Annotated in this window: 50 protein-coding genes (2 of these 50 cut by a window edge); 23 read left to right on the top strand and 27 right to left on the bottom strand. The window is 61.0% G+C overall.

Translation table 11 applies throughout. The annotated features are described in order from the left end of the window. The 4 genes in view from nagA to nagE are tightly spaced (at most 49 nt apart) and all read left to right on the top strand, a layout consistent with a single transcriptional unit that may run on beyond the window. On the top strand, nucleotides 1-1,070 hold the 3' portion of the coding sequence (gene nagA, locus J3P90_RS05175) for an N-acetylglucosamine-6-phosphate deacetylase (protein WP_434560431.1). The gene continues 37 nt to the left of window position 1, outside the view; the window shows 1,070 of its 1,107 coding nt (coding positions 38-1,107); the start codon falls outside the window, past its left edge; the stop codon is at nucleotides 1,068-1,070. Then, nucleotides 1,051-2,073: an SIS domain-containing protein gene (locus J3P90_RS05170; RefSeq protein WP_420765353.1), complete on the top strand. Its 1,023-nt coding sequence runs from the start codon at nucleotides 1,051-1,053 to the stop codon at nucleotides 2,071-2,073. The genes nagA and J3P90_RS05170 overlap by 20 nt, the downstream gene beginning before the upstream one ends. Nucleotides 2,074-2,122: 49 nt before the next feature. After that, the gene (gene ptsP / locus J3P90_RS05165) at nucleotides 2,123-4,636 is read left to right on the top strand and encodes a phosphoenolpyruvate--protein phosphotransferase (RefSeq protein WP_434675917.1); all 2,514 of its coding nucleotides are present in this window, start codon (nucleotides 2,123-2,125) and stop codon (nucleotides 4,634-4,636) included. Nucleotides 4,637-4,668: 32 nt separating this feature from the next. Further along, the gene (nagE, locus tag J3P90_RS05160; RefSeq protein WP_434675916.1) at nucleotides 4,669-6,384 is read left to right on the top strand and encodes an N-acetylglucosamine-specific PTS transporter subunit IIBC; all 1,716 of its coding nucleotides are present in this window, start codon (nucleotides 4,669-4,671) and stop codon (nucleotides 6,382-6,384) included. A 206-nt stretch (nucleotides 6,385-6,590) separates the two neighbouring features. On the opposite strand, the gene J3P90_RS05155 is transcribed toward nagE, so the two are convergent. Both J3P90_RS05155 and purL read right to left on the bottom strand, forming a co-directional pair. Continuing rightward, on the bottom strand, nucleotides 6,591-6,902 hold the full coding sequence (locus J3P90_RS05155) for an NGG1p interacting factor NIF3 (protein ID WP_434560437.1): 312 nt from the start codon (nucleotides 6,900-6,902) through the stop codon (nucleotides 6,591-6,593). 4 nt (nucleotides 6,903-6,906) lie between these two features. Continuing rightward, complete coding sequence (gene purL / locus J3P90_RS05150; protein ID WP_420765357.1) at nucleotides 6,907-10,803, bottom strand: phosphoribosylformylglycinamidine synthase; 3,897 nt, start codon at nucleotides 10,801-10,803, stop codon at nucleotides 6,907-6,909. A 288-nt stretch (nucleotides 10,804-11,091) separates the two neighbouring features. Between purL and mltF the strand changes: the two genes are divergently transcribed. Continuing rightward, on the top strand, nucleotides 11,092-12,552 hold the full coding sequence (gene mltF / locus J3P90_RS05145; protein ID WP_434675915.1) for a membrane-bound lytic murein transglycosylase MltF: 1,461 nt from the start codon (nucleotides 11,092-11,094) through the stop codon (nucleotides 12,550-12,552). A 123-nt stretch (nucleotides 12,553-12,675) separates the two neighbouring features. Here the strand turns inward: mltF and pdxJ are convergent, their stop codons facing one another. From pdxJ to lptF, 8 genes are all read right to left on the bottom strand, one after another. Next, nucleotides 12,676-13,419, bottom strand: a complete 744-nt coding sequence (gene pdxJ, locus J3P90_RS05140) for a pyridoxine 5'-phosphate synthase (RefSeq protein ID WP_434560439.1) — start codon at nucleotides 13,417-13,419, stop codon at nucleotides 12,676-12,678. A gap of 50 nt (nucleotides 13,420-13,469) precedes the next feature. Next, complete coding sequence (recO, locus tag J3P90_RS05135) at nucleotides 13,470-14,159, bottom strand: DNA repair protein RecO (protein ID WP_420765360.1); 690 nt, start codon at nucleotides 14,157-14,159, stop codon at nucleotides 13,470-13,472. A gap of 220 nt (nucleotides 14,160-14,379) precedes the next feature. Further along, the gene (gene era / locus J3P90_RS05130; protein ID WP_039591481.1) at nucleotides 14,380-15,282 is read right to left on the bottom strand and encodes a GTPase Era; all 903 of its coding nucleotides are present in this window, start codon (nucleotides 15,280-15,282) and stop codon (nucleotides 14,380-14,382) included. After that, the gene (rnc, locus tag J3P90_RS05125) at nucleotides 15,275-15,964 is read right to left on the bottom strand and encodes a ribonuclease III (RefSeq protein ID WP_245142433.1); all 690 of its coding nucleotides are present in this window, start codon (nucleotides 15,962-15,964) and stop codon (nucleotides 15,275-15,277) included. Before rnc ends, era begins: the two co-directional genes overlap by 8 nt. A 184-nt stretch (nucleotides 15,965-16,148) precedes the next feature. Then, nucleotides 16,149-17,003 (bottom strand): signal peptidase I, encoded by an 855-nt coding sequence (lepB, locus tag J3P90_RS05120; RefSeq protein ID WP_420765361.1) that lies wholly within the window; start codon nucleotides 17,001-17,003, stop codon nucleotides 16,149-16,151. A gap of 5 nt (nucleotides 17,004-17,008) precedes the next feature. After that, the gene (gene lepA, locus J3P90_RS05115) at nucleotides 17,009-18,808 is read right to left on the bottom strand and encodes a translation elongation factor 4 (RefSeq protein WP_245142437.1); all 1,800 of its coding nucleotides are present in this window, start codon (nucleotides 18,806-18,808) and stop codon (nucleotides 17,009-17,011) included. A gap of 141 nt (nucleotides 18,809-18,949) precedes the next feature. Further along, nucleotides 18,950-20,011 (bottom strand): LPS export ABC transporter permease LptG, encoded by a 1,062-nt coding sequence (lptG, locus tag J3P90_RS05110; protein ID WP_434648824.1) that lies wholly within the window; start codon nucleotides 20,009-20,011, stop codon nucleotides 18,950-18,952. Next, nucleotides 20,004-21,125, bottom strand: a complete 1,122-nt coding sequence (gene lptF, locus J3P90_RS05105; protein ID WP_434560445.1) for an LPS export ABC transporter permease LptF — start codon at nucleotides 21,123-21,125, stop codon at nucleotides 20,004-20,006. Before lptF ends, lptG begins: the two co-directional genes overlap by 8 nt. A gap of 360 nt (nucleotides 21,126-21,485) precedes the next feature. Between lptF and J3P90_RS05100 the strand changes: the two genes are divergently transcribed. From J3P90_RS05100 to J3P90_RS05085, 4 genes are all read left to right on the top strand, one after another. Next, on the top strand, nucleotides 21,486-22,976 hold the full coding sequence (locus J3P90_RS05100; protein ID WP_420765364.1) for a leucyl aminopeptidase: 1,491 nt from the start codon (nucleotides 21,486-21,488) through the stop codon (nucleotides 22,974-22,976). A 58-nt stretch (nucleotides 22,977-23,034) separates the two neighbouring features. Next, the gene (locus J3P90_RS05095) at nucleotides 23,035-23,463 is read left to right on the top strand and encodes a DNA polymerase III subunit chi (protein ID WP_434675914.1); all 429 of its coding nucleotides are present in this window, start codon (nucleotides 23,035-23,037) and stop codon (nucleotides 23,461-23,463) included. Nucleotides 23,464-23,470: 7 nt separating this feature from the next. Then, on the top strand, nucleotides 23,471-23,836 hold the full coding sequence (locus J3P90_RS05090) for a DNA polymerase III subunit chi (protein WP_420765366.1): 366 nt from the start codon (nucleotides 23,471-23,473) through the stop codon (nucleotides 23,834-23,836). A 221-nt stretch (nucleotides 23,837-24,057) separates the two neighbouring features. Further along, nucleotides 24,058-26,904, top strand: coding sequence for a valine--tRNA ligase (locus J3P90_RS05085; protein ID WP_434675913.1), 2,847 nt, complete (start codon nucleotides 24,058-24,060; stop codon nucleotides 26,902-26,904). Between the two features lie 44 nt (nucleotides 26,905-26,948). Here the strand turns inward: J3P90_RS05085 and J3P90_RS05080 are convergent, their stop codons facing one another. Beyond that, nucleotides 26,949-27,338 (bottom strand): hypothetical protein, encoded by a 390-nt coding sequence (locus tag J3P90_RS05080; RefSeq protein ID WP_434607583.1) that lies wholly within the window; start codon nucleotides 27,336-27,338, stop codon nucleotides 26,949-26,951. A gap of 253 nt (nucleotides 27,339-27,591) precedes the next feature. Between J3P90_RS05080 and rlmF the strand changes: the two genes are divergently transcribed. Then, the gene (gene rlmF, locus J3P90_RS05075) at nucleotides 27,592-28,617 is read left to right on the top strand and encodes a 23S rRNA (adenine(1618)-N(6))-methyltransferase RlmF (protein ID WP_434675912.1); all 1,026 of its coding nucleotides are present in this window, start codon (nucleotides 27,592-27,594) and stop codon (nucleotides 28,615-28,617) included. Between the two features lie 171 nt (nucleotides 28,618-28,788). On the opposite strand, the gene J3P90_RS05070 is transcribed toward rlmF, so the two are convergent. Next, nucleotides 28,789-29,070 (bottom strand): HU family DNA-binding protein, encoded by a 282-nt coding sequence (locus J3P90_RS05070; protein WP_030139622.1) that lies wholly within the window; start codon nucleotides 29,068-29,070, stop codon nucleotides 28,789-28,791. Nucleotides 29,071-29,465: 395 nt separating this feature from the next. Between J3P90_RS05070 and yejK the strand changes: the two genes are divergently transcribed. Next, on the top strand, nucleotides 29,466-30,470 hold the full coding sequence (gene yejK, locus J3P90_RS05065; protein ID WP_030139623.1) for a nucleoid-associated protein YejK: 1,005 nt from the start codon (nucleotides 29,466-29,468) through the stop codon (nucleotides 30,468-30,470). 213 nt (nucleotides 30,471-30,683) lie between these two features. On the opposite strand, the gene J3P90_RS05060 is transcribed toward yejK, so the two are convergent. From J3P90_RS05060 to J3P90_RS05040, 5 genes are all read right to left on the bottom strand, one after another. Next, nucleotides 30,684-31,619: a glutathione S-transferase family protein gene (locus J3P90_RS05060; RefSeq protein WP_434648833.1), complete on the bottom strand. Its 936-nt coding sequence runs from the start codon at nucleotides 31,617-31,619 to the stop codon at nucleotides 30,684-30,686. A 79-nt stretch (nucleotides 31,620-31,698) separates the two neighbouring features. Beyond that, the gene (locus tag J3P90_RS05055; protein WP_420765371.1) at nucleotides 31,699-32,022 is read right to left on the bottom strand and encodes a GIY-YIG nuclease family protein; all 324 of its coding nucleotides are present in this window, start codon (nucleotides 32,020-32,022) and stop codon (nucleotides 31,699-31,701) included. A 40-nt stretch (nucleotides 32,023-32,062) separates the two neighbouring features. Next, a complete protein-coding gene (locus J3P90_RS05050; RefSeq protein ID WP_434675911.1) occupies nucleotides 32,063-32,533 on the bottom strand; it encodes a nuclear transport factor 2 family protein in 471 nt (156 codons plus the stop codon). A gap of 87 nt (nucleotides 32,534-32,620) precedes the next feature. After that, nucleotides 32,621-33,949, bottom strand: coding sequence for a CynX/NimT family MFS transporter (locus J3P90_RS05045; protein WP_434675910.1), 1,329 nt, complete (start codon nucleotides 33,947-33,949; stop codon nucleotides 32,621-32,623). Beyond that, the gene (locus J3P90_RS05040; protein WP_434648837.1) at nucleotides 33,939-34,598 is read right to left on the bottom strand and encodes a FadR/GntR family transcriptional regulator; all 660 of its coding nucleotides are present in this window, start codon (nucleotides 34,596-34,598) and stop codon (nucleotides 33,939-33,941) included. The genes J3P90_RS05045 and J3P90_RS05040 overlap by 11 nt, the downstream gene beginning before the upstream one ends. Before the next feature lie 167 nt (nucleotides 34,599-34,765). Here J3P90_RS05040 and J3P90_RS05035 point away from each other — a divergent pair, with 167 nt between their 5' ends. After that, the gene (locus tag J3P90_RS05035; RefSeq protein ID WP_420765375.1) at nucleotides 34,766-35,077 is read left to right on the top strand and encodes a type II toxin-antitoxin system MqsR family toxin; all 312 of its coding nucleotides are present in this window, start codon (nucleotides 34,766-34,768) and stop codon (nucleotides 35,075-35,077) included. Continuing rightward, the gene (locus tag J3P90_RS05030; RefSeq protein WP_420765376.1) at nucleotides 35,074-35,559 is read left to right on the top strand and encodes a type II toxin-antitoxin system MqsA family antitoxin; all 486 of its coding nucleotides are present in this window, start codon (nucleotides 35,074-35,076) and stop codon (nucleotides 35,557-35,559) included. The genes J3P90_RS05035 and J3P90_RS05030 overlap by 4 nt, the downstream gene beginning before the upstream one ends. A gap of 56 nt (nucleotides 35,560-35,615) precedes the next feature. On the opposite strand, the gene J3P90_RS05025 is transcribed toward J3P90_RS05030, so the two are convergent. The 4 genes from J3P90_RS05025 to J3P90_RS05010 all read right to left on the bottom strand — a co-directional run bounded on the left by J3P90_RS05025 (nucleotide 35,616) and on the right by J3P90_RS05010 (nucleotide 39,777). Beyond that, nucleotides 35,616-36,380, bottom strand: a complete 765-nt coding sequence (locus tag J3P90_RS05025) for an amino acid ABC transporter ATP-binding protein (RefSeq protein WP_003178331.1) — start codon at nucleotides 36,378-36,380, stop codon at nucleotides 35,616-35,618. A 10-nt stretch (nucleotides 36,381-36,390) separates the two neighbouring features. After that, nucleotides 36,391-37,488 (bottom strand): amino acid ABC transporter permease, encoded by a 1,098-nt coding sequence (locus tag J3P90_RS05020; protein ID WP_420765377.1) that lies wholly within the window; start codon nucleotides 37,486-37,488, stop codon nucleotides 36,391-36,393. A 10-nt stretch (nucleotides 37,489-37,498) separates the two neighbouring features. Continuing rightward, nucleotides 37,499-38,680, bottom strand: a complete 1,182-nt coding sequence (locus tag J3P90_RS05015; RefSeq protein ID WP_420765378.1) for an amino acid ABC transporter permease — start codon at nucleotides 38,678-38,680, stop codon at nucleotides 37,499-37,501. Nucleotides 38,681-38,745: 65 nt separating this feature from the next. After that, nucleotides 38,746-39,777 carry an amino acid ABC transporter substrate-binding protein gene (locus J3P90_RS05010; protein ID WP_186610954.1) on the bottom strand — a complete coding sequence of 344 codons (1,032 nt, stop codon included), beginning with the start codon at nucleotides 39,775-39,777 and terminating at the stop codon, nucleotides 38,746-38,748. 470 nt (nucleotides 39,778-40,247) lie between these two features. Between J3P90_RS05010 and J3P90_RS05005 the strand changes: the two genes are divergently transcribed. The 5 genes from J3P90_RS05005 (at nucleotide 40,248) to J3P90_RS04985 (ending at nucleotide 45,580) form a co-directional block, all read left to right on the top strand. After that, a complete protein-coding gene (locus J3P90_RS05005; protein WP_434607604.1) occupies nucleotides 40,248-40,904 on the top strand; it encodes an alpha/beta hydrolase in 657 nt (218 codons plus the stop codon). Nucleotides 40,905-41,001: 97 nt separating this feature from the next. Beyond that, the gene (gene rhlB, locus J3P90_RS05000) at nucleotides 41,002-42,477 is read left to right on the top strand and encodes an ATP-dependent RNA helicase RhlB (protein WP_434675909.1); all 1,476 of its coding nucleotides are present in this window, start codon (nucleotides 41,002-41,004) and stop codon (nucleotides 42,475-42,477) included. Nucleotides 42,478-42,643: 166 nt separating this feature from the next. Next, entirely contained in the window at nucleotides 42,644-43,591 is a 948-nt protein-coding gene (locus J3P90_RS04995; RefSeq protein WP_434675908.1) for an ornithine cyclodeaminase family protein, read from the top strand. 147 nt (nucleotides 43,592-43,738) lie between these two features. Next, complete coding sequence (locus tag J3P90_RS04990; protein ID WP_434675907.1) at nucleotides 43,739-44,866, top strand: NAD(P)/FAD-dependent oxidoreductase; 1,128 nt, start codon at nucleotides 43,739-43,741, stop codon at nucleotides 44,864-44,866. An 87-nt stretch (nucleotides 44,867-44,953) separates the two neighbouring features. Next, complete coding sequence (locus J3P90_RS04985) at nucleotides 44,954-45,580, top strand: helix-turn-helix transcriptional regulator (RefSeq protein WP_420765383.1); 627 nt, start codon at nucleotides 44,954-44,956, stop codon at nucleotides 45,578-45,580. A gap of 127 nt (nucleotides 45,581-45,707) precedes the next feature. Here J3P90_RS04985 and J3P90_RS04980 read toward each other — a convergent pair whose 3' ends face one another. The 6 genes from J3P90_RS04980 to J3P90_RS04955 form a co-directional block, all read right to left on the bottom strand. Continuing rightward, nucleotides 45,708-46,484 (bottom strand): ABC transporter substrate-binding protein, encoded by a 777-nt coding sequence (locus J3P90_RS04980; protein WP_434675906.1) that lies wholly within the window; start codon nucleotides 46,482-46,484, stop codon nucleotides 45,708-45,710. A gap of 269 nt (nucleotides 46,485-46,753) precedes the next feature. Continuing rightward, the gene (gene moaE / locus J3P90_RS04975; RefSeq protein WP_420765385.1) at nucleotides 46,754-47,206 is read right to left on the bottom strand and encodes a molybdopterin synthase catalytic subunit MoaE; all 453 of its coding nucleotides are present in this window, start codon (nucleotides 47,204-47,206) and stop codon (nucleotides 46,754-46,756) included. A gap of 3 nt (nucleotides 47,207-47,209) precedes the next feature. Continuing rightward, nucleotides 47,210-47,452, bottom strand: coding sequence for a MoaD/ThiS family protein (locus J3P90_RS04970; protein WP_420765386.1), 243 nt, complete (start codon nucleotides 47,450-47,452; stop codon nucleotides 47,210-47,212). After that, on the bottom strand, nucleotides 47,449-47,922 hold the full coding sequence (gene moaC / locus J3P90_RS04965) for a cyclic pyranopterin monophosphate synthase MoaC (RefSeq protein ID WP_434648847.1): 474 nt from the start codon (nucleotides 47,920-47,922) through the stop codon (nucleotides 47,449-47,451). Before moaC ends, J3P90_RS04970 begins: the two co-directional genes overlap by 4 nt. Nucleotides 47,923-48,167: 245 nt before the next feature. Further along, nucleotides 48,168-49,562, bottom strand: a complete 1,395-nt coding sequence (locus tag J3P90_RS04960; protein WP_030139644.1) for a PhoH family protein — start codon at nucleotides 49,560-49,562, stop codon at nucleotides 48,168-48,170. Nucleotides 49,563-49,899: 337 nt separating this feature from the next. Then, nucleotides 49,900-51,024 (bottom strand): polysaccharide deacetylase family protein, encoded by a 1,125-nt coding sequence (locus J3P90_RS04955; RefSeq protein ID WP_434564142.1) that lies wholly within the window; start codon nucleotides 51,022-51,024, stop codon nucleotides 49,900-49,902. A 190-nt stretch (nucleotides 51,025-51,214) separates the two neighbouring features. Here J3P90_RS04955 and yaaA point away from each other — a divergent pair, with 190 nt between their 5' ends. The 5 genes from yaaA to algK form a co-directional block, all read left to right on the top strand. Further along, nucleotides 51,215-51,994 carry a peroxide stress protein YaaA gene (gene yaaA, locus J3P90_RS04950; RefSeq protein WP_434675905.1) on the top strand — a complete coding sequence of 260 codons (780 nt, stop codon included), beginning with the start codon at nucleotides 51,215-51,217 and terminating at the stop codon, nucleotides 51,992-51,994. Between the two features lie 808 nt (nucleotides 51,995-52,802). Further along, nucleotides 52,803-54,119 carry a nucleotide sugar dehydrogenase gene (locus J3P90_RS04945; RefSeq protein WP_434607617.1) on the top strand — a complete coding sequence of 439 codons (1,317 nt, stop codon included), beginning with the start codon at nucleotides 52,803-52,805 and terminating at the stop codon, nucleotides 54,117-54,119. A gap of 100 nt (nucleotides 54,120-54,219) precedes the next feature. Then, nucleotides 54,220-55,701, top strand: a complete 1,482-nt coding sequence (gene alg8 / locus J3P90_RS04940; protein WP_420765390.1) for a mannuronan synthase — start codon at nucleotides 54,220-54,222, stop codon at nucleotides 55,699-55,701. A gap of 35 nt (nucleotides 55,702-55,736) precedes the next feature. Continuing rightward, nucleotides 55,737-56,906, top strand: coding sequence for a PilZ domain-containing protein (locus J3P90_RS04935; RefSeq protein WP_420765391.1), 1,170 nt, complete (start codon nucleotides 55,737-55,739; stop codon nucleotides 56,904-56,906). A 15-nt stretch (nucleotides 56,907-56,921) separates the two neighbouring features. Then, a protein-coding gene (algK, locus tag J3P90_RS04930; RefSeq protein ID WP_420765392.1) for an alginate biosynthesis TPR repeat lipoprotein AlgK crosses the window boundary here: on the top strand, nucleotides 56,922-57,671 show its 5' portion. 756 nt of this gene lie beyond the right edge of the window; only the first 750 of its 1,506 coding nucleotides appear in the window; it begins with the start codon at nucleotides 56,922-56,924; its stop codon lies beyond the right edge, outside the window.

Here is a 57,671-nt window from a genome sequence, read left to right as displayed (position 1 = left end):
TACGCGGCCGCCTGATCCATGAACGCGGCAGGGTCGTGTCCATCGAAGGCCAGCCCTGCGACCCGACGAGCAACGACCTGCCCTACCTGCTGCCCGGCTTCATCGACCTGCATGTGCACGGCGGTGGCGGCAAGGACATCATGGAAGGCGCGGCGGCGTTCGAAACCATTGCCCGCACCCATGTGCGATTCGGCACAACGGCGTTGCTCGCCACGACGATGACGGCGCCGAGCGAAGAAATCATCCGCGTACTCAAGGCCCTCGGTGAATTTTGCGAACAGCGGCCCAGCGGCAGCGCACGGGTGCTCGGTGTTCACCTGGAAGGCCCTTACATCAACCCCGGCAAACTCGGCGCCCAACCGAATTTCGCCCACACCGCCTTGATGGCCGAGGTGGAAACGTACCTGGCCCTGGCGCCGATCCGCGTGATCACCATTGCCCCGGAAATCGCCGGTCACGATGCCTTGATTGGCGCCCTCAGCGCTCGCGGCGTGCGCATGCAGATCGGCCATACCCTCGGCAGCTATGAAGAAGGCGTCGCGGCACTCGCGGCCGGGGCCAGCAGTTTTACCCATTTGTATAACGCCATGAGCCCACTGCATCACCGCGAGCCCGGCATCGTAGGTGCGGCGCTGGCCCATGCGCAATACGCCGAACTGATCCCGGATTTGCTTCACGTGCACCCCGGTGCGATGCGCGTGGCGTTGCGTTCGATCCCGTGCCTGTATTGCGTCACCGATTCCACCGCCGCCGCTGGCATGCCCGACGGCGAATACAAGCTGGGCAGCCACACCGTGACCAAATGCCTGGGCGGCGTGCGCCTGGCCGATGGCACCCTGGCCGGCAGCACCCTGACCATGGACCAGGCCCTGCGCAACCTGGTGAAAATCGGCCTGCCGATCGACGAAGCTTCCCGACGCCTGTCGCAATTTCCCGCCGACTACCTCGGCCTGCCCGAGCGCGGACGCCTGCAACCCGGCGCCTGGGCCGACTGTGTGCGTCTCGACCGAAACTTGAACCTGATCGACGTGATGGTCGAAGGAGAAGCCATTGACTTGCAAAATGCTTGAAGAGGCCCAGGCCTCAGCCGAAGCCGTCGAGCGCCAACTGCAGCGGCTGGACCCAACGCTGGAGGAAATCGCCGGACGCCTGCGTCGTCAACCGCCGCAAGTGGCGATGACCATCGCTCGGGGCAGTTCCGACCACGCCGCCAGTTATTTCGCCTACCTGACCATGCAGCAATTGGGCTTGCCGGTGGCGTCGCTGCCGATGTCGGTGGTGACCCTGCAACAGGCGCCTTTGAAGGTCAGTGGCCAGGTGGCGTTCGCGTTCTCCCAGTCGGGGCAGAGCCCGGACCTGGTCAACAGCCTGCGCCTGTTGCGCAAACGCGGCGCATTGAGCGTTGCGATGGTCAACGCAGAGGATTCTCCGCTGGAGGCGGCCTGTGAATTCAGCGTGCCGTTGTGCGCCGGCGTCGAAAGCAGCGTTGCCGCCACCAAGAGTTTCATCGCTACCCTCAGCGCCAGCGCGCGTTTGGTGGCGCACTGGAAGGATGACGCCGAGTTGCTCGACGCCGGCGCTGCGCTGCCTGAGGGTTTGCGCGAGGCCGCAGGCCAGGACTGGGGCGCCGCCGTCGAAACGCTCCGTGATTGCCAGCGGCTCATGGTGATCGGCCGTGGCGCCGGGTTCGCCATCGCCCAGGAAGCGGCGCTCAAATTCAAGGAAACGTCGGCGATCCAGGCCGAGGCCTTCAGCAGCGCCGAGGTCCGCCACGGCCCGATGGCGCTGATCGATGAAAACTACCCGCTGTTGGTGTTCGCCCCGCGCGGTGCCGAGCAGGCCGGCGTGTTGGGTCTGGCCGCCGATATGCGCCAGCGCGGCGCCCGGGTGCTGCTGGCGGCTCCCGATGACATCGTCGAGCGCGACTTGACCTTGTCCCGCGCCGATCACCCGGCCCTGGACCCGATCCTGGCGATCCAGAGCTTTTATGGCATGGCTGCCCGGCTGGCCCTCGCCCGGGGCCTGGATCCGGACAAACCACGGCATTTGAGCAAGGTCACCCGGACCCACTGACCCGACGGCGTTCATGCAAGGCCCATGAAATTACACAGAGAGCGAGCCCATGCCCAACAACAATAAAGAGCTGACCCTCAGCGCCCCGCTCAGCGGCCCGGTGCTCACCCTCGCCAACGTTCCGGACGCCGTATTCGCCAGCGGCGCCATGGGCGACGGGATCGCCATCGACCCGCTGAACGACACCCTCTACGCCCCCTGCGACGGCGAGGTGATCCACGTCGCTCGCACCGGCCACGCCGTGACCCTGCGGGCCGACAACGGCGCCGAATTGCTGCTGCACCTGGGGCTGGACACCGTCGAGTTGCAGGGCGACGGCTTTTTCATGCTGGTCAAGGAAGGCACGCGCGTCAGCAACGGGCAAGCGCTGCTGCGCTACGACCTGGACAAAGTGGCCCAGCGCTGCAAAAGCCTGGTCAGCCTGTTGGTCATCACCAATGGCGAACATTTCCAGGCACGGCCTATCACCCTGAAAGGGGTCAAGGTCGGCGAACCTCTGTTGCACGTCGTCGCCAGGGCGCCCGGTGCAGGACAGCTTGACGACCTGGAAGTCGGCATCGAAGTGTCCGGCCAGATTCGCATCGCCCATCGAGGCGGCTTGCATGCGCGGCCGGCGGCCTTGGTTCGCCAGACCGCACGGGGATTCAAAAGCCGCTCGCAGTTACACTTTGGGGGGCGGTCGGCGTCCTGTGACAGCGTCATGGGCATGATGGGCCTGGCGATCACCGAACAGGCCGAAGTGCATGTCAGCTGTCGCGGCAGCGATGCCGAAGCGGCGCTGCAAGCGCTGCTGGCGAGCTTGTCCACCGCTCTGGCCGAAGAGGCTCACGGCAGGGCGCCGCAGGTCCAGACAACCCGGCACGCCGCCGAAGAAGGCGTATTGCATGGCGTCTGCGCCGCGCCCGGCCTGGCGAGCGGACCGCTGGTTCGATTGGATGGCATTCAATTACCCAAAGATCCCGGCGGCCACAATGTCGAAGAACAACGCCAACGACTGCTCGATGCCCTGGCTCAAGTCAGTCAGGATATCCAGCTGACACTCGAAAACGCCAAGGCCCGGCGCCACGTCGATGAGCAAGCGATCTTCAGCGCTCATTTGGCGTTGCTGGAAGATCCGGCCCTGTTGGATGCCGCGTACCTGTCTATCGAGCAAGGGAGCGCGGCGGCCCACGCCTGGAGCCGGTCGATCGACGTACAGTGCCAAGTGCTGCGGCAATTGCAAAGCACGCTGCTGGCCGAGCGCGCCAATGATTTGCATGACCTGCGCCAGCGGGTCCTGCGGGCACTGCTGGGCGAAGCCTGGCAATTCGACGTGCCGGCGGGCGCCATTGTCGTCGCGCAGGAACTGACCCCGTCGGACCTGTTGCAACTCTGCGCCCAGGGCGTGGCAGGCGTATGCATGGCCGAGGGCGGCGCGACGTCCCACGTGGCGATCCTGGCTCGCGGCAAAGGCCTGCCCTGCCTGGTTGCGTTGGGCGATCCGCTGCTTGAGCAGTTGCCAGGTCAACCGGTGGTGCTGGACGCCGACGGTGGCCGCCTCGAACTCACACCAAGCGCCGAGCGCCTGGCCCAGGTGCGGCAAGCACAAAGCCAACGCGCAGCGCTGCGGGCCCAGCAGCAAACCCTCGCCCACGCCCCGGCGCGAACCCTCGATGGCGTAGATGTCGAAGTCGCTGCCAACGTGGCCTCCAGCGCCGAAGCCGGCCAGGCCTTTGCCAACGGCGCCGATGGCGTTGGCCTGCTGCGCACTGAATTCCTTTTTGTCGACCGTCACACCGCCCCCGACGAACAAGAGCAGCGCCAGGCTTATCAAGCCGTGCTCGATGCCATGGGCGACAGGCCGGTGATCATCCGCACCATCGACGTCGGCGGCGACAAGCAATTGGACTACCTGCCGCTTCCGGCCGAAGCCAATCCGGTGCTCGGCCTGCGAGGCATTCGCCTGGGCCAGGTGCGCCCGGAACTGCTGGATCAACAATTGCGCGCGCTGCTGCAAATCCGTCCGTTGCATCGCTGCCGGATCCTGTTGCCGATGGTCACCGAGGTCGCCGAGCTGCTGCACATTCGCCAGCGCATTGACGTCCTGGGTGCGCAAATGGGCCTGGAGGAACGTCCGCAGGTGGGCGTGATGATCGAAGTGCCAGCCGCCGCATTGCTCGCCGAGCAACTGGCCGAGCATGCGGACTTCCTGTCCATCGGCACCAACGACCTTTCCCAGTACACCCTCGCCATGGACCGCGACCACGCCGGTCTCGCCGCCCGCGTCGACGCCTTGCACCCCGCGCTGTTGCGGCTGATCGCCCAGACCTGTGCCGGCGCCGCCCGCCATGGGCGTTGGGCTGGCGTGTGCGGAGCCCTGGCCTCCGATCCCCTGGCGACACCTGTGCTGATCGGGCTGGGTGTACGGGAGCTGTCGGTCAGCCCGCCGCAGGTAGGCGAAATCAAGGACCGCGTGCGCCGCCTCGACACAGCGCAGTGCCGCCGCGTCAGTACCGATTTGCTGAACCTGCCCAGCGCCGCCGCCGTGCGCCAGGCCTGTCATCAACATTGGCCCCTGGGCTGAGACCGTCGCAGAACAATAAAAGGAGAGACGCCATGTACCAGCATTTCATCGAAGGGCTGCAACGCCTCGGCAGGGCGCTGATGCTGCCGATCGCGATTTTGCCGATTGCCGGCCTGCTGCTGCGCCTGGGTGACACGGACCTGTTGAACATCGCGATCATCCACGATGCCGGCCAGGCGATCTTCGCCAACCTGGCGCTGATCTTCGCCATCGGCATCGCCGTGGGCTTCGCCCGGGACAATAACGGTACGGCCGGACTGGCCGGGGCCATCGGCTACCTGGTAATGGTCGCGACATTGAAGGTGCTCGACGCGACGATCAACATGGGCATGCTCGCCGGGATCGTCAGTGGGTTGTTGGCCGGCGGGCTGTACAACCGCTTCAAGGACATCAAGCTGCCGGAGTACCTGGCGTTTTTTGGGGGCCGGCGCTTCGTGCCGATTGTGACCGGTTTCAGCGCGGTGGGCCTTGGCGTGATGTTCGGCCTGATCTGGCCGCCGATCCAGCACGGCATCAACAGCTTCGGCGAGCTGTTGATGGCCAGCGGCAGCTTCGGCGCGTTCGTCTTCGGTGTGTTCAATCGACTGCTGATCGTCACTGGCCTGCACCACATCCTCAACAACATGGCATGGTTCATTTTCGGCAGCTTCACTGACCCCGCCACCGGCGCCGTGGTCACCGGTGACCTGACCCGTTATTTCGCCGGCGACCCCAAGGGCGGCCAGTTCATGACCGGCATGTTCCCGGTGATGCTTTTCGGCCTACCCGCTGCGTGCCTGGCGATGTACCGCAATGCCCTGCCCCAGCGGCGCAAGGTCATGGGCGGGATTCTGTTGTCCATGGCGTTGACCTCGTTCCTGACCGGCGTCACCGAGCCGATCGAATTCGCCTTCATGTTCCTCGCGCCGCTGCTGTATCTGGTCCATGCGTTGCTCACCGGCCTGTCGATGGCGGTGACCAATCTGTTGGATATTCACCTGGGCTTTACCTTCTCGGGCGGTTTCATCGACATGGTCCTGGGCTGGGGCAAATCCACCAACGGGTGGCTGGTCGTACCGGTGGGCCTGGTCTATGGGGCGATCTATTTCCTGGTGTTCGACTTCTGCATCCGCCGCTTTGACCTGAAGACGCCGGGACGTGAAGACGTGGCGATGGGCGAAAAGCCGATCATCGCCGAAAACCAACGTGCCGCCGCCTACATCCAGGCCCTGGGTGGCGCCGACAACTTGATTACCGTCGGCGCCTGCACCACGCGCTTGCGCCTGGACATGGTGGATCGCAACAAGGCCTGCGACGCCCAGCTCAAGGCCCTTGGCGCCATGGCGGTGGTCCGCCCCGGCAATGGCGGCAGCTTGCAGGTGGTGGTGGGGCCGATGGCCGATAGCATTGCCGATGAGATTCGCTTGGCGTTGCCCTCTTCCGATCAGGCCGTCAGTACGCCCGCGAACGCGGTGGTCGAGCCGGCCTTAACGACAATTGTCCCGGAGACCGAAGCACAGCAATGGCTCGATGCCCTGGGCGGTGGCAGGAATGTGTTGCAGCTCGATTGCGTGGCGATGAGCCGTTTGCGCGTGCGGTTGGCCGATGGCAAGAGGATGTCGGAAAGCCAGCTCAAGACGTTGGGTTGCCAGGGGGTCAGTTCGCTGGAGGATGGCGTGTGGCATTTGCTGCTGGGGGAGAAAGCGCCGGGGTTGTGGCGGGCGTTGGAGGCGGTGGTGCCGAGTCGTCAGGCGGGTGTCAAAGCCTAGGCCTTCGCCGACTGTCTGGCCCCTGTGGCGAGGGGATTTATCCCCGTTGGGCTGCGCAGCAGCCCCCTAAGCAGCAACCCCATCTGCCTGACACACCGGGGAATCAGTATTTGGGGCTGCTGCGCAGCCCAGCGGGGATAAATCCCCTCGCCACAATAAAAAACCCGCTGATCCAATCAGCGGGTTTTTCATTTAAACGGGGAGGATCAGAAATCCTCCAACCGCCACACCTCATACGCCGGTGTCTCGTAGGGATGGCTCTGTCTCAATGCCTCCACCACGGGGCGAATCAGATCGTCAGCGACAACAAGCTCAACCTTCCATTCCTCGACCTGCTCGACCTGCCCCGCCTCGCCAATGAACGGCTGGCTGCCGTCCAACGGGCGAAACTGGCCCAGGCCCAGCACTTGCCAGGCGCAGTGGTCATAGTCGCCGATTCGCCCACCACCGGCAGCGAATACGGCGCTTTTGACCTCGTCCACGTGGCTGGCCGGGACGAAGAAGCAGAGCTTGTACACCGCCTCAGTTCACCCAGACGCGCGCGTTGCGGAACATGCGCATCCATGGCGCGTCTTCGTTCCAGTCGTCCGAACGCCACGAGTTCTGCACCGCGCGGAACACCCGCTCCGGGTGCGGCATCATGATCGTGACGCGGCCGTCGCGGCTGGTCAGGCCGGTGATCCCGCGCGGCGAGCCGTTCGGGTTGGCCGGGTAGGTTTCGGTGACCTTGCCGTGGTTGTCGACAAAACGCAGCGACACACAACCGGACAGGTCGGCTTCAAGCAACGCTTCCTCGCTCTGGAACTCCGCATGGCCTTCACCGTGGGCGATGGCGATCGGCATGCGCGAACCGGCCATGCCCTGCAGGAAGATCGAGTTCGACTCCTGCACCTGGACCATCGCGACGCGGGCTTCGAACTGCTCGGAACGGTTACGCACGAAGTGCGGCCAGAACTCGCTGCCCGGGATCAGCTCGTGCAGGTTGGACATCATCTGGCAACCGTTGCACACACCGAGGGTGAAGCTGTCGTTGCGCTCGAAGAAGCCCTGGAACGCATCGCGGGCGCGGCTGTTGAACAGCGCCGACTTGGCCCAGCCTTCACCGGCGCCCAGCACGTCGCCGTAGGAGAAGCCGCCGCAGGCAACCATGCCTTTGAAATCGTTCAGGTCGACACGTCCGGCGAGGATGTCACTCATGTGCACGTCGATCGCGCTGAAACCGGCGCGGTCGAACGCCGCCGCCATCTCCACCTGGCCGTTGACGCCCTGCTCGCGCAGGACCGCTACTTGCGGGCGAATGCCTTTCTTGATGTAAGGCGCGGCCACGTTTTCGTTGACGTCGAAGCTGAGCTTGGCGCTGAGGCCCGGGTTGTCTTCTTCCAGCAGCGCGTCGAATTCCTGCTCGGCGCATTCGGCGTTATCGCGCAGGCGCTGGATCTGGTAGCTGGTCTCGGCCCACTGGCGCTGCAACAAGCGACGCTGGCCTTCGAAGACGGTGTCGCCGTTGAAGGTGATATTGATGTGGGCGTTGTTGATCGGCTGGCCGATGACCGAGACGCACTCGGCCAGGCCGGCGGCGCTGAACTGGGCGAGGATGTCCGGGGTGGCGTCCTGGCGAACCTGGATCACCGCACCCAACTCTTCGTTGAACAGGATCGCCGGGATCTCACTGGCCGACTCGGCCACGCTGTCCAGGGTCAGGTTCAAGCCGCAGTGACCGGCGAAAGCCATTTCCATCACGGTGGTCAGCAAGCCGCCATCGGAACGGTCGTGGTAGGCCAACAGGTGACCGTCGGCGTTCAGGCCCTGGATCACGGCGAAGAACGCCTTCAGGTCTTCGGCATCGTCGACGTCCGGTGCTTGCGAGCCGAGCTTGCCGTGCACCTGGGCCAGGATCGAGGCGCCCATGCGGTTCTGGCCACGGCCCAGGTCGATCAGGATCAGATCGGTGGTGCCCTTGTCCATGCGCAGTTGCGGGGTCAGGGTCTGGCGGATGTCGGTGACCGGGGCGAAACCGGTCACGATCAGCGACAGTGGCGAGGTCACGCTCTTGTCCACGCCTTCGTCGTTCCAGCGCGTGGCCATGGACATGGAGTCCTTGCCCACCGGAATGGTGATGCCCAGTTCAGGGCACAGTTCCATGCCGACGGCCTTGACGGTGTCGTACAAGCGCGCGTCTTCGCCGGGGTGACCGGCGGCGGACATCCAGTTGGCCGACAGCTTGATGTCGGAAATCTTGCCGATGCGCGAGGCCGCGATGTTGGTCAGGGTCTCACCGATCGCCATGCGGCCCGAAGCCGGGGCGTCCAGCAGCGCCAGCGGCGTGCGCTCGCCCATGGCCATGGCTTCGCCAGTGTAGACGTCGAAGCTGGTGGCGGTCACGGCCACGTCGGCCACCGGCACCTGCCATGGGCCGACCATCTGATCACGTGCCACGAGGCCGGTGATGGTGCGGTCGCCGATGGTGATCAGGAAGCTCTTGCTCGCCACGGCCGGGTGATGCAGCACGCGCTCGATGGAATCGGCGATGTCGAGGGTGGACGGATCGAAATCGTCGCCCAGCTCGGTTTCGCGAACCGCCGAACGGTGCATGCGCGGGGCTTTGCCCAGCAGCACTTCCAGCGGCATGTCCACCGGGCTGTTGCCAAAGTGACTGTCGGTCACGGTCAGTTGCGGCTCGGCGGTGGCTTCACCCACCACGGCAAACGGGCAACGCTCGCGTTCGCAAATGGCCTGGAAGCGCTCGAAGTCAGCCGGGCCGACCGCCAGGACGTAACGCTCCTGGGATTCGTTGCTCCAGATTTCGTGCGGGGCCATGCCCGGCTCGTCGTTCGGAATGTTGCGCAATTCGAAGCGGCCACCACGGCCACCGTCGTTGACCAGTTCCGGGAAGGCGTTGGACAGGCCGCCCGCCCCGACGTCGTGGATGAAGCTGATGGGGTTGTTCTCACCCAACTGCCAGCAACGGTCGATGACTTCCTGGCAACGGCGTTCCATTTCCGGGTTTTCCCGCTGGACCGACGCGAAATCCAGGTCGGCCGAGCTGGTGCCGGTGGCCATGGACGAAGCCGCGCCGCCGCCCAGGCCGATCAGCATGGCCGGGCCGCCGAGGACGATCAGCTTGGAGCCGACCACGATCTCGCCTTTCTGCACGTGTTCGGCGCGGATGTTGCCCATGCCGCCCGCGAGCATGATCGGCTTGTGGTAGCCGCGAACCTCTTCACCACGTGGGGTGGTGATGGATTGTTCGAAGGTCCGGAAGTAGCCGGTCAGGGCCGGACGGCCGAATTCGTTGTTGAACGCCGCGCCGCCCAGTGGGCCTTCGATCATGATGTCGAGGGCGTTGACGATGCGCTCAGGCTTGCCGTACGGCTTTTCCCACGGCTGTTCGAAGCCAGGAATCTGCAGGTTCGACACGGTGAAGCCGGTCAGGCCGGCCTTGGGCTTGGCCCCGCGACCGGTGGCGCCTTCGTCGCGGATCTCGCCACCGGAACCGGTGGACGCGCCCGGGAACGGGGCAATGGCGGTCGGGTGGTTGTGGGTCTCGACTTTCATCAGGATGTGCACCGGCTCCTGGACCGCACCGTACTGGCGGGTCTCGGGGTTCGGGTAGAAGCGACCGGCAACATTGCCAACGATCACCGCGGCGTTGTCCTTGTAGGCCGACAGCACACCTTCGTTGTGCATCTGGTAGGTGTTCTTGATCATGCCGAACAGGCTCTTTTCCTGGCTCTGGCCGTCAATGTCCCAACTGGCGTTGAAGATCTTGTGGCGGCAATGCTCGGAGTTGGCCTGGGCGAACATCATCAGTTCGATGTCGTGGGGGTTGCGCTTCAAGCCCTGGAAGGCGTTGACCAGGTAATCGATCTCGTCTTCGGCCAGGGCCAGGCCCAGCTCGGCGTTGGCTTTTTCCAGCGCGGCGCGGCCACCGCCCAATACGTCGATGGCGGTCAGCGGCTTGGGTTCGGCGTGGCTGAACAGGCCGGCGGCCTGCTCCAGGTTGCCCAGTACGACCTGGGTCATGCGGTCATGCAGGCCTTCGGCGATCAGTTGGGCCTCGGCCTCGCTGAACTCACCGGCGACATAAAAGGCAATGCCGCGCTCCAGGCGCTGGATCTTCGACAGGCCGCAGTTGCGGGCAATGTCACTGGCCTTGCTCGACCACGGCGAAATGGTGCCGAAACGCGGCAACACCAGGAACAGGCGGCCGGTTGGCTCCTGGACTGGAACACTTGGGCCGTACTTCAGGAGGCGCGCGAGCACCTGCTGTTCGTCGCCAGTCAAACCGCCGGTAACTTCGGCGAAGTGAGCGAATTCAGCATACAAGCCACTGACAGCCGGTACTTTCTGGCTCAGTTGCTCAAGAAGTTTGCTGTGGCGAAAGGCAGAAAGGGCAGGAGCGCCGCGCAGGATCAACATCTTCGGGACAGCCTCGGGAAGGGGTGTGCTTTGAGGCCGTGCATTCTAGCCTAAACCGCTGCCAACGGCACCCGAAACGCTACGTCAGGTGCGAGCCGAACGTCGGTCGTGGCGCGGATAGCTTGATTACCCGGCCATCCGGCCCGCGCCACAGAGATATTTTTTATCCCTGCGGGGCCCTGCCGCGCGCCGGCCCGCTTGGCTTGCGGACACGTTTTGCAACCTCTATCAGACTGGCCTTTTGCTGTCGATATATGGCGGTCGAGGCCGTTTGCGTATACTGCGCAGATGTTTTCCCCAACGGCTTTGCGTCCGCGGTACGCCAGATGGCTGATCGCAACCGGACTCTTCCTGGTGCTCAGTGGCTGTGTTGAGAAACCCAACACACTGGAGCGCGTAAAGGAGGATGGCGTGCTGCGGGTCGTTACCCGGAACAGCCCCGCCACCTACTTCCAGGATCGCAGTGGTGAAACCGGCTTCGAATACGAGCTGGTGAAGCGTTTCGCCGAGGATTTGGGGGTCGAGCTGAAAATCGAGACCGCCGACAACCTCGACGACCTATTCAGCCAGATCGGCAAGCCCAACGGCCCGGTGCTGGCCGCGGCAGGCCTGGTCAGCAGCGAACAGCGCAAAAAACAGGTTCGCTTTTCCAGCCCTTACCTGGAAGTCACCCCACAGATCATCTATCGCAACGGTCAGTCGCGCCCCACCGACGCGGCGGCCCTGGCCGGCAAGAAGATCATGGTGCTCAAGGGCAGCTCCCATGCCGAACAATTGGCACAGCTGAAGCAGCAATATCCTGGGATCGAATACGAAGAATCCGACGCCGTTGAAGTCGTCGACCTGCTGCGCATGGTCGACGAGGGCCAGATCGACCTGACGCTGGTGGACTCCAACGAAGTGGCGATGAACCAGGTCTACTTCCCCAACGTGCGCGTGGCGTTCGACCTGGGCGACACCCGCAGCCAGAGCTGGGCAGTGGGCCCCGGCGAAGACAACAGCCTGCTCAATGAAATCAACGCCTACCTGAACAAGGTGCAGAAGAATGGCACGTTGCAGCGATTGAAGGATCGCTACTACGGCCACGTTGACGTCCTCGGCTATATGGGCGCAACGACGTTTGCCCAGCACCTGCAGCAGCGGCTGCCCAAATACGAACAGCATTTCAAGACCTACGCCAAGAAGGAAAAAGTCGATTGGCGGTTGCTGGCTGCCATCGGCTATCAGGAATCGCTCTGGCAACCGACGGTGACCTCCAAGACCGGTGTGCGCGGCCTGATGATGCTGACCCAGAACACCGCCCAGGCCATGGGTGTATCCAACCGCCTCGATCCGAAGCAGAGCATCATGGGCGGCGCCAAGTACCTGGCCTATATGAAGGAACAACTGGATGAAAGCATCGAGGAACCGGACCGCACCTGGTTCGCCCTCGCCGCCTATAACGTGGGCAGTGGTCATCTGGACGACGCGCGCAAGCTCGCCGCCAAGGAAGGGCTGAATCCGAACAAGTGGCTGGATGTGAAAAAAATTCTGCCGCGCCTGTCCCAGAAGCAGTGGTACAGCAAGACCCGCTACGGCTACGCCCGGGGCGGGGAGCCGGTGCATTTCGTGGCGAACATCCGTCGCTACTACGACATCTTGACCTGGGTGACGCAGCCACAGCTCGAAGGCAACCAGGTGGCCGAGGGCAACCTGCACGTGCCGGGTGTCGACAAGAGCAAGCCGAACCAGGAATCACCGCAACTCTGACAGCCATACACATCTAAATGTGGGAGCGAGCCTGCTCGCGAAAGCAGTGCATCAGTCGGCATGATTGTTAACTGACACTCCGCTTTCGCGAGCAGGCTCGCTCCCACAGGGTGTGGTGATGGGTCAGGATCTGGCGGCCGCCAGGATCAGCGCCTTCATTTCCGACACAGCTGACTTGAACCCGACAAACAACGCATGGGCCACCAGCGCATGGCCGATGTTCAGCTCGTTGATGCCCTTGATGGCGGCGACAGCTTCGACGTTGTGATAATGCAGGCCGTGGCCGGCGTTGACGATCAGGCCCTGGGCCAGGCCAAAGGTGACGCCGTCTGCCACCCGTTGCAGCTCATCGGCCACGTCCGTGGGGGTCTGGGCATCGGCGTAGCGCCCGGTGTGCAGCTCGATGGCCGGCGCGCCGACCCGCTTGGAGGCTTCGATCTGCCGCTCGTCGGCGTCGATGAACAGCGACACCTCGGCGCCCATCTTCGACAGCCGCTCCACCGCGGCCTTGATCCGCGCCTCCTGCCCCGCCACGTCCAGGCCGCCTTCGGTGGTCAGCTCCTGACGGGTTTCCGGGACCAGGCAGATGTGCGCAGGGCGGATGCGCTCGGCAAAGGCCATCATTTCTTCGGTCACGCCCATTTCGAAGTTCATGCGGGTTTGCAGCACATCCTTGAGCAGCAGCACATCGCGCTCCTGGATGTGGCGACGGTCCTCGCGCAGGTGCACGGTAATGCCATCGGCGCCCGCCTCTTCGGCATCCAGTGCGGCCTTGACCGGATCCGGGTAGCGAGTACCTCGGGCCTGGCGCAGGGTGGCGACATGGTCGATGTTCACGCCGAGAAGAATGCGATTGCTGGTGCTCACGAAAAGCGCTCCTGAATGGACAGAGATTCGGCCCACAGCATACGGGTAGATCAGGGCTTGCGAAACAGCTCGCGACTGACCAGCGGCCGGCCGCCCAAATGAACCGCCAGGGCTTGGCGCATCAAACGCTTGGCCGCCGCCAATGCACCGGGCGCGGTCCAGTCGGCCTCGGCCATGGCAAGAAGCTCAACGCCATTGAACAACCCGGGTTGCAACTGGTAGACCTGCTCCAGGCCCGCGTCCACCTGTAAGCGGTAGAGGCCGTCCGCCGCGATGGGTTGTCCGTGCAGGTCGGTGTCGAGGGAAAAACCGTAGCCCAGATCGTCCAGCAGGCGCCATTCGAAAGAGCGCAGCAATGGCTCCAGAGGGCGACCTTCGGCCAGGGCCAGCAGCGTGGCGGCATAGTGGTCGAAGACTTCAGGATGAGGATCCTCGGCGGGGAGCAGGCGGATCAGCAATTCATTGAGGTACAAACCACTGAACAGCGCTTCGCCGTTGAGCCAGGCCGCGACGCCGTTGCTTTCCATGCGCCCGACATTCTTCAATTCGCCCCTGCCGCGAAACTCGACGTCCAATGGGACGAACGGCCGCGCCAGCGTCCCGGCCTTGCCCCGAGCCCCACGCAACACCGCTCTCAGCCGCCCTTGGGGCGTGAGGAAGTCCACCAGGGCGCTGCTTTCGCGGTAGGCGCGGCTGTGCAGGACATAGGCGGGTTGGGCGGTGGGTGGGTTGGGGGACATCGGGGGCCTGAATATCAACAAGACATCAATGGTTGAAGAAATCCTGTGGCGAGGGAGCTTGCTCCCGCTCGGCTGCGAAGCAGCCGTGAAACCAGGCCATACGATGGGTTTGGCTAGATGAGATCGCAGATCCGGGGGCTGCTTCGCGGCCCAGCGGGAGCAAGCTCCCTCGCCACAGAGGCTCGCTCCCACAGTGGCATTCATGTACTCACATTAACGATTACAGGTCGCCGTAACCCAGCGAACGCAACGCGCGCTCGTCATCGGACCAGCCGCCTTTCACCTTGACCCACAGGTTGAGCATGATCTTGGAGTCGAACAGCAGCTCCATGTCCTTGCGCGCCTCGGTGCCGATGCGCTTGATGCGCTCGCCCTTGTCGCCAATGATGATCTTCTTCTGGCCATCACGTTCGACGAGAATCAAGGCATGGATGTGCAGGGTCTTGCCCTGTTGCTTGAATTCCTCGATCTCCACCGTGATCTGGTACGGCAGCTCGGCGCCCATCTGGCGCATGATTTTCTCGCGCACCAGCTCGGCGGCGAGGAAACGGCTGCTGCGGTCGGTGATCTGGTCTTCGGGAAAGAAATGATCGTTTTCCGGCAGGTGCTCGGCGATCACCCGCTCCAGCGCGTCGAGGTTGTGACCGTGTTGGGCGGAAATCGGGATGATTTGCGCGTTCGGCAACTGTTCCTGCAACCAGGTCAGGTGCGGCATCAGCTCTGCCTTGTCTTCGATGCGGTCGGTCTTGTTCAGCGCCACGATCAAGGGACCGGTCACGTATTGGACGCGCTCGAGGACCATCTGGTCTTCTTCGGTCCACTTGGTGCGGTCGACCACGAAGATCACCACGTCAACGTCTTTCAACGCTGCCGAGGCAGTCTTGTTCATGTAGCGGTTCAGGGCCTTCTCACCGCCCTTGTGCATTCCCGGAGTATCGACGTAGATCGCCTGCACATCGCCTTCGGTCTTGATGCCCAGCATGTTGTGGCGCGTGGTCTGAGGCTTGCGCGAGGTGATCGCCAGCTTCTGGCCCAGGATGTGGTTCAGCAACGTGGACTTGCCCACGTTCGGCCGACCGACAATGGCGACATAGCCGCATCGGGTGACGGTTGTATCAGTCATTGCCATTCTCCACGCCCAAGGCGATCAGTGCTGCGGCGGCCGCTACCTGTTCGGCGATACGACGGCTCACGCCCTGGCCACGGCTTTTTTCATTCAATAAGACCACTTCGCATTCGACGAAAAAGGTTCGGCAATGCGGTTCCCCCTGGATATCCACCACTTCGTAGCGTGGCAGTTCGCAACTGCGCGATTGCAAAAATTCCTGCAAGCGGGTCTTGGGGTCCTTGTTGGTGTCCACCAGCGTCAGGCTGTCGATCTCGGAAGTCAGCCAGGCCAGCACGCGCTCGCGCGCCATTTCCATGCCCGAGTCCAGGTAGATCGCGCCAATCAATGCCTCCAGGGCGTCGGCGAGGATCGATTCGCGGCGGAAACCACCGCTTTTCAGTTCGCCGGAACCCAGGCGCAGGTACTCGCCCAAGTCGAAACCCCGCGCCAATACGGCCAGGGTCTCACCTTTCACGAGCCTTGCGCGCAAACGCGACAACTGGCCTTCGCGAGCCAGGGGAAAGCGTTCGAACAACGCCTCGCCGGCGACGAAATTGAGGATGGCATCGCCGAGGAATTCCAGGCGCTCGTTGTTGCGCCCGGCAAAACTGCGGTGAGTGAGGGCCAGGAGCATCAGCTCCTGATCCTTGAAGGTGTAGCCGAGCTGACGCTCGAGGCGGCTTAGAGAAACGCTCACGGTTTACCCACGCTGAGTTCGTGGCTGGATTCCACCGCCACGGCGGCAAGGCGCCGTTGGCTTGGGACAATTAACGCTGTGTTCAAAAATGACGTCCTGACTATCGTTGGCTTCATGCCTTCGGGCAGCCTTGTGCAGGCTCCAGAAATGCATTCGGCGCTGTGTTCAACAGCGCCGTGTGTGATTACTTGATCAACCCTACCCGCGAGAAGTTCGGCAGGTGGCTGAGTTTGGGTTCCGGCCAGCTCATCCAGACCGCAAAGGCCTTGCCGACGATATTGCGGTCGGGGACCATGCCCAACATGTCCTTGGGTATGTTCGGATCATCCCAGTAACGGCTGTCGTTGGAGTTGTCGCGGTTGTCGCCCATCATGAAATAGTGCCCGGCCGGCACGGTCCATGAATGGTCCGGCGTGGCGCGGTAGCGGCTCATTTCCTTGCGGATCTGGTGTTCTGCCTCGCCGAGTTTTTCCTTGTAGAGCTCGGCACTGCCCAGCGTGCCCGGTTCGGAACCGATCAACTGCTCGGCAACCAGTTCGCCATTGACGAACAAGCGTTTGTCGGCCGTATAGCGGATCTTGTCGCCCGGCAGGCCCACCACACGCTTGATGTAGTTGACGTTCGGGTCGCTTGGGAAGCGGAACACCATCACGTCGCCGCGTTGCGGGTCGCCGATCTCGATGACCTTCTTGTCGATCACTGGCAGCCGGATCCCATAGGAAAACTTGTTCACCAGGATGAAGTCGCCCACATCCAGGGTGGGCTTCATCGAACCGGACGGAATCTGGAACGGCTCCACCAGGAACGAGCGCAGCACCAGCACGATGAACAGCACCGGGAAGAACGACTTGCCGTACTCGACAAGCAGCGGTTCCTTGTTGAGCTTTTCAATGACCACGCCGTCAGGCTGGCTGACACTGCCCTGATAAGAGGCAATGGCGGCCCGGCGCCGAGGCGCCAGGAACAACAGATCAAGCAACGCCAACAGGCCGCAGACAAACACGGCGATAACCAGCAACAGCGGGAAATTTAGCGACATAGGACCTAACTATCCAACCTGAGCACCGCGAGGAAGGCTTCCTGTGGAATTTCCACGTTGCCGACCTGCTTCATGCGTTTTTTACCGGCCTTCTGCTTTTCCAACAGCTTGCGCTTACGGCTGACGTCGCCGCCGTAGCATTTGGCCAATACGTTCTTTCTGAGTGCCTTGACGGTTGTACGCGCCACAATCTGCCCGCCAATGGCGGCCTGGATTGCCACATCGAACATCTGCCGCGGAATCAGTTCCTTCATCTTCTCGGTCAACGCACGACCTTTGTAGTGCGCGTTGTCGCGGTGCACGATCAATGCCAGGGCATCGACTTTTTCGCCGTTGATCAGCACATCCAGTTTCACCAGATTAGCCGATTGGTAACGATCGAAATGATAGTCCAGCGAAGCATAGCCGCGGCTGGTGGATTTCAGGCGATCGAAGAAGTCCAGCACCACTTCGTTCATCGGCAGGTCGTAGGTCACCTGGACCTGCGAGCCGAGGAACAGCATGTCGTGCTGCACGCCGCGCTTCTCGATGCACAGGGTAATGACGTTGCCCAGGTGCTCCTGAGGCACAAGGATGTTGGCCCTCACGATCGGCTCGCGCATGTCTTCGATGGCCGACAGGTCCGGCAGCTTGGACGGGTTGTCGACGTAGATAGTCTCGCCGTTCTTGAGCAGCAGCTCGAAGATTACCGTCGGCGCCGTGGTGATCAGGTCCAGGTCGTACTCGCGCTCCAGGCGCTCCTGGATGATTTCCATGTGCAGCATGCCGAGGAACCCGCAACGGAAGCCGAAGCCCAGGGCGTCGGAACTTTCTGGGGTGTACTGCAGGGACGAGTCGTTCAGGGTCAGCTTTTGCAGGGCTTCGCGGAAGTCTTCGAAGTCGTCGGAACTGACCGGGAACAGGCCGGCGTAGACCTGTGGCTGGATGCGTTTGAAGCCTGGCAGCACATCGACGTCGGGGGTGGAGCTCAAGGTCAGGGTATCGCCCACCGGCGCCCCATGAATGTCCTTGATGCCCGCGATGATGAAGCCCACTTCACCGGCCTTCAGGTCGGTGGTAGCGGTGTGTTTCGGGTTGAAGACACCGACGCTGTCCACCAGGTGGATCTTGCCGGTGGACTTGACCAGGATCTTGTCGCCCTTCTTCACGCGGCCATGGCGCACGCGAACCAGGGAAACCACGCCCAGGTAGTTGTCGAACCAGGAGTCGATGATCAACGCTTGCAGCGGATCTTCGATATTGCCGGTCGGCGCGGGAATGGTGGTGACGAGGCGCTCGAGCACTTCATCCACGCCCAGGCCGGTCTTGGCGCTGCACGTGACCGCGTCGGTGGCATCGATGCCGATGATTTTTTCGATTTCTTCCTTCACGCGGTCCGGATCGGCCTGGGGCAGGTCGATCTTGTTCAGCACCGGCATGACTTCCAGGCCCTGCTCGATGGCCGTGTAGCAGTTGGCGACCGACTGGGCCTCGACGCCCTGGCCGGCATCGACCACCAGCAACGCACCTTCACAGGCCGCCAGCGACCGGCTGACTTCATAGGTGAAGTCGACGTGGCCCGGGGTATCGATGAAGTTGAGCTGGTAGGTAATGCCGTCGCGAGCCTTGTAGTAAAGGGTAACGCTGTGGGCCTTGATGGTGATCCCGCGTTCACGCTCGAGGTCCATGGAGTCCAGGACCTGGGCTTCCATTTCACGCTCGGCCAGGCCGCCGCACATCTGGATGAAGCGATCAGCCAGCGTCGACTTGCCATGGTCAATGTGGGCGATGATGGAGAAATTGCGGATATGACTCAAATCACTCACGGATCAACACTCAAAAAGGCTGCAGGCATGGCCCGCCGAAAAATAGCCGGGAATTGTACCCGATACACCGCGCAAGCGTCACGCTCGCCTGTCGATGAGCATGTGTGGCGAGGATGCTTGCTCGCCACATCGAGCGTTGAATCAACCTGCCCGGCGCAACAGCCAGAGCCCGGCCAACGCGCAGACGCCGGCCGGCACCAGCACCGCGAACAATGGCGAGAAGCCGAACACCAGGCTCGATGGCCCGAGCAGATCCTGGGCAATGCGGAAAGTAAAGCCCACTAGCACACCGGTGAATACCCGTTGGCCAAGGGTCACGGAGCGCAGCGGACCGAAGATGAAGGAGATGGCCATCAACACCAGCGCAGCGGTCACCAGGGGTTGCAACACCTTGACCCAAAAAGCCAGCCAGTAGCGACCGTTGTTCAGGCCCTGGTCCGCCAGGTAATGGATGTACCCCCACAACCCGGTGATAGACAACGAGTCCGGCGCCATGACCACGGTGCTGAGCAGCTGCGGGCTGAGCGCCACGTCCCAACGCTCCTGCGGTGCGGTGACGACTTCGGTGCGCTTGTCATGGAACAGCGTGGTGGTGACATCGCTCAGTTGCCAGTGATCGTCGGCGAATTGGGCCCGCTTGGCGAAGCTGGAGGACAACATATGCCGCTGATCGTCGAAACGGTAGCGGGTCACGCCATACAAGGTTCCGTTGGGTTGGACCGAGTTGATATGGATGAACTCTTCGCCCTGGCGGTGCCACAGACCGTGCTTGGCGCTTTGCGCGTCACCGCCGCCCTGGGCCAGGGAGCGGTTGGCCTGGGCGGTATTCTCGGTGGCCGGGGCGACGTACTCGCCGATCAGCACACCTACCAGCATCAGCACCAGCATGGGTTTCATCACCGCCCAGACGATCCGACCGATGGACACGCCAGCGGCGCGCATGATGGTCAGTTCGCTGTTGCTCGCCAGGCTGCCCAGGCCGATCAGGCAGCCGATCAATGCGGCCATCGGCAGCATGTCGTACAAGCGGCGCGGCGCGGTCAGCAATACGTAGCTCGCCACGTCCAGCAGCGTATAGGTATCGCTGACATCGCCCATTTCATCAATGAACGCGAACAAGGTCGCCAGGCCAAGAATGATCCCCAATACGGCGAGGATCGCCATGAATACGCTGCTGCCGATGTAGCGATCGAGCTTAACCACGGGCCACCTCCAGCGCGCTGCGACGACTTGCGAGCTTCAGGCGCAGGGGCTCCCAGTAGAGCAGCCCCAGGCCAATGGCCAGGAATATCGAATGCACCCACCACAGGCCCAGCGTCGGCGGGATCTTGCCTTTCTCCAGGGCGCTGCGGGCGGAAATCAGGATGGTCAGGTAAGCCATATACAAAAGAATCGCCGGCAACAACTTGAGGAAACGGCCCTGGCGCGGATTGACCCGCGACAGCGGAACCGCCATGAGCGTCACGATAAATACCAGCAGCGGCAGCGACAGGCGCCATTGCAGCTCGGTGCGGGCGCGGATGTCGTCGTTGCCCAGCAGGCTGGCCGTGGACATGGCGTCACGATCGGTGACTTCGTCGCTGGCCTCCGGCTTGGGTAGCAATACGCCGTAGGTGTCGTACTTGATCGCCCGGTAGTTGGCCTGGCCTGGCGTGCCATCGTAGCGATAGCCATTTTCAAGGATCAGGTAGCGGTTGCCGTCGGGGTTGATTTCCTGGCGACCTTTTTCAGCCACCAGCACGGAAATGCCCCGATCCTTCTTGGTGTCCGAAGACACATTCTTCTGGGTAATGAAGACGCCGCCCAGGTCGATGCGATCGTCCGAGAGCTGTTCGGTATAAGTGACCCGCGTCCCGTCCCGCAGGGCCTGGAAGCGCCCCGGTACCAAGGTGTCGAATTCGGTCATGGCGTCCTGCTGGTTGATCAACAGCTGGAACTGGTTGGCCCCTTGCGGCGACAGGCTCAGGCTCAGCCACGCGACCACCAGCGCCACGAGCGTTGCCGGGAACAAGGTGATGCGGAACAGCCGTTGCTGGCTCATGCCGGTGGCCGACAGCACGGTCATTTCGCTGTCCAGATACAAGCGCCCATAGGCCAGCAGGATGCCGAGGAACAGCCCCAGCGGCAGAATCAATTGCAGGAAGCCCGGCAGGCGGAACCCCATGATCAGGAACAGGGAGCCCGGGTCCAAGGCACCGGAGGCCGCCTGGGCGAGGTATTTGATGAAGCGCCCGCTCATGATGATGACCAGCAGCACGGCGCTGACGGCGCTCAGGGTCAACAGGACTTCGCGGGATAGGTAACGGAAGACGATCAAACCAGACACTCCAGGATTGTCAGGCTGGGCCTTGTACGAGAAGCGCCTGCGCGACTTTTCATACAAACCCTAAGGCGGCCAAACTAGCAAACGTATCGAGCCGGCCCACAATGCGAGCCGCCGAAAAAAGAGCCGCATTATCCTGTGATTGGAGGCGCCTGTCACTGCGCACGCTTTAAGCAGACGCTTCATGGCCAAAAAGTTAACGATTGCCAGGGTTGTCAGGCTCGGGCGCCGAGGTTCAAACTGCCGCCTTTGTCGCCGGCAAGCCCGGCGCTTCTTTTTATAGAAGACAGCTGTTCAGCGCGCCAATGTCGTCGTGGCGCCTGGCCTCTTGACCATTGACTCAAGGATCCGGACATGGAACTGGTTGTAAAAAGCGTCAGCCCAGAAACGTTGAAGACCGCCACCCTGGTGGTTGCCGTGGGTGAAAACCGCAAGCTCGGCGTCGTTGCCAGCCAGCTCGACGCCCTGAGCGGCGGTGCAATCAGCGCCGTGCTCAAGCGCGGCGACCTGGCCGGCAAGGTCGGCCAGAGCCTGTTGCTGCACAACCTGCCCAACCTCAAGGCCGACCGTGTGCTGCTGGTGGGCGTGGGCAAGGACGCCGAACTGGGCGACCGTCCGTTGCGCAAGATCATCGCCGGCGTGCTGGCCACCCTGAAAAACCTCGGTGGCGGCGACGCTGCACTGGCGCTGGACGAACTGATAGTCAAAGGCCGCGACAGCTACGGCAAGAATCGCCTGCTGGCCGAAACCCTGATTGACGGCGAGTACCAGTTCGACCGCTTCAAGAGCCAGAAAGCCGAACCGCGCGCCCTGAAGAAAATCACCCTGCTGACCATCAAGGCCGCCCAGGCCGAAGTCCAGCGCGCCGTGACCCATGCCACCGCCATTGCCAACGGCATGGCTTTCACCCGTGACCTGGGAAACCTGCCGCCGAACATCTGCCACCCGACTTTCATGGGCGAACAGGCCAAGGCGCTTGGCAAGGAATTCAAGGGTCTCAAGGTCGAGGTCTTCGACGAGAAGAAGATCAAGGACCTGGGCATGGGCTCGTTCTATGCCGTCGGCCAGGGCAGCGCCCAGCCGCCGCGCCTGATCGTCATGCAATACAACGGTGGCAAGAAATCCGAGAAGCCGTACGCGCTGGTCGGCAAGGGCATCACCTTTGACACCGGCGGCATCAGCCTCAAGCCCGGCGCCGGCATGGACGAAATGAAATATGACATGGGCGGCGCCGCCAGCGTGTTCGGCACCCTGCGCGCCGTGCTCGAACTGCAATTGCCGATCAACCTGGTGTGCATCCTCGCCTGCGCCGAGAACATGCCCAGCGGCACGGCGTCGCGCCCTGGCGACATCGTCACCACCATGAGCGGCCAGACTGTCGAAATCCTCAACACCGACGCCGAAGGCCGCTTGGTGCTGTGCGACGCCCTCACCTACTCCGAACGCTTCAAGCCGCAAGCGGTGATCGACATCGCCACTTTGACCGGCGCCTGCGTGGTTGCCTTGGGCGCCCATACCTCGGGCCTGCTGGGCAACAATGACGAGCTGATCGCCCAATTGCTGAGCGCCGGCCAGCAAGCCGACGACCGCGCCTGGCAACTGCCGTTGTTCGACGAGTACCAGGAACAGCTGGACAGCCCATTCGCCGACATCGCCAACATCGGCGGCCCGAAAGCCGGGACCATCACGGCGGCGTGCTTCCTGTCGCGCTTCACCAAGAACTTGAATTGGGCGCACCTGGACATCGCCGGCACGGCCTGGACCAGCGGCGGCAAGGACAAGGGCGCCACCGGCCGTCCGGTCCCCCTGTTGACCCAGTACCTCCTGGACCGCGCCAAAGCCTGACACTGATGATCGCCGGTACGTCGCCTTCGGGCGGCGCATCGGCGATCCAGGAACCGCAATGACCAAAGTCGATTTCTATATCCTGCCCAGCGCCGATCCCTCGGCGCGGCTGGATTTCGCCTGCAAACTCACCGAAAAGGCCTGGCGCATGGGCCATCGCATCTACGTGCATTGCAGCGATGCCGCCCAGCGTGACGACCTCGATGCGCGCTTGTGGGCGTTCAAGGGCGAGAGCTTCGTGCCCCATGGCCCTGCCGAAAACGAACCCGAGGGCTTGATCGTGCTCGGGCTTGGGAATGACTGCGGGCAACACCACGACCTGCTGGTCAACCTCGACCTGAAAGCGCCGGCCTTCGCCCAGCGCTTCGCCCGCGTGGCGGAAGTGGTGGTGGAAGACCCGGCCATCCGGCAAGCCGCTCGGGAGAGTTTCCGTTTCTACCGTGAACAGGGCTATCCTCTGCAAGACCACCGTTTACAGCGACTCTGAGCCTACGATGGATACTCCAAAACCTTCGCAAAAACCCGCGCAACTGCTGGATGACCTCGAGTCGATCCGCCAACTGCTCGGCGATGACAACCTGCAACCGCCGCTGCTGACCGATACGGTGGAGCACGAGCCGGTGCATGACGAACAGATCCCGCTGCTGTTCGACCCGATCAACGGCCAGCCTGAACCCCAGCCAGCCACCAAGGCAGAACCGAAAGGCCCCGACGCCCTGCTACACCTGGACCGGGAACTTCGTGCCGCCGCGCAGTTGATCATGCAAGACGTCATCGACGACTTCGCACCGCATATCGAGACCGAGATCAAGCGCCGGTTGGATGCGCGGATGGAGCGGTTGTTGAGCCAGTACCAATAGCGTCCTCCGCCTCATTGTGAACATCCTGTGGGAGCGAGCCTGCTCGCGATAGCGGGCTGTCAGTCACCATCCATGTTGAATGTGATGGCCTTATCGCGAGCAAGCTCGCGCCCACAGGGGTCAACTGTCTCCGCATTCATCGCAGCTTGTGGCTTGCACCAGCCCTGCCCGCTATACTTCCCGGCTTTTCCTGAATAAATGCCTATAGGGTCCCGCCGCGCATGGATAAGACCTACCAGCCGCACGCCATTGAAACTTCCTGGTACAACACCTGGGAGTCCGAGAATTATTTCGCTCCGCAAGGCGCGGGCGATTCCTACACCATCATGATCCCGCCGCCGAATGTCACCGGCAGCCTGCACATGGGCCACGGTTTCAACAACGCGATCATGGACGCCCTGATCCGTTTCCGTCGCATGCAAGGTCGTAATACGTTGTGGCAACCTGGCACCGACCACGCCGGTATCGCCACCCAGATGTTGGTGGAGCGCCGCCTCGAAGCCCAGGGCCAGAATCGTCATGACCTGGGTCGCGAAAAATTCCTGGAGAAAGTCTGGGAATGGAAAGAGGAGTCCGGCGGCAACATCACCCGCCAGATCCGCCGCCTCGGTTCGTCCGTGGACTGGAGCCGCGAGCGCTTCACCATGGACGACGGCCTCTCGGAAGCGGTGAAGGAAGCCTTCGTGCGCCTGCATGAAGACGGTCTGATTTACCGCGGCAAGCGCTTGGTCAACTGGGACACCAAGCTGCACACGGCGATTTCCGACCTCGAAGTGGAGAACCACGACGAGAAGGGTTTCCTGTGGAACCTGAAGTACCCGCTGGCCGACGGCGCGAAAACCGCCGAAGGCAAGGATTACCTGATCGTTGCCACTACCCGTCCGGAAACCATGCTCGGCGACGCCGCCGTGGCGGTGAACCCGAACGACGAGCGCTATCAGGCATTGATCGGCAAGTTTGTCGAGCTGCCGTTGGTGGGCCGTCGTATTCCGATCATCGGCGACGATTATTGCGACCCTGAATTCGGCACCGGTTGCGTGAAAATCACCCCGGCCCACGATTTCAACGACTACGAAGTCGGCAAGCGCCACAACCTGCCGCTGCTGAACATCTTCGACAAGAACGCCAATGTCTTGCCAGCAGCCCAGGTATTCAACCTCGATGGCACGCTGAACGAGAACGTCGACGGCCAGATTCCGGCCGAATTCGCCGGCCTGGAGCGCTTCGAGGCACGCAAGCAGATCGTCGCGGCCTTCGAAGCCGCCGGCCTGCTGGTGAGCGTCGATGATCACGCCCTGAAAGTCCCGAAAGGCGACCGTTCCGGCACCATCATCGAGCCGTGGCTGACCGATCAATGGTACGTGTCCACCAAGCCGTTGGCCGAGCCGGCGATTGCCGCCGTGGAAGACGGCCGCATCCAGTTCGTGCCCAAGCAATACGAAAACATGTACTTCTCGTGGATGCGCGACATTCAGGATTGGTGCATCAGCCGTCAGCTGTGGTGGGGGCATCGCATCCCGGCCTGGTACGACGAGTCGGGCAAGGTCTACGTTGGCCGTGATGAAGCCGAAGTCCGCGCCAAGCACAACCTCGGCCCGGACGTTGCCCTGCAACAGGACAACGACGTTCTCGATACCTGGTTCAGCTCCGGCCTGTGGACCTTCTCCACCCTAGGCTGGCCGCAGCAGACCGAATTCCTGAAGAAATTCCACTCCACCGACGTGCTGGTCACCGGCTTCGACATCATTTTCTTCTGGGTCGCCCGGATGATCATGATGACCATGCACTTGATGAAAAACGAAGACGGTACCCCGCAGGTGCCGTTCAAGACCGTTTATGTCCATGGCCTGGTGCGCGACGGCCAGGGCCAGAAGATGTCCAAGTCCAAGGGCAACGTCCTGGATCCGCTGGACATCATCGACGGCATCGACCTGGAAACCCTGGTGCAGAAACGCACCTCCGGCCTGATGCAGCCAAAACTGGCGAAGAAGATCGAGAAAGCCACCCGCGAAGAGTTCGCGGACGGCATCGCCAGCTACGGCACCGATGCCCTGCGTTTCACTTTCTGTTCGCTGGCATCCACCGGTCGCGACATCAAGTTCGACATGGGCCGCGTCGAAGGCTATCGCAACTTCTGCAACAAGATCTGGAACGCCGCGCGTTACGTGTTGGATAAAGGCGAAGATTGCGGCCAGAACGGCGAAGCCTACGAGCTGACCCTGGCGGATCGCTGGATCATTTCCCAGCTGCAACGCACCGAAGCCGAAGTAACCCGCCAGCTCGACCAGTTCCGTTTCGACCTGGCGGCGCAAGCGCTGTACGAGTTCATCTGGAACCAGTATTGCGACTGGTACCTGGAACTGTCCAAGCCGGTTTTGTGGGACGAAAACGCTCCGGTCGAGCGCCAGCGCGGCACCCGTCGCACCTTGGTTCGGGTATTGGAAGTGGCCTTGCGCCTGGCGCATCCGTTCATGCCGTTCATCACCGAGGAAATCTGGCAGCGCGTCGCGCCGCTGGCTGGTGCGCAGGGCAAGACGATCATGCTGCAACCGTGGCCGGTGGCCAACGAGAGCCGCATCGATCCGGCGGCCGAAGACGACATCGAGTGGCTGAAGACCTTCATGCTCGGCCTGCGCAACATCCGCGCCGAAATGAACATCGGCCCGGGCAAGCCGCTGACCCTGTTCCTCAAAAACGCCAGCGCCGAAGACCTGCGCCGCCTCAATGAGAACGAAGCGCTGCTCAAGAAGCTGGCGAAGCTTGAATCGGTGACCGTGCTGGCTGCCGGCGAAGAGGCGCCGCTGTCGGCCACCGCATTGGTCGGCGAGATGGAAGTGCTGGTGCCGATGGCAGGCCTGATCGACAAGGCGGCCGAACTGGCGCGCCTGGACAAGGAAATCCTGCGCCTGAAGGGTGAAGTCCAGCGCGTTGGCGGCAAGCTGTCGAACGCCGGCTTTGTCGACAAGGCGCCGGCCGAAGTCATCGAGAAGGAACGGGCCAAGTTGGCCGAGGCTGAGCTGGCCCTGGGCAAGCTGGCTGAGCAGCATGCGCGGATTGCCAGTCTGTAACGGCAGATCGCAGTTAGAAAGGGAGGCCGCGAGGGCCTCCTTTTTTATTTCTCCTTTACCTCATCACAGGTTTGACCGGAACTATTGAGCAAATTAACTTCAACTTTGGCCATCACTTCAATCGTGTAAGAGGCTTTTCCCCAACCGTATCGAATCGGTTTGATGTGTTTAAAATACTCTCCGATTTTTCCCTCCAAAAATCGTTTATCGATATCACTTTGTTCAACAACATATTCGCCTACGGTCCGCGTTCCTCGTATAGGATCCGTTAGCGCTTGATCACGGAATCCTTGCCATGAAAATAGGACGACCGCACCGACTTGTACTCCCGTCAGGTCGATCCTGAAACTGATGCCCTCCATCGGATTCGATCTGCATGAAATAATCCCGGTAGGGTCGGTACCGGGAAAGGTAATAGAGCGAGATTGGTCCATAAGTGTTCTCCCTGAATCTGCAAAATAACGATCGGTTTTTGATAAGCCGAGTTCTTGCAGTCGAGACGACGTGCCCCTTGAACCCAGCCCCTTCAGTACACTCGGAGGCCGCGGGGTCCACCACTGTAATAACTAACAGTTTTTTAGATCCATTACGTATAAAAATCACGGAGAAGGAACATTGCAAGTTGGACCGAGGGTAGATGTGGGACAATAGTCGCCATTTTCAGCCATACCCGAATCGGCCACGCCCATGAACGCCCCCCGCACTTCCAAACCTGCGCGCAAGAAGCCTGACGCCGCGTCCTCAAGCAAAGCCGTCGAGCCGCGCGAGAAGGCCGGCCTGCACCCACGCAATCGTCATCAGGGTCGTTACGACTTCCCGGCGCTGATCAAGACCTCGCCCGAACTGGCGAAGTACGTGATCACCAACCCGTACGGCAAGGAAAGCATCGACTTCGCCAACCCCGACGCCGTGCGGGTGTTCAACCGGGCGCTGCTCAAGGCGTTCTATGGGATCCAGCATTGGGACATCCCGGCGGATTACCTCTGCCCTCCGGTTCCAGGCCGCGCCGATTACGTACACTTTCTCGCTGACCTGCTGGCGAGCATGAACGACGGCAAGGTGCCGCGTGGCGCAATCGTCAATGTGCTGGACATCGGCATGGGCGCCAATTGCGTTTATCCGCTGATCGGCAACAGCGAATACCGTTGGCACTTCCTCGGCTCGGAAATCGACCCGACAGCCGTGGCGGCCGCCCGGGCCATCGTGCTGTCCAACGATCTGAACAAGGCCATCCAGTTGCGCCAGCAAACCAACCGCAAGCAGATTCTGCTGGGCCTTCTGGAAAGCTCTGAACGCTTCGACCTGACGATGTGCAACCCACCGTTCCACGCCTCCCTGGAAGAAGCGACCAAGGGCAGCCAGCGCAAATGGCGCGCGCTGGGCAAAGCGGATCCGAAGCGCAAGTTACCGGTGCTGAACTTCGGCGGCCAGGCGGCGGAGTTGTGGTGCGAGGGCGGCGAGGCGCGGTTTGTCACGCAACTGATCAGCGAAAGCGCACAGGTGGCGGGCCAAGTGTTGTGGTTCAGCACCCTGGTATCGAAGGCGTCGAACCTGCCGGCCATCGAGACAGCGCTGAAAAAGGCGGGGGCCTTGCATAGTCAGGTGGTGGAAATGTCCCAGGGACAAAAACAGAGCCGCTTCGTGGCCTGGACCTTCCAGACCGAGGCACAGCAACAGGCTTGGCGCCAGTCGCGTTGGGTTCGCAAGGGCTGAGTGAAGCCACCCAATACAAAGTACTCGCAGTTGGGGCTGCTGCGCAGCCCAGCGGGAGCAAGCTCCCTCGCCACGGGTTTACTATGACAGCATTGCCGTCTCACTGGTTTTTCCAAGGCAATAAAAAACCGTGCCCGGATCGCTCCGCGGCACGGCTTTTATCGGGCGGTCTTACTTGTTGACCGCGTCGGTCAGGCCTTTGGCCACAACCAGCTTGATCACTTTCTTGGCCGGGATTTCGATGGCTGCGCCAGTCGAAGGGTTGCGACCGGTACGGGCAGGACGCTCGGTGACTTTCAGCTTGCCAACGCCTGGCAAGGTCAGTTCGCCGCCGTTTTCCAGCTGATCGGCAACGACTTGGCCCAGTTGGTCCAGCAGAGCACGCACGGTAGCTTTAGGTGCGTCTACAGATTCAGCCAAATCAGCGATCAGTTGGTCTTTAGTAAGAGCCATGTAGTGTTCCTTCCCTATCAAATTCATATGGATTGCAGAGTGCAGTGTCAGCCATCGAGCCCGATCTGTCTGATCAGCCGCCCTCGGTCATCACCACGACGGATCGGGGTAATAGATGCCGAAATCCGGGTTTGGTTCGACCTGACAAATGCTGAATGCACGCTTAACGCAGTGACATCGCGTAAGACCGGGCAAAACTAGCACAACGCCTGTGAAATATCCGCCTCTACCTACCCATTTGGTCAGCTTTATTGCGCTAAATCGGTAAAAAAATGCTCGCAGGGTGTCGGAAGGGTCTGAAAGGGCCTTCGACGCGTTGCAAAACCAGTGATTGCGGTACACTGAGCCCTTTTTCGGGGAGCGCGCCCTCCTCTCTTTCACCAGCCGAGAAATCCATGCCGATCCGTCATTGCATCGTCCACCTGATCGACAAAAAACCCGACGGCACGCCTGCTGTGCTTCATGCCCGCGACTCTGAACTCGCCGAATCCACGGCCATCGAGAACATGCTCGCCGATCTCAACGAGAGCTATAACGCCAAGCAAGGCAAGGCCTGGGGATTTTTCCATGCCGAGTCCGGCGCGCATCCGTTCAGCGGCTGGCTGAAGGAGTACCTGGACGGCGGTAAGGACTTCACCGCCTTCAGTCGTGTGGCGGTGGAACACCTGCAAAAACTGATGGAAGAGTCCAACCTGTCGGTAGGCGGCCACGTGCTGTTTGCCCACTACCAACAGGGCATGACCGATTACCTGGCCATCGCCCTGCTGCACCACAGCGAAGGCGTGGCAGTCACCGACGAGCTGGACGTGACCCCGTCCCGCCACCTGGACCTGGGCCAGTTGCACCTGGCGGCGCGGATCAACGTGTCGGAATGGCAGAACAACAAGCAATCCAAACAGTACATCTCGTTCATCAAGGGCAAGAATGGCAAGAAAGTCTCGGAGTACTTCCGCGACTTCATCGGCTGCCAGGAGGGCGTCGACGGCCCCGGCGAGACCCGTACCCTGCTCAAGGCCTTCAGTGACTTCGTCGAAAGCGAAGACCTGCCGGAAGACGATGCCCGGGAAAAGACCAAGACCCTGGTGGACTATGCCAGCAGCCAGGCCAAGCTCGGCGAGCCGATGGGGCTGGAAGAACTGTCCGAACTGATCGATGAAGAGCGCCCGAAAGCCTTCTACGACCACATCCGCAACAAAGACTACGGCCTGTCGCCGGAGATCCCGGCGGATAAACGCACCCTCAACCAGTTCCGCCGCTTCACCGGCCGCGCCGAAGGCTTGTCCATCAGCTTCGAAGCGCACTTGCTGGGCTCGAAGATTGAGTATGACGAAGAGGCTGGGACGTTGATCATCAAGGGGCTGCCGACTTCGTTGACTGATCAGCTCAAGCGTCGTAATTGATGCAGACAGGGTGCTGAAGAAGTGCCCGCGATATAGGCTTAAGGGCCTCATCGCGAGCAAGCTCGCTCCTACACAGTGATTAGCGGCAAACGCAGATCCTCTGCCCCCCCTGTGGGAGCGAGCTTGCTCGCGATAGCGGACTGACATTCAACATCAATATTGATTGCCCTGGCCCATCGCGAGCAAGCTCGCTCCCACAAGATCATTCGTTGTTCATCGGGTCTCGACCCGAAATCCAAACCGCGGAAAGTGCACATGCACCACCCCGCCACGCTCATCTTCGCGACGCAAAATCAATTCCTCGCGACCGGCAAACAGCAACTCCCCAGCCACCGGATCGACACCATAGTCCGTCGCGGCGATGGTTACCTGCTGCCCTGCCGTGAACCCGTCAGGCTCTTCGAACGACTCATCCGGCAGCGCAGCCGGTGTCGCGTTGCGGGCAACCCCCAAGGCTTCTTCGGCACTCATCTGGCTCGACGCGCCGTGGCCGAAACCCAGCACTCGAGCGAGCCATGCCGAAACAGCCGGATATACGTCCACCAGCGGCGAGGTCACCGGAGTGCCCTTGAGGAACCACAGCGGATGAGCCATGGCAAAGTCGGCAATCGAAGGATCACCCAGCAGGAAATCCCCCTCTTCGCGCTGCAACTGCTGCTCAAGCCGCGCCATGATCGTCGGCCATTGGTGCTTGGCCTGCTCGGCGGACAAGCGCGTGGCCGTGCCGCCACTGAACAGGCCAGCGCGGTCGCTGATGAACGCCTTGATCGCTTCAGGCGGCAACTTGGCAAAACGCACCGCCACCGACTCCGGCTGAAACACCAGACTCACCGCATGCTGGAACACCACCGAATCGGCCCACGCCGCAAAGGACGCCGCGATCATTTCACGACCTTCAGGGAACAGCGCCGGCGAGGCTTTTTCCTGCTCCAACCGACGGGCCATCAAGGCGGTGTCGCAATAGATATCCGCGCCGATTTGCAGGACCGGTGTTTTGCGGTAGCCGCCGGTGAGCGCGGTCAGGTCGGGCTTGGGCATCATCGGCGGGATGTTCACCGAGCGCCAGGCCAAGCCTTTATAACCCAGCAGCAGGCGGGCTTTTTCCGCGAAAGGAGATGTCGGGTAATGGTGAAGAATCAGCTCTGACATGAGATTCGCCAATGCAGGTAGGAAGTCCCGCACTTTAGCGCGCCAAGGAACAACAGCCTACCGGCGTGATGAAGGACTATCAGCGCGGTTGATCAAGAGCCGTTGCGCTGGCTACCAGGCATTCCTTGGCGCTCTTCCTGAGCTTCTTGATCAGCCGTTCCTGGCGCAGGGCCTCGCCCTTGTCGCGGCAGGCTTCGGTGTACACCAGCGCCACGGCCGGGCTGGAAAGAAAAAAGCGCGCGCCTTTGCCGCTTTGATGCTTGGCGAAGCGCCGCACCGGGTCATCGCTGATGCCGCAGTACAACGAGCCATTGGCGGCCCGCACCAGGTAGACGAACCAGGGCTTGCCCGGCTCGGTCGCCTCGGGCACGCACAGCTCGGAAGATTCGTTGGCGGTCGTCACGGATGTTCAACAAGCAGGTAGGAAACAAGCCGCGATCTTATCAGCGACTGGCCTGGAACGCCCGCAGCCCCTTGAGGGCCTGCGCCCTGACAGCGTTGCGCACCAGCGGCGTCCAGCCCAGCAAGAGACCCTTGGCGCCCAAAGCCTGGCGAGACCAGCGCCACAGATCGAAATTGTCGTGGTGCTCGCAGATCTTGTCATCGCGAAACACAAAGCGCGCCTGGATATCGTTGACCACGATATTGCCGGTCTGGCTGAACAGGTACGTTGCCACCCAATGGGCGCCGCCGCTGCGCTCGTCGCTGCGCACGTTGTCGAACGTCAGGGAAAAATCCTTGGCCCGAGTGGTCAACATGCGCCACATGTCACCGGCATCGCGCCCGCGCAGTTCGCCGAACGCCGGATCGCTGAACACCACGTCATCGGTATAACAAGTGCTCATGGCCTCGGCATCCAAGCGTTGGAAGGCCTGGTAGAAACGGGTGATCAGGGCGTTATGGGCATCACTCATGGACAGGCTCCGGGAAACGGTTCGACAGGCCTGCACGATAATCCCCCGCCGCCGGGAAGACCATCGTCATTCGCCATGAAAATGATATCAATGAGGCTCGGTGACTCTTTCGCTGACCACGCCGACGTACAGAGCCCGACCGGCACCAATTCCCGCGATGATCGCCCCCAGGCCAATCACGCCGAAGATCCAGCCCAGAGCACTCCAGCCGCCAGTCCAGTCATGTACCACGCCCACCGCGAACGGCCCCAGGGACGCCAGCGTGTAACCAAAGCCCTGGGCCATGCTCGAAAGGTTCGCGGCCACGTGGGCGTCGCGCGAGCGCAATACGATCAGGGTAAGGGCCAGGCTGAACGTCGCGCCCTGCCCCAACCCCAACAAGATCGCCCAGCCCCACAGGCCCTCGATAGGGGCATAGAGGCAACCGAACAGACCGCCGAGGGCCATGACCATCACAATCACGATGGCGAGCCGTTGGTCCTTGCCGCGCGTTGCCAGCCATGGCGCCGCCAGCGAGCTGATCAATTGCACGATCACCGAACCGGACAGCACCAGCCCGGCCTGGGTAGGCGTCAGGCCCCGGCCGATGAGAATCGACGGCAGCCAACCGAATACGATGTAGGCCAGGGAAGACTGCAACCCCATGTACAACGTCACCTGCCAGGCCAATGGATCACGCAGCAGACCGCGGACACGATAGGCCACGTTGTGAGCGCCGTGCTTGTACCCCACTTGCGGTAACCAGAACACCGCGGCCAATAGTGCAGGCAGCATCCAGAAACCCAGGCCAAGCGACCAGCTATCGCCCATTCGTTCGCTCAAAGGCACCGTAGCCCCGGCCGCCATCGCGGCGCCCAGGCACAGCGCCATGGTGTAGACACCGGTCATGGCCCCAGCCTGTTTGGCGAAGTCGCGCTTGACGATGCCCGGCAGCAGCACGCCGATCACGCCAATGCTGGCACCTGCCAGGATGCTACCGGCGAACAGCCCGAACTGGCCGAACGAACTGCGCAGAATGATCCCGCCAGCCAACGTGAGCAAAATCCCCAACACGACGCGCTCTGCGCCAAAACGCCGAGCCAGAACCGGAGCCAGCGGTGCAAACAACCCCAGGCAAAGCACGGGCAGCGTAGTCAGCAGGCCCGCTTGGGCAGCCGACAGTCCAAGGCTTTTTGATACATCACTGAGCAGCGGCGCCATGCTCGACAGAGCCGGACGCAGGTTCAGCGCCACCAGAATCAGCCCGAGCAACAACAGCCAGGGCCGGCGCACCAATGGATGGTTCTGCTGGGCTTGCTCATCGTCGGCTTCGGCGTCGATCAGCAGTTCTTCGAGTTCGGCGGCACGTTTGTGCGTCGTCGCGGTGGCGTGGTCAAGCGGGTCGCGGGACATGGAAAGCTCTGGTTCAGGGTTCATTGATCAACTGCCGGCAAAGGGCCTTGGCCCGCTCCGGCTCCTGTCGTTCGACGGCGTCGAGGATTTCGACATGCAGGTCAAACACGTGTTGATGGCGAGGAATGACGTTGAGGCTCTGGCGCAACTGCGCGCCGATCACGCTGGAAAAATAACGATAGAGCTCGCTGAGGGCCGGGTTATGCGCGGCATCCACCAGAAGCCGATGGAAAATCAGGTCGCAGGCGATGTAGTGCTCCAGGTCGCCGTGGTAATGCTCTCCGCTGGTTTTCAACGCTTGGCGCAAAGCAGCCAAATCCGCCTCGGTGCGCCGCAGCGCCGCCAGGCCAATGGCCTCCACTTCCAGGATGTGCCGGGTTTCTCGCGCCTGCTCCAGTGAGCAGCGCGACAACGCCTTGAGCGTGTCCAGCGGATCGACCACCGCCCGCACATAGCTGCCGTCGCCCTGACGGATTTCGATCAACCCGGAAAACGCCAGCACGCGCATGGCTTCGCGCACGGTGTTGCGGCTGATGCCCAACTCGGCAACCAGCTCCGGCTCGGTGGGCAGGCGCTGGCCGACGGCCCACACGCCGTCGCTGATGCGTTGGCGCAATTGCTCCAGGGCCTGATCGACCAACGAGCGCTTTATCAATGGAGAAATGTCGGACATGGGCTTCGCCTTTTCATCCAATCATGGGATGAATTTTCTGACATGTTAGTCAGCTTCGTGTAGGACAGCAACCGCCTACGTTTTATTGGAGGTAAAAGATCCTGAAATTTCGATTGGACATAATTACCCAATATGGGTAATTTCAGAAACAGGGCAAATGACTTCTTATGGAAAAGAGCACACCCCATTACGACCTGGCGGTGGTCAAGGTCGAGACTCGCAGGTTGGGAAGCAAGGCCTTCACGCTAAGTGCGCGGGAGGGCGGCAGAAGGATGTCGCTGAGTCTTCCCCAAATGCTGCGAATCGTTCAATTGCTCGAATACAGAATGTTGCACAAATCAATGACGACCTACGCCGATCACCGAATCTGGCAAGACGTCTATCACACAACATTTCAGGATCGGGAGATCTACATCAAAGTGTCCTATCGCCCCGGCGGTGGGCATCCGGTGATCTCCTTCAAGGAGAAAAACCAATGAAAACCCAGCAATGCGTCAGCTGCGGCACTCTCGAAGCGATGCATCACTTCCAAGGCCGCACATTTGCGGTCGACTATAAGCAGGTTACCCGGCAAGTATCCGACATCGCCGGATGGGAATGCCGGATCTGCGGGGAAATCGAATTCGATCACGACACTGACAGTGCCGAGCGTTACTCCAAGGCCAGCGACCTGTTGCTCGAAGATTATGCGCTGGCCATAGGTGCGGAAATCAAACGCATCCGGCGCAAACTGCACCTCACGCAAAAAGACGCAGTGAAGCTGTTGTCGGGAGGCGGACACAACGCCTTCTCCCGCTATGAGCGCGGCGAAGTCGCCCCGGCTCAATCGCTGTTCGTGCTGATGCGGCTGCTTGATCGCCATCCGCATCTGATGGCTGAGGTCGTTGCGCTGAGTGACGGAGCCGATTTGCAGCGACTGCTGTCGAGTCGCCATGGGGAACGCGACACGGCGGATCTCTGACCTGCGGACAAAAATAAACCCGGACAAGTCCGGGTCTATTTCGCCGCCTAATCAGATCAATGCAGGATCTGGCTCAGGAACAGCTTGGTGCGGTCGTTCTGCGGGTTGTCGAAGAAGTCGTTCGGCGCGGCCTGTTCGACGATTTCACCCTTGTCCATGAAGATCACACGGTTCGCCACGGTACGGGCGAAGCCCATTTCGTGGGTTACGCAGAGCATGGTCATGCCGTCTTCGGCCAGGCCGATCATGGTGTCCAGAACCTCTTTCACCATTTCCGGGTCGAGGGCCGAAGTCGGCTCGTCGAACAACATGATCTTCGGCTTCATGCATAGGGCGCGGGCGATCGCCACGCGCTGTTGCTGACCACCGGAGAGCTGACCCGGGTATTTGTGCGCCTGCTCTGGAATGCGAACGCGTTCCAGGTAATGCATGGCGATTTCCTCGGCCTTGCGCTTGGGCATCTTGCGCACCCACATCGGCGCCAGGGTGCAGTTCTGCAGGATGGTCAGGTGCGGGAACAGGTTGAAGTGCTGGAACACCATGCCGACTTCACGGCGGATCGCTTCGATCTGCTTGAGGTCGTTGGTCAGCTCGACGCCGTCGACCACGATGCGACCCTGCTGGTGCTCTTCCAGGCGGTTGAGGCAGCGGATAGTCGTGGACTTGCCGGAACCCGACGGGCCGCACAGCACGATGCGCTCGCCCTGCTTGACGTTCAGGTTGATATCTTTCAACACGTGGAACTGGCCGTACCACTTGTTCACGCCCTGCATCTGAATAATGCCTTCAGGGCTCACAGGCTGTTTGATCGCTTCACTCATGAGTCAACTCCTAACGCTTGTGGCCAGTGTCCAGCTTGCGTTCCAAATGCATGGAATAGCGGGACATACCAAAACAGAAAATCCAGAACACCAGGGCGGCGAACACATAGCCTTCAGTGGCCATGCCCAGCCATTTCGGGTCGGCGGCAGCTTGTTTCACGCTGTTGAGCAGGTCGAACAGGCCGATGATGATCACCAGGCTCGTGTCCTTGAACAACGCGATAAACGTGTTGACGATCCCCGGGATCACCATTTTCAGGGCTTGCGGCAGAATCACCAGGCCCATGCTGCGCCAGTACCCCAGGCCCATCGCCGCAGCCGCTTCGTACTGACCCTTGGGAATCGCTTGCAGGCCACCGCGAACCACTTCGGCCACGTAGGCCGACTGGAACAGGATCACGCCGATCAGCGCCCGCAGCAGCTTGTCGAAGTTCATGCCTTCAGGCAGGAACAACGGCAGCATGACCGAGGACATGAACAGCACTGTGATCAACGGCACGCCGCGCCAGAACTCGATGAACGTCACGCAGACCACGCGGATCGCCGGCAGGTTGGAGCGACGGCCAAGCGCAAGGACGATACCCAGCGGCAAGGCTCCGGCGATGCCGACGGTGGCAATCACCAGAGTCAGCATCAGGCCGCCCCACTGGCTGGTCGCCACGGTATCCAGGCCCAGCACGCCGCCGTGCAACAGGCACCAGGCGATGATCGGGTACAGCACGAGGAAGCTCAGGCCGTAGATCGCCTTGCGCGGGAAGCGCGAGATGAACAGTGGCGCCACGCCGATCACGGCCAGCCACACGGTCAGGTCCACGCGCCAGCGCAGGCCCGTCGGGTAATAGCCGTACATGAACTGGCCGAAACGCTGCTGGATGAACACCCAGCAAGCGCCTTCCTTGGTGCAGTCGGCCTGGGTGGTGCCGACCCAGTTGGCATCCAGGATCGCCCATTGCAGGATCGGCGGAATGATCAGGTAGATCAGGTAGAACGCAAACAACGTCAACAGCGTGTTGAGCCAGCTGGAGAACATGTTGGCGCGCATCCATGCCACCACGCCGATACTGCTGCTCGGCGGTGGCATGTCGGGTTTGAAAGTATGAGATGTCATGCGCGTTTCCTCACCGCTCGATCAGCGCAATGCGCTTGTTGTACCAGTTCATCAGCAAGGAAATGCTGATACTGATCGCCAGGTACACGCTCATGGTGATCGCAATCACCTCGATGGCCTGGCCGGTCTGGTTCAACACCGTGCCGGCAAACAGCGAAACCATTTCCGGGTAACCGATACCAGCCGCCAGGGAAGAGTTCTTCGCCAGGTTCAGGTATTGGCTGGTCAACGGCGGAATGATCACACGCAGGGCTTGCGGGATGATGACTTTGCGCAAGGTCGGACCGTTGCGCAGCCCCAGGGAACGGGCCGCCTCGGTCTGGCCATGGCTGACCGACTTGATGCCCGAGCGCACGATCTCGGCGATGAACGCCGCGGTGTACACGGTCAAGGCCAGGGTCAACGCAAGCAGCTCCGGGATCAACACCCAGCCGCCGACGAAGTTGAAGCCCTTGAGCTGTGGCATTTCCCAATGCACAGGCGCCCCGAAGACCAAAGCGCAGATTGCCGGGATCACCAGGAACAGCGCCAGGCCGACCCAGAATTTGTGAAACGGCTCGCCCGTCGCTTCGAAGCGCTTGTTGGCCCAGCGCGTCATCAGCACGATCGCGACAATCGCCAGCACGATGCTGATCACGAACGGCCAGAACCCATCGGCCACCAGCGCCGCCGGCATGTTCAGGCCCCGGCTGCTGACGAAGAACGTGTCACCGAAATTGTGGGCAGCCCGTGGTCCCGGCATGGTCAGGAATACGGCGAAGTACCAGAACAGGATTTGCAACAGCGGTGGGATGTTACGGAAAACCTCCACATAGACGGTCGCCAGCTTGGAGATGATCCAGTTCTGCGACAAGCGTGCGACGCCGATGATGAACCCCAGGATGGTCGCCAGGATCACGCCAATGAAGGTCACCAGGAGGGTGTTGAGCAGACCGATGACAAAGACGCGGGCATAACTGTCCGCTTCGGTGTAGTCGATCAGATGTTGGGCGATGCCGAACCCGGCACTGCGCTCCAGAAAACCGAAACCGGACGTGATGCCCCGGTGTTCCAGGTTGGTTTGTGTGTTATCGAACAGAAACCAGCCCAGCGAGATGACCGCCACGATGGTGACGATCTGAAATACCCACGCACGCACTCGTGGATCGCTGAGGCTGAACCTCTGCTTAGGTGCGCCGATTGAATTTTGCATGAAGTGCCCCGCAAAGAATGGAACAGAACATCACCCGGTGGTTGGCCCACCGGGTGATAGAACCATCAGCGCACTGGTGGTGCGTATTGGATGCCGCCTGCGTTCCACAGAGCGTTCAGACCGCGATCGATTTGCAGCGGGGTGTCTTTGCCGAGGTTGCGCTCGAACATTTCGCCGTAGTTGCCGACTTGCTTGACGATCTGCACGACCCAGTCCTTAGGCAGCTTCAGGTCTTTACCGTATTCACCGTCAGCGCCCAGCATACGAGCGACGTCAGGGTTCTTGGTGGACTTGGCTTCGGCTTCGACGTTTTTCGAAGTCACGCCTGCTTCTTCGGCATTGAGCATGGCGAAGCCAGTCCAACGCACGATAGCCAGCCACTCGTCGTCGCCGTTACGCACGACCGGGCCCAGAGGCTCCTTGGAAATGGTTTCCGGCAGAACCACGTAGTCCTTTGGCGAGGCCAGCTTGCTGCGCTGGGCGAACAGCTGGGACTTGTCGGAGGTCAGCACGTCGCAACGACCGGATTCCAGCGACTTGGCGCTTTCATCGGAGGTGTCGAAGGTGATCGGGGTGTACTTCAGGCCGTTGGCGCGGAAGTAGTCGGATACGTTCAGTTCGGTGGTGGTACCGGCCTGGATGCAGATGGTTGCACCGTCCAGTTCTTTGGCGCTCTTGACGCCCAGTTTGCTGTTGGCCAGGAAACCGATGCCGTCATAGTAGGTGATGAAGCCAGGAAACTTCAGGCCCATGCCCGCATCACGGGAGCTGGTCATGGTGGAGTTGCGCGACAGCACGTCGATTTCGCCCGATTGCAGCGCGGTGAAGCGCTCCTTGGCGTTCAACTGGCTGAACTTGACCTTGGTCGCATCGCCAAATACCGCAGCGGCAACGGCACGGCAGAAGTCAGCGTCAATACCGACGATCTTGCCGGTGGAATCTGGCACCGAGAAGCCCGGCAAGCCATCACTTACACCACATTGCACAAAACCTTTCTTCTGCACGGCATCCAGGGTTGCACCCGCCTGAGCGAACCCGCTGACGCCGAGGACTGCTGCTGCAGTCACGACTGCCAGGGTGGATTTCAGTAACTTCATTCAAACCTCCAGTTTTGCTCTTGTTGTGTCGGAGCTTGAGCCCTGTCGCACCCTTTTGAGGCATTGCCGACCCCTGTTGGCTTTTTTTAGGGTCGACCGACGTCTGGGCCTTCGCTATGAGTCTATTAATGAGAGCGCCCATCAACAGCGGCCTGCTCACTTCTCACCAATCGGCCGAACGGGCTGTAGCCCTTCACGTTCGCGAAGCCCGTAGCGGCTATTGGCGAACATCCATCACCGGATTTCTGATATCCCATGCGTCGCGTCTAGCTGATAGTGTTACCGCGCAGCGTAAGAATCATCACTCAGCTACCCCATAGCAAAGCCCGTACCATACCGCTGCGCTTACCCCATACCGGGTACGTCAAGACAAAAAGTTGTAGCATTGCGACATGTAATTAACTGAGGCACCAAGCGCGCACCGTAACCATGCACTGATCGAGCGCGCCCGCACATTTTTGGAGCACACCATGACCGACCCCTTGATTCTCGAGCCTTCTGGCACCGCCGATGCCTGCATTATCTGGCTCCACGGCCTGGGCGCCGATCGCTACGACTTCATGCCCGTAGCCGAAATGTTGCAGCAAAGCCTGCTCACCACACGTTTCGTCCTGCCTCAAGCACCCACTCAGCCCGTCACCATCAATGGTGGCTATGCCATGCCAAGCTGGTACGACATCCGTGCCCTGAGCCCGGCTCGAGCCATTGACGAAGATCAACTCGAAACCTCGGCCCAGCGGGTCATCGACCTGATGGAAACCCAGCGATCCAGCGGAATAGACGCTTCGCGAATCTTCCTCGCGGGTTTTTCCCAAGGTGGCGCGGTGGTCTATCACACCGCATTCGTCAAATGGCAGGGGCCCCTGGGGGGCGTTATCGCGCTGTCCACATATGCGCCAACTTTCAGCGAGCAATTGCAACTCTCTGCCAGCCAGCAGCGCATCCCGGTACTGGCGTTGCACGGACAATACGACGAGGTGGTGCTCAACCCGATGGGCCGGACGGCGAAAGAGTATCTGAAGCAGCATGGTGTCACCGTGACATGGCAGGAATACCCAATGGGCCACGAAGTGTTACCCGAGGAGATCCGCGACATCGGCGCCTGGCTGGATAAGCAGTTGCGCTAAGAGGCCTATCGCACGCCAGCGCTTTGATGAACACACTACGCCGCGCCCGTTTCTTGCATTACACTGGCCGGCGTACATTCCTTAACCAATCGATGAGATGACCGTGCTCAAAGCACTCAAGAAGATGTTCGGTAAAAGCGAGGCCGAGCAGCTCGCGCCTGTCGCCAGCGCGCCCCAGGCCCCGAACCGCGCCGATGCGCAGCAGTCGCGCCGGACCGCACCGCCGGTTGCGGAGGCGAAAACAACGCCGCCAACCGCCACCGCAGCCCAGCCTGTCGCGGCCCCTGCCCAGGAAAAGCCACGCAGCGAAGCGCCAAGGCCGCGCCGCGAACGCGCACCAAAACCGCCCGTCGTCGCCTGGAAGCTCGAGGACTTTGTCGTAGAGCCCCAGGAAGGCAAGACCCGCTTCCACGATTTCAAGCTCGCCCCTGAATTGATGCATGCCATCCAGGACCTGGGCTTTCCCTATTGCACGCCGATCCAGGCGCAGGTGCTCGGTTACACCCTCGCTGGCAAAGACGCCATCGGCCGTGCCCAGACCGGTACCGGCAAGACCGCCGCATTCCTGATTTCCATCATTACCCAATTGCTTCAGACCCCACCGCCCAAGGAACGCTATATGGGCGAACCGCGCGCGCTGATCATTGCGCCGACCCGCGAACTGGTGGTGCAAATCGCCAAGGACGCCGCCGACCTGACCAAGTACACCGGTCTGAACGTGATGACGTTCGTGGGCGGCATGGATTTCGACAAGCAGCTCAAGCACCTCGAAGCCCGCCACTGCGACATCCTCGTGGCCACGCCGGGCCGCCTGCTGGATTTCAACCAGCGCGGCGACGTGCACCTGGACATGGTCGAAGTGATGGTGCTGGACGAAGCCGACCGCATGCTCGACATGGGCTTCATTCCCCAGGTCCGCCAGATCATTCGCCAGACCCCGCCGAAAAGCGAACGCCAGACCCTGCTGTTCTCCGCCACCTTCACCGACGATGTGATGAACCTCGCTAAACAGTGGACGACTGACCCGGCCATCGTCGAAATCGAAGCCGAGAATGTCGCCAGTGAGAACGTCGAGCAACATATCTACGCCGTTGCCGGTGCCGACAAGTACAAGCTGCTCTACAACCTGGTCAACGACAATGGCTGGGAGCGGGTGATGGTATTTGCCAACCGCAAGGACGAAGTGCGCCGCATCGAGGAACGCCTGGTGCGCGACGGCGTCAACGCCGCCCAGCTCTCGGGCGACGTGCCGCAGCACAAGCGGATCAAGACACTGGAAGGTTTCCGCGAAGGCAAGATCCGCGTGCTGGTCGCCACCGATGTGGCGGGTCGGGGCATTCACATCGACGGCATCAGCCATGTGATCAACTTCACCTTGCCTGAAGTACCGGACGACTATGTGCATCGCATTGGTCGCACGGGTCGTGCCGGGGCAGCAGGTGTATCGATCAGCTTTGCCGGCGAAGACGACTCTTACCAGTTGCCGTCGATCGAAGCGCTGCTGGGTCGCAAGATCAGTTGCGAGATGCCACCGACTCATCTGTTGCGGCCGGTTGAGCGCAAGCGGCCCTAACGTCGAGACGGACGCAACGCGTCCACTGAGGCATTCCCACGCAGCGCGTGGGAACGATCAGCGCAGCCAACACAGGCTGCGTTTTTTTTTGCCCGGGGATATTGCTCGGATAAACTAAAAGTCCATAATGGACAAATTAGTTTACTCGAGACACCCGGAGTCTACGATGACCAATACGCCTCATGTCATGACCCAAGCCCAGGCCCGAGAACTGCTCGGGCACGTCGATGTGCTGGCAGTCCTGCGCAAGCTGTTCCGCGATCTTGCGGCCGGGCAAGCGGTGCAGCCGCCCCAGCAAAGGGTGGTGTTTCCCGAGGGCGCCGGGGACTTCATCAACTTCCTCGGTGTGCTGGCTCAAGACCAGGTCTATGGGGTCAAGACCTCGCCCTACATCGTGCGCGAGCAAGGGCCACTCATCACCGCCTGGACTTTGCTGATGTCGATGCAGACCGGCCAGCCGTTGATGCTGTGCGATGCCGCCGAGCTGACGACCGTCCGCACCGCCGCCACCACCGCCGTCGCCATCGATGCCCTCGCCCCGCACAACGCCAGGCGCCTGGCGGTGATCGGCAGTGGCGCGCTGGCGCGCGCCCATGTGCAGTACGTCAAGGGACTGCGGGATTGGCAAGGCATCAGTCTCTATTCGCCAAGCCTCAAAGAGCGCTCAACCCAGGATCTCGCGCAAATCACCGGGCTCGACCCGCGCCTGCACATCGCCGATACACTTGAAGCCGCGTTGCACGACGTCGATGTGGTGATGCTCTGCACCTCGTCCGCCGTAGCGGTGCTAGACCCGCAGACCCTCGGCAAACCGACGTTGATCACATCCATCAGCACCAATGCCCCGCGCGCGCATGAAGTACCGCCCCAGAGCCTCAACGACATGGATGTGTTCTGCGACTATCGTCAGACCACTCCGGGCTCGGCTGGCGAGATGTTGATCGCCGCTGAACAGCATGGCTGGGAGCCTTCAAGCATTGTGGGTGACTTGCCCGATCTGCTGAGCGAACGTGCGGCGCGACCAAACTATGAGCGCCATGTGTTTTTCCGTTCCATTGGGTTGGGGCTGGAGGATGTTGCGCTGGCGAATGCGCTTTACCAACTTCTCGACTGACACACCCATTTTCCCTTGTGGGAGCGAGCCTGCTCGCGAAAGCGGTTTATCAGATAAATACGCGTGACTGACACACCGCTTTCGCGAGCAGGCTCGCTCCCACGGGTTCTCGGAAACTCCCGGCAATGTGCTCGACAGGAGAACTTTATGATCTCAGCAGACTTCATCATCATCGGCGGCGGCATCGCCGGTGCTTCCACCGGCTACTGGCTCGCACCCCACGGCCGGGTCATTGTGCTTGAACGCGAATCCCATCCGGCCTATCACTCCACCGGACGCTCGGCGGCGTTGTACACCGCAGCCTACGGCACCCCTCAGGTACGGGCATTGACCCAGGCCAGCCGGGATTTCTTCGACGCACCACCAGCCGGGTTCTGCGTACACCCGTTGCTCACCCCGCGCGGCGAAATGACGGTGGACTTCATCGGCGACCCGGCCGAGCTTGGTAACCAATACCTCAGCGCCAAGGCCACGGTGCCGCAAATGCAATTGCTCAGCGCCGAAGAGGCCTGCCTGCGCCTGCCGATCCTGCGACGGGAAAAAGTCCACGGCGCGATCTACGACCCCACGGCTTGCGATATCGATACCGATGCGCTGCACCAAGGCTATCTGCGCGGTATCCGTCGCAGCGGCGGTGAGGTACACACCGACAGCGAAGTGCTGGACTTGATCCGCGACGACCAAGGGCGATGGCAGGTCAGGACCGCCAGCCAGACGTTCTACGCGCCGGTGCTGATCAACGCGGCCGGCGCCTGGGCCGATCAAGTGGCCGAAATGGCCGGCGCGCGCAAGCTGGGCCTGCAACCCAAGCGGCGGGCGGCGTTCATTTTCGCTGGCCCCGAGGGTGTGGATATCCACGACTGGCCGATGCTGGTGAGCCTCGACGAATCTTTCTATATGAAGCCCGACGCTGGCATGTTTCTCGGCTCTCCGGCCAATGCCGACCCGGTCGAACCACACGACGTACAGCCCGAAGAGCTGGACATCGCCATGGGCATCTACCAGATCGAAGAGGCGACCACCCTGACCATTCGCCGTCCGACCCGCACCTGGGCCGGATTGCGTAGCTTCGTGCCTGACGGTGATCTGCTGGCCGGCTTCGACCCACAAGTGCCCGGCCTTTTCTGGGTCGCGGCCCAGGGGGGCTATGGCATCCAGACCTCCCCTGCCATGGGCCAGGCAAGCGCGGCACTGGCGCGCGGTGAACCACTGCCTGAGCCTTTGACCCGTTTCGGCCTGAACGCCGCGATGCTATCGCCCACTCGCCTGGGTTGACCTTCGGTGAGGTGACGCATCGCCACGATTGCGGCACACTCCCCCGCGCCCCTGTTCCACGGGGCGCTGACCGTCTGGAGTCCTGTCATGAATGCCCCGCAAGCCAATCCGACACTCGATAACTTCCGCACTATCGCCGATGCCATCGCCACACTGTTCTACCCCCACGCGGAAGTGGTGTTGCATGACCTGCGCACCCAGAAGGTCGACTACATCGCCAATAACCTGTCCAAGCGCGAAATCGGCGATGACTCGTCCCTGGAAGACATGCTCAGTGAGGACGTCAGCGAACGTAACATCGGGCCGTACGAAAAACTGAACTGGGACGGACAGAAGATTCGCAGCCTCAGCAGCGTCCTGCGCGATGCAAACGGTCATCCGCTGGCGGTGCTGTGCATCAACCTGAATATTTCGCTGTTCGAGAATGCCAAGGCCGCGCTGGATCTGTTCCTGTCGCCAGGCAAATTGATTCCCCAGCCGGATTCACTGTTTCGTGATGACTGGCAGGAGCGGATCAACACTTTCCTGCACGCCTGGATGCGCGAGCGTCAACTGAGCCTGAACCTGCTGACCCGCGACCACAAACGCGAGCTGGTGTTGGCGCTGCATGCCGAAGGCGCGTTCAAGGGCAAGAGCGCGTCCAACTATGTGGCCAATGTGCTGAACATGGGGCGGGCAACGGTGTACAAGCATCTGAAGGAATTGAAGGGCTGAGGTTTTGGGTTGCCTGGCCTGACGCCATCGCGAGCAAGCTCGCTCCCCCATTGAATCGCATTGCACACATATCTCGTGCACGACACAAATCCTCTGTGGGAGCGAGCCTGCTCGCGAAGGCTATCGATCAATCGCCGTAGATATCCGACTTGAAATACTTGGCCTGGATTTTCTGATACTCGCCACTGGCCCGAATCCCGTCGATGGCCTTGTTCAAATCCGCCACCAATTGGGTGTTGCCCTTGCGCACCGCAATCCCGGCGCCCTCGCCGACGTATTTCGGGTCCTTGAGCTCCGGCCCGACGAAGGCATAGCCCTTGCCACGAGGCATCGACAGGAAGTCTTCCAAAGGAATGGTGTCGGCAAAAATCGCATCCAGGCGACCCGACGCCAGGTCCATGTAGATTTCTTCGTTATTGCTGTAGCGCTTGACCGTAACGCCCTTGGGCTCAAAGACCTCCGTGGCGAAACGGTCCGTGGTGGTGGCGCGCTGCACGCCGACGGTCTTGCCCTTGAGGCTGGCGTACTGGTCATCGACCGACGCCCCTTCCTTCATGACCAGGCGCGATGAGGTGAAGTAATACTTGTTGGTAAAATCCACCGACTTCTTGCGCTCTTCGGTGATGGTCATGGACGACAGGGCCAAGTCGATCTTCTTCACTTTGAGCGACGGGATCAGCCCATCGAACTCACCCTCGACCCACTCGCACTTCACCTGCATCTGTGCGCACAAGGCATTGCCGATGTCGTAGTCAAACCCCTCGATTTTCCCCTCCGAGGTTTTCGAAGCAAACGGCGGATAAGCCGCCTCGATACCGATGCGCAAGGTTTTATCGGCGGCGAACAGGCTACTGGAGGCCAACAGACTCAAGGCCAGACCAGTGATGAGGGGGAGTTTCTTCATAATCGTTCTCTCGCGGGTTGTTGTTGGTTTGGCAGAGAAAGGCAGGTGCGACTGATTTTGTACTGATAAATCCATACTGGACTTTAATGTACACATCGTCAATTGGGGAAACAGGCGAAAGTGATGGGAGGCTACCGGCCTCGTCGCGAACAGGCTCGCTCCCACAGGGGGATCTGTGTCAGACACAAACATTGTGTGCAACGAAGCGCCACTGTGGGAGCGAGCTTGCTCGCGATGCGGGCATAAGTATTGCGAAGAAACGACGTGGACTACTGCTTCCAGCGATCCGCCGCCGCATGATCACTGTCCCGCCCTTCGACCCAGCGCGGGCCATCGACGGTGTTTTCTTTTTTCCAGAACGGCGCGCGGGTCTTGAGGTAGTCCATGACAAAGGCGCAGGCGTCGAACGCCGCCTGGCGGTGGGCGCTGGCGGCGCCGACAAAAACGATCGGCTCACCCGGCTCCAAGGCGCCGATGCGGTGCAGCACTTCAAGCTTGAGCAATGGCCAGCGCTGCTCGGCCTCGATGGCGATCTTGCCCAGCGCTTTCTCGGTCATGCCCGGATAATGCTCCAGGAACATCCCGGACACATCGAGGCCGTCATTGAAGTCGCGCACGTAGCCGACAAAACTGACCACAGCACCCACGCCGACATTGGCCGCGTGCATCGCGTTGACTTCGCTGCCCGGGTCGAACGGTTCCACCTGTACCCGAATCGCCATGGCTCAGCCTCCGGTCACGGTGGGAAAGAACGCCACCTCATCGCCGTCCGCCACTGGCTCGTCGAGTTGACAGAGATCTTCGTTGCGGGCACACATCAGGTTTTGCTCTTTCAGCACTTCGGCGCCGTCACGCTGCGCGAGCAAGGCGCGCACATCGTCAATCGTGGCGAAACCGCCTTCCACCTTAACCGAGTCCACGCCGAGCGCTTCGCGGTAGCGAGCAAAAAACTTCACAGTGATTTTCATGATGCATCCGCCTGGAAATGACCACTCTTGCCGCCAAGCTTTTCCAGCACCCGCACGCCTTCGATGGTCATGCCCCGGTCCACGGCTTTGCACATGTCATAAATAGTCAGCGCGGCGACGCTGGCGGCGGTGAGCGCTTCCATTTCCACTCCGGTCTGCCCCGACAGTTTGCAACGGGCAACGATACGTACCCGGTCCTCGCCTTCGGCATTGAGCTCGACCTTGACGCCGGTGAGCATCAGCGGGTGGCAGAGCGGAATCAGGTCGCTGGTTTTCTTCGCAGCCTGGATGCCGGCGATGCGGGCAACGGCAAACACGTCGCCCTTGGGATGGCCGCCACTGACGATCATCCGCAGGGTATCGGGCAGCATTCGCACAAAGGCTTCAGCCGTGGCTTCACGGAACGTCACGGCCTTGTCGGTCACGTCGACCATATTGGCGCGACCTTGGGAATCGAGATGAGTCAGCACAGGGTTACTCCTGATCAGGAGCGTCGATTGTAAACCCGTGGGTCAGATTCTGGCAGGGCTGATTGTCGTGCCCGTAATTTGCAGACACTGAGGATCCTTGGTGAGAGCGAGCCTGCTCGCGAAAGCGGTGCTTCAGATAAAAATATTTGGCTGGCACACCGCATTCGCGAGCAGGCTCGCTCCCACAGGGTTATGTGGTGCATGGAAGAACCGGGCGACGGTGGGGTCGCCCGGTTCGGCTGGTGTTACAGATGAGACTCAGCGTATTCGGCCAGGATCGAGCGCGGTACGCCTTGCAGGGTGATGTGGACCCCGTTGGGGAAGTCCTTGAAGCGTTCGGTCAGGTAGGTCAGCCCGGAGCTGGTCGCGGACAGGTATGGGGTGTCGATCTGTGCCAGGTTACCCAGGCACACCACTTTGGAACCGGCGCCGGCACGGGTGATGATGGTTTTCATCTGGTGCGGCGTCAGGTTCTGGCATTCGTCGATCAAGATCAGGCTTTGCTGGAAGCTGCGGCCTCGGATGTAGTTGAGGGATTTGAACTGCAACGGCACTTTGCTGAGGATGTAGTCGACGCTGCCATGGGTGCTTTCGTCATCCATGTGCAAGGCTTCGAGGTTGTCGGTAATCGCGCCCAGCCACGGCTCCATTTTTTCCGCTTCGGTGCCGGGCAAAAAGCCAATCTCCTGGTCCAGGCCCTGCACGCTGCGGGTGGCGATGATGCGCCGGTAACGCTTGCTGACCATGGTCTGCTCGATAGCAGCGGCCAGGGCCAGGATGGTCTTGCCGGAACCAGCCGCACCGGACAGGTTGACCAGGTGGATATCCGGATCGAGCAAGGCGAACAGCGCCAGGCTCTGGTAGATGTCACGAGGCTTGAGGCCCCACGCCTCCTGATGCAACAAGGGTTCCTGATGCAAGTCGAGGATCAGCAGTTTGTCGACCTGGATTTCCTTGATCCAGCCGACGAAGCCTTGTTCGTCGATGATGAATTCGTTGATATGCACCGCCGGCAGATTGTCGATCAATTGCACCTGGTGCCACGTGCGGCCATGGTCCTGGCGGGTCTCGACCTTGCTCACGCGGTCCCAGAAGGAGCCGGTCATCGTGTGGTAGCCGTTGGGCAGCAGCGACACGTCGTCGACCAGCTGGTCGGTGCTGTAGTCCTCGGCCGCGATCCCGCAGGCGCGGGCCTTGAGGCGCATGTTGATGTCTTTGGTCACCAGCACCACGGCCTGATCCTTGTTGCGCGCGTGCAGGTCGATCAATTGGTTGATGATGATGTTGTCGTTAAGGTGTTCAGGCAGCACCAGGTTGGGTTCGGTGCGCTTGCTCATCAGGATCGAGAGCAGGCCCTTGGGGCCGCTTTTGCCACGTTGGATCGGTACGCCGAGTTCGACGTCCTCGGGAGAGGCGTCCCCCAGGGTCTTGTCGATCAGGCGAATCGCCTGGCGACATTCGGCCGCCACGCTGTGATGCCCACTCTTGAGCTTGTCCAGCTCTTCAAGGACGGTCATCGGGAGGGCTACGTGGTGTTCTTCGAAGTTCAGGAGCGCGTTTGGATCGTGGATCAATACGTTGGTATCGAGTACATAGAGGATTGGCTGGTTGGAGGAAGGGCTACGTCCGTGGTCATCCATACTCGGTCACCTATGTGGGGGCCATTCGACGCAATACCGTGACAGTGCTGCGCCTCGAGGTAGCCACCGAATTCACCCGCGAGGATTCAGGTGAACTGCACACAATCTGGGTCTTGGAAGACGCCACCTGTGTTGCAGGTTTCGGCGGTCTGACTTCTTGATACTCCAAAACACATGACAGGAAAAAGCACTTTGACGCTTTTTTGAAGTTTATTTTTCAGAGTGACGAATAACCCTTGGCGTACCGCTGTCGCACCGTTAAAGTCGGAAGTCGGGTCGCACCGAATGCATGCCAAAAAACCCGCCCCGCCCAATGTTTCCGGGCCTTTCCCATCTTTCAGCGAAACGCGTCCTGACATTCCTCCCAGCCGATCCCGCTCTGCGCCGTTTGCGCTACGAGCCAGGGCAGTGCGATTTTCACCGCATCCTGCTTGGCGTTGAAGTTGATCACGCCATGGCGCCACAACAGCATCAAGGTCAGCGCCCGCTGGGCACTCTGTTCGGGCTTGAGGCGGTTGGTGCTGTCCTGAGGATCGATATCCCACAGCGCCACTTGCAGGCCCTGTGCCTGGAAGAATGATTGCGCATCGCCCCGGCGTTGGCCTTGGGGCGGGCGGAACAGCGGCACGAAATTCTCCGGCAGCTTGCCCTTGACCAGGTCGACACTGCGCCGCACCGAGTCTTGCCAATCCTGCCAATAGCTGTGAGAGCGAAACTCCCAGCCCTGCACACCGACGCATTGTCTGGAATAGAGGCTCTGCAGATCATTGACCGAGCGATCCGCCAGCCGCGCCTGGATATCCTTGCCGAGTACGAAGAACGTACCGTTCATGTTCGATTTTCGCAGGTATTCGGTCAGCCACGGGGTGTTATCCGGCGCGATATTGGCCCCGCTGTCGAAGGTCAGCAAGAACAGCCGGTCGTTCATCTGTTCGCCGTTGCGCTCGTAATCGCCGAAACGCTCGATTTCACTGCTGACCTGGGGAAACAGCGCCGCCTTGCGCAACAACTCGTCCCGATAGTGGGTGTGGAAGGTCCGGCTCGGCTCGGCCCACTTGATGTAGTAGGAATTATCATCGAGTTGGAACCTGCCCGCTTCTTCTCGCAGGGTCGCCATGTTTTCCACCAGATAGCAGAAGGAGGCATCCAATTCACAGCTTCGCTGGGCAAAGTTGTAACTCGATAGCAGACGCTGCCACAGCCGTGTGCGCAGCGCGTCGACCGCCGCCATATTGACCGAGCGCAGCCCAAGGTACTGCTTGAGCGCCACTTCATCCATGGCATCGACGTCCAGCAATACCCGGGCGAACATCAGGATCTCGGCGCGCGAGGCAACATCGAACAGCGTCGGATTGGTGAGTTGCTCAGGCCAGGTGCTGCGGTCCAAGGTGGCGACGTCGTTGGGTGCGGCGATCGCAGCGAAACTCAACAACCAGGCCGACAATAGAAGGGCGATACGCAAAGGGGATGTCTCCATAACGAAACCCGCGCGGCATGATAGCTGATCCTTCTTGGAGAACCTGCCTTTGTGGCGAGGGAGCTTGCTTGCTCGCCACAAAGGCACCACCACCATCCATCCCCTATCACCCCAATAGCTGGAGTCCACCCGGACAACCCCCTAGAATCGCCGCACCCTCAAAGGAGACGTCTGCATGCTGATGGTGATTTCCCCCGCCAAGACCCTCGATTTCGAAACACCGCCGGCCATCGAGCGCTTCACCCTGCCGCAATACCTTGACCACTCCCAGGAGCTGGTCGAGCAACTACGCGAACTTTCGCCGGCCCAGATCAGCGAACTGATGCACGTTTCCGATAAGATCGGCGGCCTCAACGCAGCACGGTTCGGCAGTTGGAACCCGGCGTTCACCCCCGCCAACGCCAAACAGGCATTGCTGGCCTTCAAAGGCGACGTCTATACCGGCCTCGATGCGCAAAGCCTCGGTGACGCCGATTTCGATTTCGCCCAACAGCACCTGCGCATGCTGTCCGGTTTATATGGCCTGCTGCGCCCCCTGGACCTGATGCAACCTTATCGCTTGGAGATGGGCACGAAACTGGCCAATGCCCGGGGCAAGGATCTTTACGCCTTCTGGGGCACCCGCATCAGCGAATGGTTGAACGAAGCCTTGGCCGAACAGGGTGACGACGTGTTGTTGAACCTGGCCTCCAATGAATACTTCTCGGCGGTTAAACGCAGTGCCCTGAAGGCACGGGTGATCGATACCGAATTCAAGGACCTCAAGAACGGCCAGTACAAGATCATCAGCTTCTACGCGAAAAAAGCCCGGGGCCTGATGAGCCGATTTGTCATCGAACAACGCATTAATAATCCCACTGCACTAAGGGAGTTTGATGTGCAGGGTTATCGCTACAACCCCGAACAATCCACCCCGGAAAAACTGGTCTTCTTGCGCGACCACGCCCCGCAATAACGCAATACCTCTTTCAGGCCCCGATAAGGGGCCTCGATCACTTCGCTAGATGTCATCCCGATTCCCCTCCCTACTTGCCACTATCTTGGCGCCAATAAAACAAACACACACCGCGCTAACTTTTCTTTCACTCGACAAATGTCAGATTTTTCCGTAGTGGCACGGAAATTTTTCATCAGTAGTGGCACAAAACTATCTACCCCCCTCAACTCCCCGAAACTAAAGGCTAAAAACGCGAGTGCTATCACTATGAGGGCAGTGCCATCTAGGCAGATATTTCGAAAAATTTCGAAAATGGCGATGAGCGGATCGGAACTATGTCAAAACGCACGGCTCATACCACCCGTAACGATTCTCGCCGAGGATGTACGAGATAACTTACGTGGCACGTCGTCCGGAGTAACAGAGTTGTAACGACAACTTAGCGAAACGGTCGTCTAATTGGATCCACCCTGAAGGACGGGAGATAATGCACCATTAGTATCCCCTACAAGGCCAAGGCCGCGCCCCTATTAACGTGCTCCCCCGAGCACACAAGCTTCTGATTTTGTGGGCTTTTTGCCAGGAGTCTGAAGTGAAGGATCTTTTGCACCGACGTCCCGCCAACGAGGACTGGCTGCATAACAGGGCAGGTCATAACAACTAGGCCGCTTTGCGCACAACTTGAGTGCAATTATTTAGACACTCGGAACTTTGTATGCCTGCACACGGCACTGTGGCGCCTGCATTCCACACTTCCGAGTGCACGATGACCGCTGAACACTATTAACTCCGGCCATTTAATGGCGTGAAAACAGAGGTAAATGCGATGCGCATTAGCATATTTGGTTTGGGTTACGTCGGTGCAGTATGTGCCGGTTGCCTGTCTGCACGGGGCCATGACGTAGTTGGCGTAGATGTCGCCAAAGACAAAATCGACATGATCAACGCGGGTAAATCCCCGATCGTTGAACCGGGTCTTGGCGAGCTGTTGGCGCAAGGCATTCAAACAGGTCGGTTGCGTGGTACTACCAACTTCGCCGAAGCAATTCGTGATACCGATCTGTCGATGATTTGCGTCGGCACGCCAAGTAAGAAGAATGGCGACCTGGAACTGAACTACATCGAAGCAGTGTGCCGTGAAATCGGTTTTGTACTGCGCGAGAAAACCACCCGCCATACCATCGTGGTCCGCAGTACCGTACTGCCAGGCACCGTGGCCAACGTCGTTATCCCGATCCTCGAAGATTGCTCCGGCAAGAAAGCCGGCGTTGATTTCGGCGTTGCGGTCAACCCTGAGTTCCTGCGCGAAAGCACCGCGATCAAGGATTACGACCAGCCGCCAATGACCGTCATCGGCGAGTTCGACAAAGCCTCGGGCGACGTCCTGCAATCGCTGTACGAAGAACTCGATGCGCCGATCATCCGCAAGGACATCGCCGTCGCCGAGATGATCAAGTACACCTGCAACGTGTGGCACGCCACCAAGGTCACCTTCGCCAACGAGATCGGCAACATCGCCAAGGCTGTCGGCGTCGATGGCCGTGAAGTAATGGACGTGGTCTGCCAGGACAAGGCCCTGAACCTGTCCCAGTACTACATGCGCCCAGGCTTCGCCTTCGGCGGCTCGTGCCTGCCCAAGGACGTGCGCGCCCTGACCTACCGTGCAGGCTCCCTGGACGTGGAAGCACCGCTGCTGAACTCGCTGATGCGCAGCAACGAATCCCAGGTTCAGAACGCATTCAACATCGTATCCAGCCATGACAAGCGCAAAGTCGCCCTGCTGGGCCTGAGCTTCAAGGCCGGCACCGATGACCTGCGTGAGAGCCCGCTGGTAGAGCTGGCGGAAATGCTGATCGGCAAGGGCTACGACCTGCGCATCTACGACAGCAACGTCGAATACGCCCGTGTCCACGGTGCGAACAAGGATTACATCGAGTCGAAGATCCCTCACGTCTCGTCCTTGCTCAACTCCGACTTCGACGCGGTGATCGACAGCTCCGACATCATCATCCTCGGCAACCGCGACGAGAAGTTCCGCGCGCTGACCGAGAACGTACCGGAAGGCAAGCAGGTCATCGACCTGGTTGGGTTCATGTCCAAGGCCACCTCTGCGAATGGCCGGACCGAAGGCATCTGCTGGTAAGTCTGTTAGCCGGCCGGGGCTCGCCCCGGCCGGCCTTTCGCCTGCCTTAACCCATCGGGCCGCCCCCAGGGCCCGCCCGAGATAGAGACGGATGCAGATTATGCACAGGCTAAAGCACGGCCTGCTTCAGGCCGCCGGTTGGCTGTTTTACTTGAGTTTACTGATGGGCATCGCCACGGCGTTGCCCACGTCCACGTTCGACGCCGAATCCAAGGACTTCATCTTCCTGATCGGCGCCGTGGGCATTTGGCGTTACTCCATGGGAGCAACGCATTTCGTGCGCGGCATGATCTTCCTGTACATCGTCTACCCACACCTGCGCCGCAAGGTTCGCAAGTTGGGCAAGGCGGCGGACCCGTCCCATGTGTACCTGATGGTGACCAGCTTTCGCATCGATGCGCTGACCACCGCCCAGGTCTATGGCTCGGTAATTCGCGAAGCCATCGAGTGCGGGCTGCCCACCACCGTGGTCTGCTCCATCGTGGAAATGTCCGACGAGTTGCTGGTCAAGAGCCTCTGGGCCCGCATGAACCCGCCCGAGCACGTCAAGCTAGACTTCGTGCGCATCCCTGGCACCGGCAAGCGTGACGGTCTGGCCTACGGCTTTCGCGCCATCTCCCGCCACCTGCCGGACGATCGCGCGGTGGTCGCGGTGATCGATGGCGACACCGTCCTCGCCGAGGGCGTGGTGCGCAAGACCGTGCCGTGGTTCCAACTGTTCGGCAATGTCGGCGGCCTGACCACCAACGAATATTGCGAAGTACGCGGCGGCTACATCATGAGCGAGTGGCACAAGCTGCGTTTCGCCCAGCGTCACATCAACATGTGCTCCATGGCCCTGTCCAAGCGCGTGTTGACCATGACCGGACGCATGTCCGTATTCCGCGCGACCGTGGTCACCAACCCGGACTTCATCGCCGACGTGGAAAGCGACTCGCTGCAACACTGGCGCCTGGGCCGCTTCAAGTTCCTCACCGGCGATGACAAATCGAGTTGGTTCAGCCTGATGCGCCTGGGCTACGACACGTTCTACGTGCCAGACGCGGCCATCAACACGGTTGAGCATCCGCCGGAAAAAAGCTTCATCAAGGCGAGTCGCAAGTTGATGTTCCGTTGGTACGGCAACAACCTGCGGCAGAACTCCCGGGCCCTGGGCCTGGGTCTGCGGCGTCTGGGCCTGTTCACGTCGGTGGTGCTGTTCGACCAGCGCGTCTCGATGTGGACTTCGCTGCTGGGCTTGACCGTGGCGATCATCGCCAGCATCAAGTACGGCACCGCGTTCATCCTGGTGTACCTGCTGTGGATCGGCATCACGCGGCTGCTACTGACCCTGTTGCTGTCGTGCTCCGGACACCGGATCGGCCCGGCCTACCCGGCGATTCTCTATTACAACCAGATCGTCGGCGCGATGGTGAAGATCTATGTGTTCTTCCGCCTCGATCAACAGTCCTGGACCCGCCAGCCCACCCACCTGACCCGTGATCTCGCCAGCTTTCAACGTTGGTTCAACACCTGGTCGTCTCGGACCATGACCTTCTCCGCCGGCAGCATCTTTGTCGCCGTGCTGCTGACGATGGTCTGACCGAACTTGCCTGAATTAACTAGGAAATCGCCCCTATGAACACCGCCGTGAATGTCAACGTAGTGCATGAATCCGAAGCCCAACGCCAACACGCCCGGGTCAAAATCCCGGCCAAGTTGCGCTTCTTCGGCCCAGACCGTACGCCCATGGAAGTCAAGGTCCTGGACCTGTCGGCCGGTGGGCTGTGCTTCAACGCCGGCCAGATGCCGCTCAAGGTTGGCGAGACGTACAAGGCCCGCCTGCAGTTCGTGATCGACAACCTTGGCCTGGCCATGGATGTGGAGCTGCAAATCCGTTCCCACGACCGCCAGACCGGCCGCACCGGTTGCCAGTTCCAGAACCTGGAGCCGCGTGACATCTCGACACTGCGCCATATCATCACCTCGCACCTGGCCGGCGACATCGTGGGCGTCGGCGACGTGCTGGCGACGTTGCAACGCGACAACTTCACCAAGGCCCGCAAACAGAAAGATGACAACGGTGGCATGAGCGCCTTCGGCCGCCTGCGCGCCGTGACCTTCAGCCTGGGCATCTTCATTGTCGGCCTGGCGGCGTTCGGTTTCATCTTCAAGTCGGTATACGGCATGTACTTCGTCAGCCACGCCCAGGCCGGCATCGTCAACGTACCGGGCATGGCCATCACCATGCCGCGCGACGGCACCGTGCAGAGCCTGGTCAAGGCCGACGGCCTGGCCGCCAAAGGCGCTCCGCTGGCGACTTTCAGCACCAGCATGCTGGACGTACTCAAGGGTCACCTGGACGACAACCAGCTGCAGCCGGCCAAGGTTGAAGAGCTGTTCGGCAAGCAAATGACCGGCACCCTCACCTCGCCATGCGACTGCATCGTGGCCCAGCAACTGGTTTCCAACGGCCAGTACGCCAGCAAGGGCGACGTGATCTTCCAACTGGTTCCACGTGGCGCCGAAGCCAACGTTGAAGCGCGTTTCTCCTATCGCCAGTTCGGCGACGTGCGCCCAGGTACACCGGTCAGCTTCCAGGTGGCCGGCGAAGACACCACCCGTACCGGCAAGATCGTCAGCAGCACCAGCCTGAAAAGCGCCGACCTGTCTTCCGATATCCGCGTGCTGATCCAGCCCGACGAAGCCCTCGACAGCGCGCTGGCCGGCCGTCCCGTGGAAGTCGTCAGCGATCGTGGCCCAAGCCTGAACTGGCTGATCGACAAAGCCATGGCCGTTGGTCTTTAAGTCGAGGATATGCCCGTGATCACTCCACAAAACAACAATGCGCCGCGTTCCCTGTGGGAGCGAGCTTGCTCGCGATGGGATCGACGCGGTCTGTCTGAGACTCCGAGCAGCCTGCATCGCGAGCAGGCTCGCTCCCACACAGGCTATGCGTTGTGTGCCCTGGCACTGGCCGTCAGCCTGGCCGGTTGCGCCGGCCTGCCCGACCAGCGTCTGGCCAACGAAGCCCTCAAGCGCGGCGACACGGCGTTGGCGCAGCAGAACTATCAGCAACTGGCAGACCTGGGCTACAGCGAGGCCCAGGTGGGCCTGGCCGATATCCAGGTGGACAGCCGCGACCCCGAGCAGATGAGAAAAGCCGAGGCGACCTACCGCGCCGCCGCCGATATCTCGCCGCGCGCCCAGGCTCGCCTGGGTCGCCTGCTGGTGGCCAAGCCCGGATCCACCGAGGCTGAAAGACACGAAGCCGAAGGCCTGTTGAAAAAAGCCTTCGCCAACGGTGAAGGCAATACCTTGATCCCGCTGGCGATGCTGTACCTGCAATACCCCCACAGCTTCCCGAACGTCAACGCCCAGCAGCAGATCAGCCAATGGCGCAGCGCCGGCTACCCGGAAGCCGGCCTGGCGCAGATCCTGCTCTACCGCACCCAGGGCACGTACGACCAGCACCTGGACGAAGTGGAAAAGGTCTGCAAGGCCGCCCTGGCGACCACCGATATCTGCTACGTCGAATTGGCCACGGTCTACCAGAAACGCGGCCAGCCGGAA

Origin of the sequence: Pseudomonas sp. D3-10, from assembly GCF_051132175.1 — a bacterium.
In the GTDB taxonomy this organism is placed as follows: domain Bacteria; phylum Pseudomonadota; class Gammaproteobacteria; order Pseudomonadales; family Pseudomonadaceae; genus Aquipseudomonas.
The sequence above is the reverse complement of the archived record's forward strand: the minus strand, read 5'-3'. Positions and strand labels throughout refer to the sequence as shown.

What these genes read in the sequence shown, in the direction of transcription:
- moaE (WP_420765385.1), bottom strand. Translation starts at nt 47,206, where the DNA reads ATGGCGATTCGGGTACAGGTGGAACCGTTCGACCCGGGCAGCGAAGTC.
- J3P90_RS04990 (WP_434675907.1), top strand. Translation starts at nt 43,739, where the DNA reads ATGATCTCAGCAGACTTCATCATCATCGGCGGCGGCATCGCCGGTGCT.
- J3P90_RS04985 (WP_420765383.1), top strand. Translation starts at nt 44,954, where the DNA reads ATGAATGCCCCGCAAGCCAATCCGACACTCGATAACTTCCGCACTATC.
- J3P90_RS04960 (WP_030139644.1), bottom strand. Translation starts at nt 49,562, where the DNA reads ATGGATGACCACGGACGTAGCCCTTCCTCCAACCAGCCAATCCTCTAT.
- J3P90_RS05045 (WP_434675910.1), bottom strand. Translation starts at nt 33,949, where the DNA reads ATGAACCCTGAACCAGAGCTTTCCATGTCCCGCGACCCGCTTGACCAC.
- J3P90_RS05010 (WP_186610954.1), bottom strand. Translation starts at nt 39,777, where the DNA reads ATGAAGTTACTGAAATCCACCCTGGCAGTCGTGACTGCAGCAGCAGTC.
- J3P90_RS05100 (WP_420765364.1), top strand. Translation starts at nt 21,486, where the DNA reads ATGGAACTGGTTGTAAAAAGCGTCAGCCCAGAAACGTTGAAGACCGCC.
- alg8 (WP_420765390.1), top strand. Translation starts at nt 54,220, where the DNA reads ATGCACAGGCTAAAGCACGGCCTGCTTCAGGCCGCCGGTTGGCTGTTT.
- ptsP (WP_434675917.1), top strand. Translation starts at nt 2,123, where the DNA reads ATGCCCAACAACAATAAAGAGCTGACCCTCAGCGCCCCGCTCAGCGGC.
- J3P90_RS05005 (WP_434607604.1), top strand. Translation starts at nt 40,248, where the DNA reads ATGACCGACCCCTTGATTCTCGAGCCTTCTGGCACCGCCGATGCCTGC.
- J3P90_RS05050 (WP_434675911.1), bottom strand. Translation starts at nt 32,533, where the DNA reads ATGAGTGATGCCCATAACGCCCTGATCACCCGTTTCTACCAGGCCTTC.
- lepB (WP_420765361.1), bottom strand. Translation starts at nt 17,003, where the DNA reads ATGTCGCTAAATTTCCCGCTGTTGCTGGTTATCGCCGTGTTTGTCTGC.
- J3P90_RS05035 (WP_420765375.1), top strand. Translation starts at nt 34,766, where the DNA reads ATGGAAAAGAGCACACCCCATTACGACCTGGCGGTGGTCAAGGTCGAG.
- J3P90_RS05090 (WP_420765366.1), top strand. Translation starts at nt 23,471, where the DNA reads ATGGATACTCCAAAACCTTCGCAAAAACCCGCGCAACTGCTGGATGAC.
- J3P90_RS04980 (WP_434675906.1), bottom strand. Translation starts at nt 46,484, where the DNA reads ATGAAGAAACTCCCCCTCATCACTGGTCTGGCCTTGAGTCTGTTGGCC.
- recO (WP_420765360.1), bottom strand. Translation starts at nt 14,159, where the DNA reads ATGTCCCCCAACCCACCCACCGCCCAACCCGCCTATGTCCTGCACAGC.
- rhlB (WP_434675909.1), top strand. Translation starts at nt 41,002, where the DNA reads ATGACCGTGCTCAAAGCACTCAAGAAGATGTTCGGTAAAAGCGAGGCC.
- J3P90_RS05060 (WP_434648833.1), bottom strand. Translation starts at nt 31,619, where the DNA reads ATGTCAGAGCTGATTCTTCACCATTACCCGACATCTCCTTTCGCGGAA.
- yejK (WP_030139623.1), top strand. Translation starts at nt 29,466, where the DNA reads ATGCCGATCCGTCATTGCATCGTCCACCTGATCGACAAAAAACCCGAC.
- J3P90_RS05015 (WP_420765378.1), bottom strand. Translation starts at nt 38,680, where the DNA reads ATGCAAAATTCAATCGGCGCACCTAAGCAGAGGTTCAGCCTCAGCGAT.
- J3P90_RS05025 (WP_003178331.1), bottom strand. Translation starts at nt 36,380, where the DNA reads ATGAGTGAAGCGATCAAACAGCCTGTGAGCCCTGAAGGCATTATTCAG.
- J3P90_RS04970 (WP_420765386.1), bottom strand. Translation starts at nt 47,452, where the DNA reads ATGAAAATCACTGTGAAGTTTTTTGCTCGCTACCGCGAAGCGCTCGGC.
- J3P90_RS05070 (WP_030139622.1), bottom strand. Translation starts at nt 29,070, where the DNA reads ATGGCTCTTACTAAAGACCAACTGATCGCTGATTTGGCTGAATCTGTA.
- J3P90_RS04995 (WP_434675908.1), top strand. Translation starts at nt 42,644, where the DNA reads ATGACCAATACGCCTCATGTCATGACCCAAGCCCAGGCCCGAGAACTG.
- J3P90_RS04935 (WP_420765391.1), top strand. Translation starts at nt 55,737, where the DNA reads ATGAACACCGCCGTGAATGTCAACGTAGTGCATGAATCCGAAGCCCAA.
- J3P90_RS05020 (WP_420765377.1), bottom strand. Translation starts at nt 37,488, where the DNA reads ATGACATCTCATACTTTCAAACCCGACATGCCACCGCCGAGCAGCAGT.
- nagE (WP_434675916.1), top strand. Translation starts at nt 4,669, where the DNA reads ATGTACCAGCATTTCATCGAAGGGCTGCAACGCCTCGGCAGGGCGCTG.
- yaaA (WP_434675905.1), top strand. Translation starts at nt 51,215, where the DNA reads ATGCTGATGGTGATTTCCCCCGCCAAGACCCTCGATTTCGAAACACCG.
- J3P90_RS05095 (WP_434675914.1), top strand. Translation starts at nt 23,035, where the DNA reads ATGACCAAAGTCGATTTCTATATCCTGCCCAGCGCCGATCCCTCGGCG.
- J3P90_RS05030 (WP_420765376.1), top strand. Translation starts at nt 35,074, where the DNA reads ATGAAAACCCAGCAATGCGTCAGCTGCGGCACTCTCGAAGCGATGCAT.
- J3P90_RS05085 (WP_434675913.1), top strand. Translation starts at nt 24,058, where the DNA reads ATGGATAAGACCTACCAGCCGCACGCCATTGAAACTTCCTGGTACAAC.
- era (WP_039591481.1), bottom strand. Translation starts at nt 15,282, where the DNA reads ATGACTGATACAACCGTCACCCGATGCGGCTATGTCGCCATTGTCGGT.
- mltF (WP_434675915.1), top strand. Translation starts at nt 11,092, where the DNA reads ATGTTTTCCCCAACGGCTTTGCGTCCGCGGTACGCCAGATGGCTGATC.
- J3P90_RS05040 (WP_434648837.1), bottom strand. Translation starts at nt 34,598, where the DNA reads ATGTCCGACATTTCTCCATTGATAAAGCGCTCGTTGGTCGATCAGGCC.
- J3P90_RS04945 (WP_434607617.1), top strand. Translation starts at nt 52,803, where the DNA reads ATGCGCATTAGCATATTTGGTTTGGGTTACGTCGGTGCAGTATGTGCC.
- J3P90_RS05080 (WP_434607583.1), bottom strand. Translation starts at nt 27,338, where the DNA reads ATGGACCAATCTCGCTCTATTACCTTTCCCGGTACCGACCCTACCGGG.
- rlmF (WP_434675912.1), top strand. Translation starts at nt 27,592, where the DNA reads ATGAACGCCCCCCGCACTTCCAAACCTGCGCGCAAGAAGCCTGACGCC.
- purL (WP_420765357.1), bottom strand. Translation starts at nt 10,803, where the DNA reads ATGTTGATCCTGCGCGGCGCTCCTGCCCTTTCTGCCTTTCGCCACAGC.